This window comes from Streptococcus mitis, from assembly GCF_946190065.1.
Classification (GTDB): domain Bacteria; phylum Bacillota; class Bacilli; order Lactobacillales; family Streptococcaceae; genus Streptococcus; species Streptococcus mitis_DE.
Genome location: NZ_CAMHZD010000007.1, coordinates 1 through 57,671, shown reverse-complemented (window position 1 = coordinate 57,671; position 57,671 = coordinate 1). Strand labels below are relative to the sequence as shown.

The following is a 57,671-nucleotide window of genomic DNA, read 5'->3' as shown; positions in this document are numbered from 1 at the left end:
ACTTCTGCTCCCGCGTCTCTATTTCTAAGCTCAACTCGGCCTTTGTGTAGTTTTGCAACTCTACATACAAAACTCAGTCCAATACCATAATGTTGCTCTTTATACGATCTAGCTTTATCCATACGATAAAAGAGCTTTCCAAAATTATTTAAAACTTCATCTGGAAATTCCGAGCCATTATTCCATATGCCTATTTTCAATTCTTTCTCCTCTTGCTCTACCCTAATGTTAATTTTAGGATTCTGTTTATCGGCGTATTCCAAAGCATTTGTTAAAATATTTTGTATGGCACGAATCAGAAGAGATGGATTTATATAATAGTTTTCAGTTCCTTTCACATTTTGTTCAAAAGAAAACTTCATCTGATTTTTTATCAAAAAAGAGACTTCTTTCTCTAATTCATTGATAAAATCTGAAGAGGAATACTCCGTCCAACCTGTCTCATCATCATAATAGGTTTTAGAATAGTGAATCAATTGATTGAAATAATCTAGTAACTGTTGACTAGCTCTTTCTATATCTGCTAAGCATTCTTGAGATTGGTCGTTTTCAGTTATCGTCTGCAAAAATTCCACATTTCCCCTAATAATGGTTAAGGGAGTTTTTAAATCATGAGAAGCTGCTGAAACCTGAAACATTAAATCTTCCTTCTGCTGTTTCTCATCAACTATTAATTGTCGAATTCTATCTTGCATCACAATAATCCGATTTCCTGTCTCGCGAAATTCTTTAACCGTTAAACTTTCTGTACATTCCTTCTCCAACCACATACTATTTTCATAAATCAAAGTCATTTCATAACTCAGTTTTTTCAACAATTTTCCAATGTGATAACTTATTAGAATAATCAATAAAACACAAATATATATCCATGATGACACATTAAAAAAGATTGATAGAACACCACTATTGTTTAAAGGTTTCCCATCTTCATTTATTTGTATAGATACTGAAGCTAAGGGAATAAGATAGGCCATTAGTAAGCCAAGACTAAACTGCCAAATAATTCTCCAACAGGTTTCTCGAATTAATTGTCTAAAACTTTTGATTCTACCCATTGATATCCTCCACCATACAAGGTTTTAATTGGATTTAATTGATAAGGTTTCAGCTTTTGACGAATTTGATAAATATACTCTGAAACCGAACGTAAAAGAGCTTCGGAACTTTGTGGATATAGATAATTATAAATTTCCTCTATAGAGTATATTCTACTTGGGGTGCTTGCTAAAAGATTCACTATATCAAATTCCCTCCTTGTCAAGGCAATCTTATCATCGTTTACAAATAGTTCCTTACTATCCGTATATAGTATAAGCTTCCCAATCTTTATTTGATGAACATTTCCTTTAGTCCGTTCTTCACGACGCAAGTGCATTTTAACACGTGCTAAAAGTTCTTGCATACTAAAGGGCTTCATAATATAATCATCAGCACCTGCATTGATTCCAGCTACTAAGTCTTCATCCATATCCTTGGCAGTTATAAAACAGATAGGAACAGTTATCTGCTCGCGAATCATCTGACAGATTTCTAAACCACTAACAGGCATCATAATATCTAATAGAATCAAGTCAAAGCCTGTAAAATCACAAAGATCAATCTCTTCTATCTTATTTCGTATGACTACTTCATATTTTTCATATTCTAGTACTTTTTTTATTAGGCGAAGAATAGCAAGATCATCATCTACAACCAAAATTTTATAAGCCATAACTCACCCTCCTGAATATATTATAGCACTAACTGAGAAAAAGACAGGATATCCCCTGTCTTTAGCGTACATTTTTTCCTATAAGTATCAATGTAGCAAATAGAAAAACAATTAATAACCAAACTATTTGTATCCCTAAGCCTTGCCACACTGGATAATAAAGAGACAATGGATAGGTATAAAAACAATTCATACTAGCCAGTAATGGTAAATTTCTAAAAAAAGAACTGAATTGTAATAACATTTGTCCCAACCCCAATAAAAGGGATAAACTTATTCCCAAAATTAAGATAAAAGACTGGGAAATAAATACAAAAATACCACTTAAAAGAGAGAAGGTTAGAATAGAAATACAAGCTGGAAATAGAATTGTTAGAACATGTTTAATATTACTCAAAAGATTGATATTGTAGTATCCTTGCGCGATTAGTATGCATAATGATATTACAGCAACCAATAATACAATTTCCATACATAATACAATAGCTAGTTTACAGATTATAAATATCAAACGATTTGGACATGTAAGAAAACTGGTACGAAGGCTAGAACCTGTAAATTCTTGACCTATAAATAGAACAGCTAGACTAATGAAACCCGCCTGTCCTAAATAGAGACTTTGCAGTAGCTGTTCCAAAACAAACTGTAGGGTCAACTGGTCTGGCTTATTATTTAAAAAAATAACTAACGCTGGAACACACAGTAATAGAGCACCTATAATCAACCAGTGCCACGGATTCATAATAAACTTGAGATACTCACTTTTAAGTTGCTCTTTCAACTTATTCACCTCCTCCAATATCTGACTTAAGTAAGCGGTAGATTGCTAAAGCCAAGAATGAGAAGTTCCAACAAAGTAAAAGTAAAATATTTTGTAAACTATTATATTCTAAAATTTGAGGAGATGTAGCAATCAATCCTTGCCCCAATGCAACTGGAAGAAATTTTGCAACCGATATATAGTTTGCTAAGAATGTTCCTAAATTGTAGACTTGAGGAAGCAAAAATAATAGAGGAACAATGGCTGTTTTAAATGTCAAAGCCATAATATAGGCCAGCAGTCCCAACAAAGTCCAAGCTATACTGGCTAAAAATATATAGAACCAAACTGTTCCATTTAGTAAAAAAAGCAATAAGCCATCTTGTCCTAAAACATAATGTGTCATGTTAATTGTCAAGAATATTGATAGAAAGGAAATGATAAAAGAAAATATAAGCCAAACTAATGTTTTTGAAACTAGGAAAGTACTTCGATTTGTAACAGAGAGGAGGCTTGTACGAATAGCCAAGCCTTTGTATTCCTCGGCTCCGTAAATTGAGCCTAGGATAATCATAATAAAAACACCAAATAAAGTGACATCAAAACCTAAAAATTCAATAGGAGGTAAGGCCTCTGCTAAATCTGGATTTGTCTCTGGTGTAGCATGGATACCAACTGAAACAATTTGAGAAGCACCAATATTTGCTAAAAACGTTTGAAATACCAGTATCAAGAATAGTACAACATGAGTAGCTCTATTATAAAGTAATTTCAATATTTCAGAATGAAGAGAGTAAATAAGTGCCATGTCACTTCCCTCCCTCTGTTAAACTAAAGAAGACTTCCTCTAGTGAAGAAAGATTTTTCATCACTTCTTGTAAAGTCCCTTTTATAAGAACTTTTCCTTTATTTATGATAACTACATCATCTGTTACTGCTTCCACTTTCGATAATATATGAGATGACAGTAAGACGGTCTTCCCTTCTTGAGCTTGTTTTTTTATAAACTCTCTAAACCACCGAATTCCTCTTGGATCCAACCCATTAGTCGGTTCATCCAATATCAGATATTGAGGATTTCCTAATAGAGCTGTTGCAATTCCCAAGCGTTGTCCTTCTCCTAATGATAATTTCCCAATTTTAGATTTTTTCTTATGACTAATATCCACCATATCCAAGACTTGTTCAATTCGCTGACTGGATATCCCATTACTAGCAGCAACAATTTTCAAATGTTGATAAACAGTCCGATCATCAGGAGCTCCTACACTGTCAAATGAAGCTCCTACAGTCTTTAGAGGAAATTTTAATTCCTTATAAGTTTGATCTCCAATTTTGGTAAGACCAGATGTTGCTTTGTCTAATCCTAATAAAATACGTAAGGTTGAACTTTTACCAGCTCCATTTGGACCCAGGAAAGCAGTCACTTTACCTGCTTTTGCTTCAAAAGAAATATCTTTTAAAATTTGAGTTTGGCCATACGACTTACATAAATTTTTAATGGTAATACTTTGTTCCATAGATGTTCTCCTATTCTATTTAATATTTCTAAAAGTAACTATATCTTATACACTCATTTTCGGATTTTTTTCAGAATTTCAAGAGTCAAAAGATTTAATACTCAATGAAAATCAAAGAGCAAACTAGGAAGCTAGCCGCAGGCTGCTCAAAACACGGTTTTGAGGTTGTAGATAAGACTGACGAAGTCAGTCACATATATACGACAAAGCGACGCTGACGTGGTTTGAAGAGATTTTCGAAGAGTATAAAATTTTGTTTCATTTAATTATCTATATTTGTGTAAATTTAAAAGCCCGATGTTTCCATCAGGCTTCTTTTTTATCCATGTACACGTTTCATATAGTCTTGGTAACTTTCGGTATCCATGAGTTTTTTAGCGTTCTTGACGCGGTCTGCTGTTGGTGGTTTAACCCCTTCGAGCGAATAAGGAATTCCCAATTCACGCCATTTAAACTCACCCATGGTATGATATGGTAGAATTTCAAACTTATCCACATTTTTGAGAGTCTTGACGAATTTACCAAGTTCAATCAAGTCATCATCTCTGTCTGTCAAACCTGGAACTAGCACGTGGCGAATCCAGACAGGTTTCCCGATATCTGATAGATACTGGGCACAGGCCAAGATATTTTTATTGGTTTGGCTAGTGACAATTTTGTGCTGTTCTTCGTTGATTTCCTTGATATCCAAGAGAACCAAGTCAGTAACAGCCATGAGTTTGTCAAACTTCTCAAGGTAACGTGGTTTATTACGGAAAGGCAGGGCACAGGTATCCAAGGTACAGTGGATTCCTTGTTCCTTGGCCTTGGTAAAGAGGGCAATTAGGAAATCAATCTGCAAGAGGGCTTCTCCTCCACTGACTGTAATCCCACCCTTATTTCCCCAGAAACCACGGTAGCGCAAGGCCTCTGCCAAGACATCATCTACCGTCCGTTCACGTGATTTATTGGACTCCATAGCCCAAGTGTCCGGGTTGTGGCAATACTGGCAACGCATGTGACAGCCCTGCAAAAAGACAATAAAGCGAATACCAGGCCCATCTACTGACCCAAAGCTTTCTGTCGAATGCACCATTCCTGTCACTTGTCCATAATCAATTGTTTCTTCAGACATATCGTTACCTTCCTTGAAAACGTTTTATAGTTTTATTATATCATGACTTGAAGGAAAAACAAGATTTTTGCCTATTTTTTAGAAAGCAATCTGTTTTTCAATTTCATTTTCAATTAATTATCATTTTATTCTTCAAAATCAAAGCCATACAAGGTTGCAAAATAGTCCTCAGGGCGCTCTGCACGGCGGATTTGGCGGGCTTTACCTTCTTCAGTATAAAGGATTTCCGCAGAACGAAGTTTGGCATTATACTGGTATCCCATTGAAAATCCGTGGGCACCTGTATCATGAATTACCAGCAAATCACCGATTTCTGTATGAGGCAGTTCGCGATTCACTGCAAATTTATCATTGTTTTCACAGAGTGAACCAACCACATCTACTACTTCAGCTGGTCCTTCTGGATGGGTCACGTTAGTAATATGGTGATAGGCTCCATACATGGCTGGACGCATAAGGTTGACTGCTGATGCATCCACACCTAGATAGGTACGGTAAGTTTTCTTCTTATGAGTGACTCTTGTGACCAAAGCACCGTGAGGTGCCAACATAAAACGACCCAATTCGGTGAAAATCTTAACCTGACCAAGACCTGCTGGCGTAAGAACCTCTTCATACACCTTACGAACTCCCTCACCAATCAAGGCGATATCATTTGGCTCCTGGTCTGGACGATAGTTGACACCAATACCGCCAGAAAGATTGATAAAGTCTAGCGAAATGCCCAACTTTTCCTTGATTTCAACAGCCAATTCAAAAAGCTGACGAGCCAACTCTGGATAATAGAGATGGGTAACAGTATTAGACGCTAGGAAGGAGTGAATTCCAAAAGTCTTGGCTCCTTTTTCCTTCAAGATGGCAAAAGCTTCAAAGAGCTGGTCCTTGGTCATACCAAACTTGGCTTCTCCAGGATTGTCCATAATGTCTGTCCCCAGTTCAAAAACGCCTCCAGGATTGTAACGACAAGAAATAATTTCTGGAATGCCTGCTGCACGCTCCAGATGTTCAATATCTTCAAAGGCATCCAAGTTAATAGTCGCACCCAATTCACGCGCATAGGCGTATTCCTTGTCTGGCGTATTGTTTGAAGAGAACATGATCTCAGAACCAGGGAAATTCAGTTTATGACTCATCAAAAGCTCCACATAACTAGAGCAGTCCACACCGCAACCTTCCTCTTGGAGAATTTTCAAAATAGCTGGAGTTGGAGTAGCCTTAACTGCAAAATATTCCTTAAAGCCCTTGTTCCACGAAAATGCTTGGTTGACGGCTCTTGCCTTTTCACGAATTCCCTTCTCATCATACAAGTGAAAGGGAGTCGGGAACTCGGCAACAATCTTTTCTAAGTCTTCTTTATTGATAAATGGTGTTTTCATAAGTTTCCTTCTATTCTATTTGCAAAGAAAGGCTGGGACAATCGTTCCAACCTTTAGTTCTATCTCTTATTTATCTTCGTCAAAGATATTGCCAACCTCAACATCGATGGTTTGGTTCTTGACATCAATATTGGTTACCTTCAAGAGTGACTTGTAGTCAAACTGCTTTTCACGTTCTTCTTGGGCATTATCCGCAAAGACTGCTACACCAGCCAATTCCGAATCAAACTCACGCAAGAGACTAATCATCCCATTGACAGTTCCGCCACCTTTCAAGAAATCATCCACAATCAAGACACGGCTGCCTGCCTTGAGACTGCGTTTTGAAAGGAACATTTTCTCAATACGGTCACCACTTGAACCTGATACATAGTTAACGCTGACTGTTGAACCTTCGGTAATTTTCAAGTCACGGCGCACAATGACAAAAGGAACATTGAGGACATTAGCAACTGCATTTGCAAGTGGAACACCCTTAGTAGCTACTGTCATAACCGCATCAATTTTTTGGTCCATAAAGCTCTTGGCAATAATGCGACCAATATTTTTCAAGATGGCTGGTGTGCTAAGTAAATCAGATAGGTAGATGTAGCCACCTGGCAAGATACGGTCACTTTCTGACAACTTGGCACGCAAGTCCTCAACCATTTCCTTGGCATCATGACTTGAGATTGATGGTGTGAAAATGACACCACCACCAGCACCAGTTACTGTCTGGATATGACCGATTTCAATTTCCTCAAAGGCACGTTTGATAATCACGATATCCTCTGAGATGGATGATTTGGCAGATTCATACTTTTCAGCAAAAGTATTGAGACTAGTTAGTTTATAAGGATTATTAATCAAATAGTTGGAAATGACAACCATCCGATCACTTCTTCTTAATTTCATTTCTATTTCCCACTTCATTTAATTTTGATATTTTATCTATTATACCATATTCACATAAAAAAACGAACATTCTTATCCTAAAAATGCTCGTTTTTCTTAAATTATTAATCTAAATCTGGTTTATAGAAGGAACGATTGTCCATAGCGAAGATTTTATTGGTCATCTCTCCTTTATCCACCAAAGCCAGAGCTGTTGACATCATCATCATGCTTGCATCCAGATTATCAATCATATGGATAATCTCTGCTTCCATAATGCGTGGACGGACTGGACTTCCATACTCAAGCAAGCCGTGGTGACTAAGGATGACGTGACGAAGCAGAACGACTTCTTCCTTGGTATCATCGATACCGAGTTCCATAACTGTCTTGGTAATTTCGCTATCAATCAAAGCAATATGCCCAAGAAGATTGCCTCGCACTGTGTACTCGGTCTGGTCTGGTCCCGTCAACTCGATGACCTTAGCCAAGTCATGCAGCATAATCCCCGCATAGAGCAGGCTCTTATTGAGCTGAGGATAAACTTCGCTAATAGCATCTGCCAAACGCACCATGGTCGCCGTATGATAGGCCAAACCCGTTTCAAAGGCATGGTGATTAGTCTTGGCAGCTGGATAGGAGTAGAATTCCTTATCATACTTGGTGTAGAGCTTTCGGACAATTCGTTGCCAGACAGAATTTTCAATTTTAAAAATCATTTGCGACATGTAGTCACGGATTTCCTTGACATCAACTGGCGACTTGACCTTGAAATCAGCTGGATCATTGGGTTCGCCAGGTTGAGGCAGGCGGAGAGTAATTTGATTGACCTGTGGAGTGTTGTTATAAACTTCTCGGCGTCCTTTCATGTGGACAACCTTGCCTGCTGTAAAGGCCTCAACGTTATGAGGTTGGGCATCCCAGAGTTTCCCTTCAATCTCGCCACTATCATCTTGGAAGGTAAAAGCTAGGTAGTTTTTCCCAGCGCGAGTTTGTCTCAGGTCAGCTGATTTGATTAGGTAAAAGCCTTCAAACAGCTCGTCTTTTTTCATGTGACTAATCTTCATATTCTTCCTCATTTTCTTGGAAATGGAGTAGATCAAGCGCAGGCTCACCTTCTGACAACTCAATGTGACGGAGCGTCCGCTCGATAGCTGTGGTACGACGGTTTAATAATTCATCAATATTGCCAGAGGCATGTTGGAGGTGTTTTTGTGCCTTGACCAGAATGCCACCAAACTTACCAAACTCGGTCTTAACACTGGCAAGAGTCTTACTGATATGGTCGGCACTCTTTTGGATATTTAGAGTTTTGAAGCCAACTGATAGGGAGTTAAGAAGGGCTGATAGGGTACTTGGACCTGCGACAATAATCTGCTCCTCCCGTCTCAAGTCATCAAAGAAGACCGGATTGCGGACGATTTCTGAGTAGAGACCTTCTGTTGGCACAAACAAAACTCCAAAATTGGTCGTTCGAGGCGGTGCTATGTACTTGTTCCTGATATCCTTGGCAAAGCGTTTGACGCTGGCTAGGAGCGACTTACGACAGCGTTCAATCTCACCCTTGTCACCTGCTTCATATGCTTCTTCTAGGCGGTAATAATCTGCCAGTGGAAACTTAGAGTCAATTGGTAGGTAGACGTATTCCTGATCGCCTTGTCCGGGTAACTTGATGGCGTACTCCACTCGTTCACTAGAGTTTTCAACCGTTGCATATTCTCGTTCATACTGGGCAGGGGTCATGATGTCTTCGATGATTTGCCCCAGTTGCAATTCACCCAGAATCCCTCTCGTCTTGGTTCCTGAGAGAACCTTGTTAAGAGCTCCAACATCACGGGCAACTGTCTGCATTTCTCCAAGGCCACGATTGACAGACTCCAGTTGTTTGGAAACTGTCTCAAAGGAGGCTTGTAAACGCGTCTGCAAGGTCTTTTCTAGTTTTTCCTCGACTGTCTGGCGCATTTGCTCCAAACGTTGCTCATTTGATTCCTGCAGGGCTTGGAGACGTTGGTCGGTCTTGTCTCTGGTTTGGAGGAGATTCTCAGTCATTTCTTGACGTACCTGAGTCAAGCCTTGGTGCAATTCAATTCGCACTTCTTGCAAACGGTCGCTGACAGCCACTTCCAAGTCTTTTTGATCCAACTGACTGGCTTGTCTGGCTTGTTCAAAGCGGTAATCCAACTGGTCTGACAAGTGATCTGCCTGATCCTCCAAGCTCTTGCTGAGATGTTTTTCCTGTTTATCCTGCCTCTGCCAAATCAGAAAGAGTCCAGCTAGGTTGGCAATCAATAACAGAACAAGTAAACTTTCCATCCTACCTCCTGTCCTTGCTATGCAGCACGACCACATAGCCTTCTGGGCAAGTCACCGACACTTCCCTATCTATATATTCGTTAGAAGCGTACACTTTTTTAAAGAAAAAATTTTCCTCTGTCAACTCATACTTGGCACCAAGAATGGTCAGCTGGCTATCCCGAACTGGCATAAAAGCTAGATAGTCGTAGTCTGAACGGGGTTCTAGCTGACTGGTTCCTTCTGGACAATAGGCAATCAAGTTTTGCCCATCCTCAATCGCTATCTGACGCATATGGGGAGCCAACTTGGTATTGCTAGGCAAAAAGACATTGGCCAGCATATGGTCAATACGGCCACCAAAAGCACCGAAAATAGTGACCTGAGCCTGAGGATTTTGTTCAAAGATGGTCAAGAGAGCCAATTCCAAATCGGTATCATCTTTTTCTGGTTGAGCTTGGACAAAATACTGGGCACGTTTTTGAATCACCTGTCGCTCTTCTGCACTGACAGAATCAAAATCTCCAACTGCTAGAGTAAGAGGAAGGTTTTCTTCCAAGACCCAGAGTGAGCCTCGATCCACACCGACAAAGCAATCAAAGTCCGTCCGGTAGTGACCACGGTCTCCGCCAGCAAAAACTGCAACCCTAGTCCAGTTGTTTTCTGAGAGTTTGTACTCGCTCATTGACATCTCCCTTAAAGACATAGGAACCTGCTACAAAAACGGTCGCACCAGCTTCTTTGGCTTGAGCAATAGTTTGGTCATCAATCCCACCATCCACTTCAATCTCAAAGTTCAAACCTTTTTCATCACGAAGGGCAACCAACTCACGAACCTTATCCATGGTTTCTGGCAGAAATGCTTGACCACCGAAGCCAGGGTTAACTGTCATGACTAGGACTTGGTCAACTAGATGAAGCACATGCTTAATCGCTTCAACTGGTGTACCAGGATTGATAACAACTGATGGCTTGACACCGAGTGAACGAATTTTTTGGAGGGCACCATGGATATGAGGCGTTGTTTCTACATGGATACTGATAATATCCGCACCTGCACGCGCAAAGTCCTCTAGATGATGTTCAGGATTGGAGACCATCAAATGGCAGTCAAAGACCATCTTGCTATGAGGACGAAGAGACTCGACCACACCTGCACCAAAACTGATTTGCGGTACAAAATGACCATCCATGATATCGATATGGGCATATTCTGCCCCAGTTGCTTCTAGACGTTTGATTTCACGTTCAAAGTTGGCATAATCTGCTGCCAGAATTGACGGAGCAATCTTGTATTGAGACATAGGTTTCTCCTTATTTTGGAATTTTTTTGCTGACTTTTTTATAGGTTTCTCTGCGATTTTCAATTTCACTGAGGAATTGCAGGTAGTTGTCAAAACGGAAGGTTGCAACAACTCCCTCTTCGACAGCTGGCTTGACTGCACAAGACGGCTCATGGGTATGGGTACAGGTACGGAATTTGCAGTCTCGGCTAACACTAGCAATCTCTGGAAAGGCCTGATTGAGGTCTTCCGCCGTTGATACTTCATAGTCCAAGGATGAAAAACCTGGTGTATCTGCGATTTTACCCCCATTAAGGTTGTAAAAACTAACAGCTCGAGTGGTATGGCGCCCGCGACCTAGACTGTCTGAGATTTCTCCCGTTTCAAGATTGAGGTCTGGTGCGATTTTATTGAGAAGAGTTGATTTCCCAACGCCCGTCTGCCCCATAAAGACTGTCACCTTGCCTGTCAACAAAGGCAGGAGTTCCTCTTTACTGGTCACAAAGTCATAGCCGATGTCACCATAAGTCTGTTCATAAAAATCCAGTTCTCCTCTATCTTCCAACAAATCCATTTTGGAAATATAGACAATGGGATAGATGCCCTTGTGTTCCAAAAGAATCAAGAAACGATCCAGCAAATTGCTGTTAAAATCAGGTTCCTTGACAGACATGATTACTACAGCTTGGTCAATATTGACAATGGGCGGACGGACTAGGCTATTTTTGCGTTCGTGAATCTTGAGGATATAGCCTTCTGAATTTTCTTCGGCAGAAAAGTCGACCCAGTCCCCAACGTAAGGGGTATGACCTTTTTTACGGAAATTTCCACGCGCTCGTGTTTGATACACCTTGCCCTCACTTTCTACATAGTAGAACCCCGCCAAGGCTTTAATGATTTGTCCCTGCATCTTAGAGTCCTTGCCCTTTAAGTGCGTCTGCTAGGCTAGCAAACTCTGCCAAGCTGAGAGCTTCCCCACGTACACTTGGTGACAAGCCTGCTTGATCCAAAGCCTTGGTCAGCTTGTCCTTAACCTCTTCAGTCTTGCCAAAGTAACCTGTCAAGTTATTCCACAAGGTCTTGCGGCGATGGGTAAAACTAGCCTTGGAAACCTTAAAGAAGAAGTTCTCGTCTTCCACTGCTACGGCTGGCTCTGGACGACGCACCATTTTCAAGATGGCCGAATCCACATTTGGCGCTGGCACAAAGACCGTACGAGGCACGATAAAGGCAACCTTAGCTGTCATATAGTATTGAACAGCGATTGACAAGCTGCCATATGCCTTAGTGTTAGGCTGGGCTGAAATGCGGTCCGCCACTTCTTTTTGCATCATGACGACAAACTCACTAAACGGAATGCCACTTTCAATCAAGTGCATGAGAATAGGTGTCGTGATGTAGTATGGTAAGTTAGCTACTACCTTGATTGGCAGGTCAGGATTTTTAAAATTCTGGATATGTTGCGCCAAATTAACCTTGAGAATATCCTCGTTGACTACGGTCACATTGTCAAAATCACGCAAGGTATCTGCCAAAATAGGCACCAAACGGTGGTCGATCTCAAAGGCCATAACTTCTGCTGCACGCTCAGCCAAAAACTCCGTCAAGGTACCAATCCCTGGCCCGATTTCGATGACATTAACCTGGTCATCAATCTCAGCCGTATCCACGATTTTTTGAAGAATATTGGTATCCGTCAAGAAATTTTGCCCGAAGGACTTTTTAAAGGTAAAACCGTGACGCTCCAGCACTGCCTTGGTCACGCTGTAATCTGCAATTCTCATCTATTCTCTTTTCTATTATCTGTTACTTCTATTGTAACACATTCCCCTTACATTTGGGGTCTGCTTAGCTGTTCTCATAAGATTTCATAGCTTCTTCCACTTCTGCCAAGGTAACCCCAAACAACTCTAGGCGTTTGAGGAGTTGCTTGCCGTTGGAATAGCCAATTCGGAGAGCCTCTCCTAGATATTCTCGTCGCTTACGGCTGTCTGCCCCTGCTAGAAAACCAAGGCGAATCAAGTCGCTACGACTGATATCAAACTGACTCTCATGTTCAAATTGTTCTGTAATCTGAGCTAGAGCCATTTTCAGGTCTTCATAGCTGGCATGCTCAATTCCCAGAGAACGGCCCTTGGTCTTGGACTTGGGAACAGCTTCATCTCGTTTGAGGAAGGCATGCTGAACTGTTGGAATAGCCGTCATAATCATGCGACGAATCCGCTCCCCATTAAAATCTGGGTCTGTAAAGACAATGACTCCATGAAGCTCATGTAGGCGCTGAATACGTGCAATATCTTGCTCATTGATGGCAGAACCTCGTGTCTCATAGGTCTCTACATCGAAATAGCGTTTGAGATTGGCCGTATCATCGCGCCCTTCGACCACGATAACTTGGGAAATTTTTTCTTTCATTACTTGCTGTCCAATCCAAAAATTCGTTCTGCATTTGCAGTTGTTATCGCCGCTAGCTCTTCTGTCGTCATACCACGTAAGTCGGCGATAAAGTCCACTACATAGCGAGTGTAGGCTGTTTTATTTTCACGACCACGTTTAGGAACAGGAGCCAAGTAAGGCGCATCCGTCTCCACCAAAATCTTGTCCAAAGGTAACTCTTTAGCTGCTTCTTGGATGTCGGTGGCCTTCTTAAAAGTCACCACTCCTGAGAAGGAAATAGTCATGCCAAGCGCGACAAACTTCTCTGCCCACTCAAGAGTCCCTGAAAATGAGTGCATAATCCCACCACGAGGACCAACGCCCTCACTTTTGATAATCTCATAGGTATCTTCCAGCGCATCACGAGTATGGACAACAAAAGGTAAATACAAGTCCTTAGATAACTGAATCTGACGGCGAAAAACCTGCTCCTGCACCTCTTTTGGCGCTGTCATCCAATGGTAGTCCAAACCAATCTCACCTAAAGCAACAACCTTGGGATGCTTGAGCTTATCAAGCAAGTAGGCTTCAATCTCCTCCGTGTAAGTCCCTGCTTCTGTCGGATGCCAACCAATAGTCGCATAGAGCTGGTCATACTCATCTACCAACTCCAAGGCACGCTCAATCGTCGGTTTATCAAAACCAACAATATTCATCTGTGTCACACCCATCTCAGCAGCTAAGGCGATTTCTTCTGCCTCATGACCTGCAAATTCTTCTACATTCAAGTGTGTATGTGTATCAAAAATCATCTCTTCTAACCTCGTTTTCTATCTTCTATTATACCAAAAAACTGCCCTCTCTCCTCATCTGTACAAAATATTCTAAAATCCATCGTCGTCTCTTGACGCTATTTTCCCAAAGCAGTATAATAGCACTTATTGAAATTTTCAGAAAAGGAAAATACAATGTTTACAAAATTAAAACAGACCTTTATCGGTCGTCCTCTTAAGTCCTTAACAGAAGGCGAGGGAGGTCTGCTGGGAAAAATGCAGGCCTTGGCCATGTTGTCAAGCGACGCTCTATCTTCCATTGCCTATGGGCCTGAGCAAGTAGTCCTCGTCTTGGCTAGTCTCTCTCCTCTTGCGATATGGTGGAGCCTTCCTATCGGCCTCTTTGTCCTCCTGCTCCTAGCTAGCCTGACCGTCTCCTACCGTCAAATCATCCATGCCTACCCTCAAGGGGGAGGGGCCTATATGGTTACTCGAGAAAATCTATCTCCCAAGCTTGGCTTGATTGCTGGAGGTAGTCTTCTGGTTGACTATATGCTGACTGTGGCAGTATCGGTATCATCTGGAGCTGACGCTATCACAGCAGCACTCCCTACCCTCCACCCTTACAACCTCCACATCTCCATTTTTCTGGTTTGCTTGCTCATGCTCTTGAACTTACGGGGCTTAAAAGAATCTGCCAGTTCACTAATGATTCCTGTCTATCTCTTTATCATCAGTACTGTCTTTCTCTTGCTCTATGGAATCTTTCAACTAGTGACAGGTTCTCTCAGCTATCAGGCAACTTCACCTATTGGGCATGCTGTTCCAAGCCTGTCCATCGTTCTCATTCTAAGAGCTTTTACCAGCGGCTCTGCCTCTCTAACTGGGGTTGAAGCTATTTCAAATGCCGTGCCCTTTTTCAAGGCTCCGAAAGAAAAGAATGCCGCTCAAACCTTGACCATCATGTCACTGATTTTAGGTTTTCTTTTTGCTGGTATCACCTTCCTAAACTACTGGATGGGAATTCTGCCTCAACACGGAGAAACTATTCTTTCACAGATGGCTCAAGGCATCCTTGGTAATTCCTTCATAGGCCACCTTGGCTATTATCTCTTCCAATTCTCCACAGCCTTGATTTTGGCCGTAGCTGCAAATACTGGCTTTTCAGCCTTCCCTATGCTGGCTTACAATATGGCTAAAAACAAATACATGCCCCATCTCTTTATGGAAAAAGGAGATCGCCTAGGCTACTCCAATGGAATTTTAACTCTGGCTTTTGGGGCTATGATTCTTCTTCTCATTTTTAATGGCAATACCGAACGTTTGATTCCCCTTTATACTGTCGGGGTCTTCGTTCCCTTTGCCCTTTCTCAGACTGGGATGATTCGCCATTGGAAAAAAGAAAAAGGGGCAAATTTCTTAAAACCTGCCCTTGCCAATATCCTTGGAGCTATCATTTGCTACGCTATCGTGCTAATCCTGCTCTTTTTCCGTCTCAGTGATATCTGGCCTTTCTTCCCGATTATTCTCGTACTCACCCTACTCTTCTTGGCAATTCACAGTCATTACCAAAAAGTAGCCCAACAACTGCGACTCTATGAAGGAATCGAAAAACGTACTTACGATGGCAATCTGGTTCTGGTCCTAGTAGGAAATGTCACTCGAGTCAGCGTCGGAGCCATTAACTACGCTCAAAGTATCGGTAATGAAGTCCTAGCTATACATATTTCTACTAAGGAAACAGCAGAGAAAGACCAAGAAATTCTCCAAGAATTTGCCGATTACTTCCCAACCATTACTCTGAAGAACATCAAGACCAGCTACCGCGACATCATCACGCCTACTGTCAAGTATGTCAAACGGATTTCCGAGGAAGCTCAGAAAAAGAACTATACAGTCACTGTCCTCGTTCCCCAGTTTATCCCCAATAAACCTTGGCAAAATATCCTGCACAATCAGATGAGTCTCAAACTCAAATACGCCCTTCGTTGGCACCAAGACGTCGTTGTCGCTAGCTACTCATATCACTTAAAAGAATAAAGAAAAGGCCCTACCAGAACCAAGAAGCATCTGGTAGGACCTTTTTTCTGAATCCAGTCACTAGGCTTATACTCTTCGAAAATCTCTTCAAACCACGTCAGCTTCACCTTGCCGTAGGTATGGTTACTGACTTCGTCAGTTCTATCCACAACCTCAAAACACTGTTTTGAACAGCCTGCGGTTTGCTTTTTGATTTTCATTGAGTATCAACTGAAAAGCATGACTAGGAATATCATTGAATGTGGTTAGCTAAATCTTCCTGAGCTTTTTTATTTGACTCAGCTTTTTCTTTTAGCCATTTTTCATAAAGTTCTTGGTACTGTTTAGCAGTTACTGGCTCTTTTTGCAATTCAACATATTTGTAGTTGTCCGCATTTCCTTTATGACCAACGAATGAGAATGGTCCTGTAAACGGTACAGTCTTACGGAAGATTGGATTAGCTCCACCACTTTGAACTGGCAGGAACAAGGCGCTATCTGTCAACCAAGCTTGGGCTTCAGCATATTTTTCATAGCGGGCTTGAGTATCTGTGATTTCTGCGTCTGCCTGATCCAAGAGTTTCTTGTAGTCAGCAAGACCAATCTTGTCCTTAACTTCCTTATCTTTCCCTTCAGACAAGCCCATGTTTTTCAACTGAGAACCTGTCTCTGGATTAAGGATATCTAGGTAAGTTTTAGGATCTGAGTAGTCTCCACCCCATCCTGAAATGTCAATATCGTAGTCTTTTTGTTCTGCTGTATCTGCAAAGTAGGTTGCTTGGTCTTTTTCATCTGGAGAAAGTTGGATAACGTCGATGACCACATTCTCCTTACCAAGAGTTTCTTCCACTGTTTGTTTGAAAGAGCCAGCTTGTTGCACATCTAACTTAGCAGTCTGGTCAACTGGCATATCCAAATGAATTGGGAAAGTTACTCCCTGTGCTTGCAGACTTTCTTTGGCCTTGGCAAACTTCTCTTTGGCTTTTTCAGGATTCAAGAAGGCTTGCTTACCATCGTTTAGATTGATATTTGCCCAATCTTTACCATAGTTGACAATTTTCTCATTAACAACATCACCGAAGTTCTTATCACCAACTTGGACAAAGTCACTTGGTGTAACCGTATTACGCAAGATACGGTCTGCTCCTTCTTCACCATTTGTCTGTGCTGCATAAGCATGACGGTCAAAGGCAAAGTTGATAGCCTGACGGAAATCTTTATTCTGCATAGCTGCGCGTGAATCTGTCTTTTCCTTATCAGACTGTTTCATCGTCTGCTTGTAGCTTTGACGATTCACGTTGAAAAGATAATAGAAAGTAACTGAGTTTTGTGGTGTGTAGGTAATCTTGTCCTCATTCCCCTTCTTGAGTTCAGCAAAGACTGAACTTGTTGGGAAGATACGACCATCAGTATAGTTACCATCCAAGAAACCTCTTGCAATGCTATCTTGGTCAGAACCATCAAAGAAAGAAAGTTTCACTTTCTCAATTTTGACATTGTCCTTATCCCAGTAGTTAGGGTTTTTATCAAACTCAATCAAAGATTTTGATGTGAAGGACTTAAACAAGTAAGGACCATTTGACAAGATACTTGATGGTGTCACACTTCCAAAGTCATCTCCCTTAGACTTCAAGAAAGCTTCATTTACAGGACTAAGAATACTTGCTGTTGTTTTAGAGTTCCAATAACTCTCAGGTTGGTTGAGAGTGTATTGTAGCGTGTAATCATCCACCGCCTTAACACCAACAGTTGCAAAATCAGATGATTTCCCTTCAACATAGTCTGCTAGTCCCTTGATAGAGTCTTGTACCAAGTACAAGTTTTCAGCCTTTTTATCAGCCGCATACTTGAGACCAGTCACAAAGTCATGAGCTGTTACATCCGCATACTCTTCTCCTTCAGAAGTATACCATTTAGCTCCCTGACGAATCTTATAAGTGTAGGTCAAACCATCTTTTGACACTGTCCATGACTCAGCCATAGACGGGATGAGATTGCCATACTGGTCATTTTCCAACAAACCATCAATCAAGTTGGTTGTGATACTAGATGTAGAATCTCGTGTAGAGGTAATATAATCCAAGGTATCTGGGTTATTGACAAAGATATAAGAGTAAGTCTTGTCTGCATTACTTGATTGGGAAGACCCACATGCCGCTAGAGCTAGACCTGCTGTCAAAGCCATAGCTCCAAAAAGCATAACTTTTGATTTCTTCATGATTATTCTCCATTTTTTACTATATGTGAAATATTATACACTATTTGAGCAAAAATATAAAGCCTTTTTAACTTTTTTACAAAAATAAAAATCAGTAGACTCGAGTTCCTACTGATTTTTGTTATGGTTCGTTTGGATTATGCAGCCAAAACTTTGCGTCCTTTACGACGACGAGCTGCCAATACGCGACGACCGTTTTTAGTTGACATACGGTTACGGAATCCGTGTTTGCGCGCACGACGAAGTTTACTTGGTTGATAAGTACGTTTCACGATGAATACCTCCTCATAGATTTTGTATTCGTTTAGCCGGCTATAAAGTGATCAGTTACTAAACATACTTTACTATTCTATCTGATTCTTTCACTTTTGTCAATAGCTCTAGGCAAATGTTTCCAGCTTTTTCGAATGTAAGCCCTATCTACGATACTGTTTCAAGAAACGAGTCATCTTTTCTTGGATTTGGGCCAGTTCATCAACACGAGGAAGGTAAACTATACGGAAGTGGTCTGGTTCCTGCCAGTTAAAGCCTCGACCATGAACCAAGAGAACCTTTTCCTGCTTCAAGAAATCAAGGACAAACTGTTCATCATCATCGATACGGTACATATTGCGATCGATTTTCGGGAAGATATAGAGTCCAGCCTTAGGTTTAACCGCAGACAAACCTGGAATATCTTGAATAGCATTGTAAATGAAATTTCTTTGCTCGTAAATTCGTCCACCAGGAAGGAGCAATTCATCAACTGATTGGTGACCACCCAAGGAAGTTTGTACGACTTGTTGGGCCAAAACGTTAGAGCAAAGGCGCATATTGGATAGCATATTGAGCCCTTCGATATAGCCCTTAACATGTGTCTTAGGTCCAGACAAGACCATCCAACCCACACGGAAACCAGCAATACGATGGGATTTTGATAGACCATTCATGCTGACACAGAAGACATCTGGTGCCAAGCTCGCCACAGGCGTATGCTCATGTCCATCCATTACCATGCGGTCGTAAATTTCATCCGCAAAGATAATCAAATCATTTTGACGGGCAATCTCAATAATCTCCAGCAAGAGTTCCTTCGGATAAAGGGCTCCAGTTGGGTTATTTGGATTGATAAGGACGATTGCCTTGGTATTGGAAGTGATTTTTGACTTGATATCGTCAATATCTGGGTACCATTCTGCAGCTTCATCACAGATATAGTGAACGGCATTTCCTCCAGCTAGGCTGACAGCAGCTGTCCATAGAGGATAGTCTGGCATAGGCACCAAGACCTCATCCCCATTGTCCAAAAGTCCCTGCATGGACATGACAATCAGCTCACTGACACCATTTCCAAGGTAAATATCATCAATATCTACGTTTGGAAATTTCTTCAATTGGCAATACTGCATGATGGCCTTACGGGCTGAGAAAATCCCTTTGGAGTCAGAGTAACCTTCACTATCACGCGCATTCATAATCAAGTCATGAATGACCTCGTCTGGCGCTGTAAAGCCAAATTCTGCTGGATTTCCTGTATTCAGACGTAAAATCTTTTCGCCGTTTGCTCGCATCCGCATGGCTTCTTCCAAAACAGGACCACGGATATCATAAGCAACATGCTCTAACTTACTAGACTTGTTATATTCTTTCATCTTGTTTCCTCAATTCATCAGGATAGTAACATTATACCACTAGAAAGAGAATGCGACAAGTTTACTGAAATGGGTTACTAAGTTCGTATAGAAGAAAAAACTCGCTAAAAGCGAGGCCAAGACAGGGGAGATAGCAGGTATTTTGCCAAAGAAAGATCACATACCAAAAGATAAACCTAGAAAAAGCAAGCCTAAAAAGGAATCATAGAGAAGATTGAACATGAGGAAAAGCCCCCATATCATCATGTAATCCCAACGCCCACTTCGTTTAGCGACTAGGAATAATACCAAATGGTAAAGTAAATGAAAGACTAAAAAACCAATAAAATCTGGATAGAGAAGCGGTACCAGACTCTCTAATTGCCAGACCATGATAACTTCTAGCAAGACTGACACTAGGATAATTCCATAATAAAGGAAATTTGAATTTTTTGTTTCTTGAAAAGAGTGCTTCATCATTCTCCCTCCCTTCACTTCTTTCCTGCTATCCTTTCTTTTATTTTATCATATATTTATATAGATTTTAATCGCTAATATTCTTTTGGAAAATACTTTTTTTGCTTTACTTCTATAGTGAAAAGGTTTACAATTATAGTAAGAAAATTTCAGGAGGTTTCATTATGGCACAACGTTACCAAAATATTATGGTCGCAATCGATGGTTCTAAGGAAGCGGACTTGGCTTTTGTCAAGGGAGTTCATTCTGCTCTACGAAACGACGCTAAACTCACCATCGCACATGTCATTGACACACGCGCTCTCCAAAGCGTATCCACCTTTGATGCTGAAGTTTACGAAGAACTCCAAGTCGACGCTGAAAGTCTGATGAAAGAGTACGAAAAACGTGCTAAAGATGCTGGTGTGACAGATGTTCATATCGTCATTGAAATGGGAAATCCAAAAACCCTCTTGGCACGTACTATTCCCGATGCTGAGGAAGTGGACCTCATTCTCGTTGGCGCAACTGGTCTCAACGCCTTTGAACGCCTCTTGGTCGGTTCTTCATCTGAATACATCCTCCGCCATGCTAAGGTTGATTTGCTGGTTGTGAGAGAACAAGAAAAAACCTTATAGTCGCAAAGAAAAGGAGCCCAGAGCTCCTTTTTTACTGTTCTTTTCTCTCTTTATGGCGTTCATAAGCCTTGAGCTGGCGCTGCAGTTCCTTTTTAATAGCAGGTTCTGGAGCATATTTTTCTTCCCAATCATCTGGTTTTAAAATTTTGTGGGTCACTGGATCAAAATGAGCCTTGCCATCTGGGAAAATTTTCCCCATATTGGCCTGATGGACAATATCAAAAATACGTTCTGGGTCCACCCCCATCAAAACAAAACTACCGTAGGTGAAATAAAGCGTGTCTATCAAGGCATCCACTTGTCCCACCAAATCTTCCTGGGCCGGCGTTTTCTTAGCTACTTTATCTGCTGCCTTATCAAGAGCTTGATGAAGTTGCGATAGAGCTTGACCAAAGTCCTCTTCAGAAGGACTGGCCGCTCGAACAAACTCCACCAATTCTTCTATTTTAAAACCAGCCCTGTGGGTTGCACCTTCTACATCCCAAGCTCGAGGTTCTTCTTGGGTTCGTTCATCCATCATGTGGTGGAAGGTCTTGACCTTATTGAAATGATAGTCACGGCTGACAAAGACTTTTTCTGAAGCCAAAACACCAAAATGTTCTAAGGCCTTGTGAATTCCGTCTTGCTGATTGCTAGTAGTGATATGCTTAGCAACTTCCTTGACACTGCTACTACCATTTCCCATAGCGACCGACATACCGACACCAGCCAGCATTTCTAGGTCGTTATCTGAGTCACCAAAGGCCATGACTTGGTTGAGATCAAAACCATATTCTTTCCCAACTCGTCGAATGCCTTCCAATTTAGAATTCCCTTGATTGATGACATCCGCTGCAAATGGATTACTACGTGTCAATTTCAAATCTTCAAAATCAGCTGCTGCCTTCTCAGATTCTTCTGGCGTCATCAGCATCAAAACTTGGTAAATAGGCTGATTCATCAGATGAAGCAGGTCTTCTTCCTTTTGGGGAACAACCTTACTGACCATGCGATTAAAGGAATGACTCACTGTTCGTGTTAAAACAGAGGGAACGAAGCGACTGATTCGTTGAGAAAAAGAACCCAGACCAAAGGACATGATTTTAGAACCCAGCATGGCATCCTTGGTCCCTAGGGCAATCTCCTTGCCCTCTTTTTTAGCATACGTAATGAGATGGCGCAAATGTAACTTGGAAATTGGGCTCGTAAACAAGACTCTTTCTTTATTAAAAATATACTGGCCATTGTAGGTTACCGCAAAATCCAGATCTAAATCGTCCATCAATTCCTTAACAAAAAAAGGTCCTCGCCCTGTCGCTACACCAACTAGCACCCCTTGTTCTTTGACAATTTTAATCGCGTCCTTAGTGGATTTCAAAACACTCTTGCGATCGTTGACCAAGGTTCCATCGATATCAAAAAAAACAGCTTTGACTTCCATCCTATCCCAATCTCCCCTTTTGTGATACAATGATTATACCACATTTCAGAAAGAGTGAGTAAATCATGCCTAAGAAAATCCTTGTTTTACATACAGGTGGGACTATTTCCATGCAGGCCGATGCTTCTGGCGCTGTTGTGACGAGTTCAGATAATCCCATGAACCATGTGTCCAACCCACTTGAAGGAATCCAAGTCCACGCCTTGGACTTTTTTAACCTACCAAGCCCCCATATCAAACCCAAGCATATGCTGGCCCTCTACCAAAAAATCAAAGAGGAAGCAGATAACTACGATGGAGTGGTAATCACACACGGGACCGATACTTTAGAGGAAACAGCCTATTTCCTTGATACCATGGAAGTTCCCCATATGCCTATCGTTCTAACAGGGGCCATGCGTAGCTCTAACGAACTCGGCAGCGACGGTGTTTATAACTATCTGAGTGCTTTACGGGTGGCTAGCGATGACAGGGCTGCGGACAAAGGGGTTTTGGTTGTTATGAACGACGAAATCCATGCTGCCAAGTATGTTACCAAGACACATACAACCAACGTCGGCACCTTCCAGACCCCAACACATGGACCACTTGGTCTGATTACGAAGCGGGAAATCCTCTACTTCAAAACAGCTGAACCTCGTGTTCGCTTTGACCTTGATCACATACAAGGCTTGGTCCCTATCATCTCAGCTTATGCCGGTATGACAGATGAGCTGATTGATATGCTGGATTTGGAACAATTGGACGGTTTGATTATCCAAGCCTTCGGGGCCGGTAATGTTCCCAAAGAAACGGCTCAAAAATTAGAAAACCTTCTGCAAAAAGGAATCCCAGTCGCCCTGGTTTCACGATGCTTTAACGGTATCGCTGAGCCTGTTTATGCCTACCAAGGTGGGGGCGTGCAGTTGCAAAAATCTGGTGTCTTCTTTGTTAAAGAACTCAACGCCCAAAAAGCCCGCTTGAAACTCCTCATCGCCCTCAATGCCGGACTAAGAGGACAAGCTTTGAAAGACTATATGGAAGGCTAAGTCTCTTCTCCAGAAAGCAAAATCAGGAAATCTTCACGATTCCCTGATTTTTTCTATTTACGTTTTCGTGTTGAGCGACGTTCTGTCAAACCATGAGGTAAGAGAACTTCACGTTCTTCCAACTCTTCCTTGTGCATAATCTTAGTCAACATACGCATGCTAATAGCACCAAGGTCATAGAGAGGTTGGGCGATAGTTGTCAAGTTTGGACGGGTAAAGCGTGAGATTTGTGAATCATCACTAGTAATGATTTCAAACTCTTCTGGTACTGACACACCGTGATCAGCCAAACCATTCAAGACACCTGCTGCCAATTCATCACCTGTCACAACTGCTGCAGTTGCATTTGATGAAATCAAGCGTTCTGCCAAGGTATAGCCATCCTCATAAGTGTATTTAGATTCAAATACCAATCCTTCGCTATAAGAAATACCTGCTTTTTTCAAGGCTTCCTTGTAGCCAACCAAACGAACCTTACCATTGATATCATCCACTAGTGGACCGCTGACAAAAGCAATGCGCTCATTTTCTTTAGCAAGGTAGGTCACTGCATCAATCGTAGCTTGTTTGTAGTCAATATTGACACTTGGAAGCTGATGTTCTACATCCACTGTCCCTGCAAGAACAACTGGTGTCCGAGAGCGAGAAAACTCTGAACGAATTTTTTCAGTCAAGTGGTAACCCATAAAGATGATACCATCCACTTGCTTAGAAAACAGTGTATTGACCACTGAAACTTCCTTGTCATCATCCTCATCACTATTGGCAAGGACGATATTGTACTTGTACATTTCAGCGATATCATCAATCCCTTTAGCAAGCGTTGAGAAATAGCCATTGGTAATATTTGGGATCACGACACCGACAGTGGTTGTCTTTTTACTTGCAAGACCACGCGCCACGGCATTTGGACGGTAATCCAAACGGTCAATCACCTCAAGCACTTTTTTACGGGTGTTCTCTTTTACATTCTTATTGCCATTGACTACACGGCTAACCGTCGCCATTGAAACTCCTGCTTCACGGGCGACATCATAAATCGTTACTGTATCGTCTGTATTCATTCTATTTCCTTTCTATATCATACCTCACGAGACTCCAAAAAAAGAGACGGTATGAAAATTTCGTTTTCATGATTCTACTTATTCCATTTTATCACTATTTGTAAACACTTTCAAGCGTTTTTTGAAGATTATTTGAAAAAATTTCATAGGAAGCTATGTTTATGAAGAAAAAATCGCCTTTTCTTGATTTTTAATCCTATTTGCTGTATGATAAGGGAAAAGAAAGGGGGCTGAAATATGGCTTTTACCAATACCCACATGCGGTCTGCTAGTTTTGGAATTGTTACCAGCTTGCCTGATGATGTGATTGACTCTTTTTGGTATATTATTGACCATTTCTTAAAAAATGTCTTTGAATTGGAAGAAGAACTCGAGTTTCAATTGCTCAATAACCAAGGAAAAATTACCTTCCACTTCTCAAGTCAACATCTCCCTACAGCTATTGATTTTGACTTTAACCATCCTTTCGACCCTCTTTATCCCCCCAGAGTCTTGGTTTTAGACATGGATGGTAGAGAAACGATCCTCCTCCCAGAAGAAAATGACCTATTTTAAAAACTCTAGCCTTCAGTTACAAACGACTGAAAACTAGAGTTTTTTCTATTTTTTCAAAGCATTATACAAGTTACGGATAGGTTGCTTTAATGTCGGATGGATAAAATGAGGCGCAATTTCCTGTAAGGATTCAAGGACAAAAAGGCGTTCCGCTATGTAAGGATGAGGCAAAATGAGGTCGTCTGTATAAAGGATCTGGTCCTCCACAAAGAGCAAGTCCAAATCAATCAAACGAGGTCCCCAATGCACTTCTCTCACCCGTCCCATCTCTGACTCAATAGCTAACAAGGTCTCCAATAGAACTGGGGCCGGCAACCAGGTTTCAACCTCAACCACTTGATTAGCAAAGCTATCTTGCTCCACACCACCCCAAGGCTCCGTCGCCAAGACACTGGACTCTTTGAGAATATGGATACCTCGAGCTCGCATTTTCTCAATGGCTTGTTTCAAATTTGCTTGTTTATCTCCCATATTGCTTCCTAGGGCGATAAAGGCCCGTTGCTTGCGACGATGAATGGTTACTGAGCAAGTATCTAGTGGCAAATGCACTGGCGCCCAAGGTTTTTTGAGTTCCAACTTCATTTCTTGGACAAGAGGATACGCCTCAAAAGTACGTTCTACCAGTTTGTAGGCTACCGTTTCAATCAAATCCTCAGTGCTCTCCTGAAACCAAGTCGTCCACAGCTGACACAATTCTCCATAATGGACAGAGGTTGTTAAATCCAAGTCTGTAGCCGCCTTGGTCATATCATAGGATAAGATGGCTGAAACGACAAACTTCTGCCCCAATTCCTTTTCACTAGGAAAAAGACCATGATAGGCAAAAATTTCCAAATCTTTAATCTGCAGTTGATCCATAATGATTCCTTTCTAGAAAAATCCGCTTGAAGCGGATTCTTTTATAGTCCCATTAAACGATAAGCCTGATCTCGGAGGTCCTTATCTGTTTCAAATAGACCACGAGCTACTGTCGTCAAGGTTGCAGTGCCTGGTTTTCTGACACCACGCATGCTCATACACATATGTTCTGCTTCAATGACAACAAAGGCTCCTTTAGCACCCAGATACTCCATCAAGGCATCGGCCACTTCGATATTCAAACGCTCTTGAATTTGTGGCTTTTTCGAATACACTTCAACCGTACGGGCCAGCTTAGACAAACCTGCCACACGACCATCTGGAATGTAGGCAATATGTGCTCTCCCATAAAATGGTAGAAAGTGGTGTTCACACATAGTATGGAAAAAGATGTCCTTTTCTACCACCATATTATCATCAATAATCTCAAAGGATTTTGACAAATGTTCCTCCGCTGTTTGACCAAGACCTGAAAAAATCTCTTGGTACATACGAGCCACACGAGCAGGTGTTTCCTGCAAGCCCTCGCGATTAACGTCTTCTCCTACAGCCTCGATAATCATTTTTACAGCTGCTTCAATCTTTTGTGTATCCATTCTCGTTTTTCCTCTCCATCAGATAGGCTCTCACTTGGCTCAAGAAATACAAGGAACCTGTGACAATCCTAACTGTTTTTTTCTCTTCTTTTTTATCTGTCAATTTCTGCTCTAGAAAACCCTGCCAATCTTGGTAGCTGAGATTTCTAGACTTAGCTGCCTCTTTCAGCACGCTTTCATCAGTCGCCCGACTATCGTCAAAATGTGTCAGGGTAAGCTCGGTATCTGGTATTTCCCCCAGCAAATCCAACATATCCTCCAAGGCCTTGGTTTTGATGCAAGTAAAGAGGATTTCCTTACGATAATCCGCAAAGCGTTCTTGCAAGGTTGCTACTAAAGCCTTAATGGCATGAGGATTGTGGGCCCCATCCAAAATCATCAAGGGTTCTCTAGACACAACTTCCAAGCGCCCCGGCCAACTTGTTTCTTCCAAGGCCTGAGCAAGCAAGTCATTACTTGCTAGTTCTCGACCATCCTCTTGACAAAAAGTATCAAGTAAAGCTATGGCCATCCCAGCATTCTCTATCTGGTGCAAACCAAGTAGGCCAGTCTGGAAGTGACCTTGTCTGAGAGAGCTAGTATAATCAAAGACTTCCCCTGTCATCACACTCTTTTGATGACTAATTTGATAATCTGACCCGTAGGCAAGTCTCGGTACATCTTTCCCTTCCGCAATGTGGTCAATCACAGTCAAAGCTTCTGGAGCGATACGACCTGTCACCAAGGGAATTCCTTGTTTGATAATACCAGCTTTCTGCTCTGCTATGGCTTCCAAGGTGTCACCAAGTAGGGCTACATGATCCAGTCCAATGGTCGTGATGCCTGTCAAAATAGGCTGGCAAACATTTGTACTATCTAAAAGTCCACCCATGCCCACTTCCATGATGGCCACATCTACTTGCTCTGAGGCAAAGTAGTCATAAGCCAGAGCTGTTATAATCTCAAACTCAGTTGTGGCCTGCAAATTGGCAGCAGCTTCTCCCTCCAGCAAAGACTGATAGTCTGCCATGAGGGCTTCTAGTCTAGCCTCTGGGATAGATTCCCCATTGATGCTAATCTGATCTGTGTAATGAATGAGATAGGGCGAGCTGAAAACACCAACTCTCAGCCCTAGCTTTTCTAGCATATTTTTCAAAAAAGCAATGGTAGACCCCTTGCCATTGGTCCCTCCGATATGGATGACCTTGAGTTTGAGATGGGGATTGCCACGCAGAGCTAACAGTTCCACCATGCGTTCCAAACCAAAATGCGGTTGGTCCGTCCGGTAGTTGGCAATCCACTGATTGTTTTCAATTTCTTTCATCTTATTTATATTGTTTTAAATCTAAATTTTCCGCTTCATCAGCCAGACGAATAGCGGAGGCAATTTCAACCGCCATCTTGTGACTAGCTACGTCATGCACGCGTACCACTTCTACACCCTGTCTCGCAGCGATACTAGTTACATGAGCCGAAGCCGTATCTCGATTGCGGAAACCAAGTTCTGTCTCAGGATTGACTTCAAAACCATTTTCTTCAAGGATGTTGATGACAAACCGCTTGCGCGACACTCCAAGAAAGATTGGATAGCCTTTCTGATGTAGTTTATCCAGATCCCGTAAAAGAAGCAGATTTTCTTTCTTGGTCAGACCAAAGCCAATTCCTGAATCCAGCAGGATGTTTTCTTGAGCAATCCCAGCTTCCTCTGCTCTCGCTAGTGCTCGTTCAAAAAAAGCCTCCAGTAACTCTTCGATTGTCATTTTTTCAAAGTCCGCTAACTCTTCCACTGTAAAAGCTTGACCAAAACCAAAATGAGGGAAGATGAGCGAGCTAGGGTGCTGAGGTCGTGCCATGACTGGATTAAACATAATGACTACTTTCGCTCCAGCCTTAGCAACCACATGGGCCATTTTTTCATCACCCATGAGACCAGTGATATCATTGACTAGATTAGCACCAGCAGCCAAAGCAGCTTCTGCTACTTGACTCTTCCAAGTATCAATAGAGATGAGGACATCACTTTCCTTGCGAATCGCTTTAATCACTGGAACAACACGCTGGATTTCCTCTTCTATCTCAACATAGCTACTTCCCGGCCGAGGCCGAGTCGATTCTCCGCCTATATCTAGCATGCTGGCTCCTTCTGCTATCAATTTACGAGCCTGCTGGAGAGCCTGCTCAAGAGCAAAAAATTGACCACCGTCCGAAAAGGAGTCTGGGGTTACGTTGATAATTCCGCAAATAGCTGTCTTTGCATGATTGAATTTACTTGACATATCGGTCACTCCCTCAAGGCTTTTCACCATATTATTTCTCTATTTTACCATAAAAAGAAAAAGATGGACACGATTGCATTCATCTTTCTCCCAATAGAAACAAGTAAGCAATTGTCAAAAATCTTAAACAGAAATCCCTAATGTCCGACTCACGATTACTACAAGAGCCAACAGACAAAAAGCAACCCCATTCACAATCATGTGAAGCAAGATAGACATTTCCAAACGTTGGGTCTTGTAAGCCGTCCAAGATAGAACCGTGGACATACCTCCATAAATCAATAAAGAAGGTAAATTACTTGGTTGATGCAATAAAGCAAACACAATCGTACCTACTATAAATCCCAAGTTCTCCTTGCCTCGGAAAATCTTTTTAGGAACAATTCCACGACACAAGATTTCCTCACAAATTGGAGCAAGCAAGGCCAGCAAGAAGAAACTGGAAATCAACGAACTATTCTGAACCATATCGTTAATCTGAGACTGGTTACTTGTTGTCGTCTCATTTGACAGTTGTAACAAGATAGAACCAAGTATATTTGAACAGATAATGACTAAATAACTCAAGCCTAATCGTGCCATATCCTTAGCTCTAAAAAAAGAAAAATTAAAACTTGCTAATTGCGTTTTACGAGCTCCAAAAATAAATAGTCCCAAAACCACAATCGAAATACCAGCAACTATCAGTCCTGACTGTAACAGTGGTACTGCATTTAAAGTTAAAATAGCAGTAACCCCTATAGGAATCTGATATAAAATTGTCGCCAGAAAAAAGATTAACAGCCAACCTGCACGATTCAATAATTCTTTCCAGATACTTTTCTCTTTCATCACCTATCTCCTTTGTATTAAAAAAGGGGGAAAATCCCCCTGGGTCATCCTATTATAAGGCCATGCTGATGTAGTTAAGGATAAACAAGGCATCCAAAATCCAAATCATGACATGAACATCTTTAGCTTGACCTTTGACAAGCTTAGTCAAGGTGTAAGTCAAGAAACCAACTGCAATCCCTTGAGTGATAGAGTAGCTGAATCCCATAAAGATAGATGTGAAGAAGGCAGGAACCGCTTCAGCCATATCATCCCAATGGATATTTTTCAAGCTAGCCAACATCATAATCCCAACGATAATCAAGATTGGAGCTGTAGCAGCTGTTGGTACGATAGCTAGAAGTGGGCTAAAGAAGCTTGAGATCGCAAAACAGATTGCCACGACCAAGGCTGTCAAACCAGTACGTCCACCTGCACCGATACCAGCAGCAGACTCAACATAAGTCGTTACGTTCGAAGTACCAGCGATGGCACCAATTGAAGTACCAATCAAGTCAGAGTAAAGAGCCTTGTCCAACTTAGCTGATTGGTGATTTTCACCATTTGTCGCTACGATACCAACTTTTTCACCTGTACCAATCAAGGTACCAATCGTGTCAAAAATATCTGTCAACGAAAAGGCAAGAATAGCCATCAGAGTTTCAGGCAAGCGAGCTGTATCTGAAATCAAAGCTCCCAAACCTTCTGAACCAAGAGCCGCACCAAAGACTCTCTTCAAGTCTTCAAAGGCTGCACCAACATGGTTGTTAGAAAAATCGATACTAGACAAATCTACCAAACCAACTGCGATAGCAAGAACAGTTGTTGTCAAGATAGAGAGGATAATTCCCCCTTTAATCCCTTTGATAACAAAGAAGATAGTAATGGCAAGTCCTGCAAGAGCCACCAAAACAGCTGGATTATTAAAGCTGACCAATCCTGGAACTGCTGAAGAGTTTGCTGCAATCGTTGCTTGAGCTTTGTCAGCCCCTTCTCCTACAACAGTATAGTTGCCTGGATCAATCGTAAATTTCAAAAGTCCAGCATTCTTAATTCCCACGTAGGCAAGAAAGACACCGATACCAGCTGAAATAGCTGAGCGAAGGGCATTTGGAATCGATTCAATGATCATTTTACGAACATTTGTCAAAGTGATAATCAATGAGATAATTCCACAGATGAAGACCATAGCTAGGGCTTCTTGCCAAGAATAACCGAGTCCAAATACAACTGTAAAGGTAAAGAAGGCATTGAGTCCCATACCTGGCGCTTGAGCATATGGTAAGTTAGCATAGAAGGCCATCATCAGGGTACCAGCAACTGCACCGATAATCGTTGCGAGGAATACACCCTGAGCAGGCATTCCTGTTTGCGAAAGAATTTGTGGGTTTACAAAGAGAATATAGCTCATTGCAAAGAAAGTTGTTAAACCAGCGAGAACCTCCGTACGAACGTCTGTACCGTTCTCTTTTAGTTTAAATAATTTGTCCATTATCAATCTCCTTTTAATTTTTACGAACAATAATAGAATTATATCATTTATCATTCACTTTTTCAATATCTTTGTTTGATTTATTTAAGAATTTGATGAAATTTCTTTTTTAGTTTCGAATCTGCTTTTCTGCCTGCTTTTTGTTATAATAGTAGACATCTTATCTGGAAAGACACTAGAAAGGTTTATATGACGAAAAAAATTATTGCAGTTGACCTAGATGGAACCCTGCTCAACTCAGACAGTCAGATTTCTGACTTTACCAAAGAAACTATTAAAAAAGTTACTGAAAAAGGGCATCAGGTTATTATTACGACAGGTCGCCCTTACCGCATGTCAAAAGATTTCTACCGTGAATTAGGCTTAGACACTCCTATGATTAATTTCAACGGCTCCCTTACTCATTTACCAGACCAAGCTTGGGACTTTGAAAAGTGTTTGACCGTAGACAAAAAATATCTGTTAGACATGGTTCAACGTTCAGAAGACATTCAAGCTGATTTTATCGCTGGAGAATATCGTAAAAAATTCTACATCACAAATCCCAATGAAGAAATTGCCAATCCCAAACTATTTGGGGTAGAAGCTTTCCAGCCTGAAGATCAATTTCAGCCTGAGTTGGTAACCAAGAATCCTAACTGTATTCTGTTGCAGACCAGAGCTAGTGACAAGTATGCCTTGGCAAAAGAAATGAACGCCTTCTACCAGCATCAACTGTCTATCAATACCTGGGGTGGTCCGCTCAATATCCTTGAGTGTACCCCAAAAGGTGTCAATAAGGCCTTTGCTTTGGACTACTTGCTCAAGGTAATGAACCGTGATAAAAAAGATTTGATTGCCTTTGGAGACGAACACAATGATACTGAGATGCTAGCTTTTGCTGGGAAAGGTTATGCAATGAAAAATGCCAATCCTGAGCTACTCCCCTATGCAGATGAGCAAATTTCCTTGACAAATGACCAAGACGGAGTTGCCAAAACCCTGCAAGACTTATTCTTATAGTCCATACTGACCAGCTTGCGAGCTGGTCTTTGTGCTCTTTTCACAGTCTCATCAACCAGTTAATCGATTGTTCTACTTTCTGCCTCCAAAACCTTGGAAAAGGCTTTCTTTTGTGATATACTTCACATATAAATACAAGAGAGCTCGTCATACTCGACTCTGTTGACACAAAATCAATCCAGTCCTGTTTCTCCTGCTCTCAGTTAATATCAAGGAGGATAGCTATGAAAGCTGTTGTTGTAAATCCAGAAAGCACTGGTGTTGCTGTTGAAGAAAAAGTACTCCGTCCACTTGAAACTGGGGAAGCACTTGTAGAAATTGAATACTGTGGTGTTTGCCACACTGACCTCCACGTTGCCCATGGCGACTTCGGTCAGGTACCAGGACGTGTCCTAGGTCACGAAGGTGTTGGTATCGTTAAGGAAATTGCACCAGATGTGAAAAGCCTTAAAGTCGGTGACCGCGTCAGCGTTGCTTGGTTCTTTGAAGGATGTGGCACTTGCGAATACTGTACTACTGGCCGTGAAACTCTTTGCCGTACAGTGAAAAATGCTGGCTACTCAGTAGATGGTGGTATGGCTGAACAATGTATTGTAACTGCAGACTATGCTGTCAAAGTTCCTGACGGACTTGATCCAGCCCAAGCTTCTTCTATCACATGTGCTGGTGTAACAACCTATAAAGCTATTAAAGAAGCCAAAGTTGAACCAGGCCAATGGGTTGTTCTTTACGGCGCTGGTGGACTTGGTAACCTAGCTGTTCAATACGCTAAAAAAGTATTCAATGCTCATGTCATCGCAGTTGATATCAATAACGACAAACTTGCCCTTGCAAAAGAAGTAGGCGCTGACATTGTTATTAACGGCCTCGAAGTTGAAGATGTACCAGGCCTAATCAAGGAAAAAACTGATGGTGGAGCTCATTCAGCTGTCGTAACTGCTGTATCTAAAGTTGCCTTCAACCAAGCTGTTGACTCAGTTCGTGCTGGTGGTCGCGTGGTTGCTGTTGGTCTTCCTTCTGAAATGATGGAACTTAGTATCGTGAAAACCGTTCTAGATGGAATCCAAGTCATCGGTTCTCTGGTTGGAACTCGTAAAGACTTGGAAGAAGCCTTCCAATTTGGTGCAGAAGGTTTGGTAGTCCCAGTTGTCCAAAAACGTTCAGTAGAAGATGCGGTAGCCGTTTTCGACGAAATGGAAAAAGGTCAAATCCAAGGACGTATGGTACTCGACTTCACCCACTAATTTAATAAAAACCTATTTTAAAAGTTGGAAGCTTCTTCCAACTTTTTTATATTAAATTTTTAAATATGGACTCTAGATTACCTTTTAAAAACTTAATATATCAACATCTGTAAAGAGGGGCTTTTGAATTTTTTATGATAAATAGTTGCTTTTTACATGAAAACGGTTTATACTTATTTAGTCTTAAAGTTTTCTTAAATGAAGACTTAAACAACAAAAAGGAGGAATGACAATAATGAGTATCGGAATCATTATTGCGAGCCACGGCGAATTTGCTGCGGGTATTCATCAGTCAGGATCTATGATCTTTGGTGAACAAGAAAAGGTTCAAGTTGTAACCTTTATGCCAAATGAAGGTCCTGATGATCTATACGCTAAGTTTAATAACGCTGTTGCTGCATTTGACGCAGAAGATGAGGTTCTAGTTTTGGCTGACCTTTGGAGTGGATCTCCATTTAACCAAGCTAGCCGCGTGATGGGAGAAAATCCTGAGCGTAAGTTTGCCATCATCACAGGACTTAACTTACCGATGTTAATTCAAGCCTACACAGAGCGCCTCATGGACGCTGCTGCAGGTGTAGAAAAAGTCGCTGCTAATATCATTAAAGAAGCCAAAGATGGCATCAAGGCTCTTCCAGAAGAGCTAAACCCAGTTGAGGAAGTAGCAAGCGCTGCAGCTGCTCCAGTTGCCCAAGCTGCTATTCCAGAAGGAACTGTCATCGGAGACGGTAAACTCAAAATCAACCTTGCCCGTCTAGACACTCGTTTACTTCACGGTCAAGTTGCAACTGCTTGGACTCCAGATTCAAAAGCAGATCGTATCATCGTTGCTTCAGATAACGTAGCTAAAGACGAATTACGTAAAGAATTGATTAAACAAGCAGCTCCAGGTAAAGTGAAAGCAAATGTTGTTCCTATCCAAAAACTAATCGACGTTGCAAAAGATCCACGCTTTGGAGAAACACATGCCCTTATCTTGTTTGAAACACCTCAAGACGCCCTTCGTGCAATCGAAGGTGGCGTGCCAATCAAGACCCTTAACGTAGGATCAATGGCTCACTCAACAGGTAAAACAATGGTCAACAACGTTTTGTCTATGGACAAAGAAGACGTTGCTACATTTGAAAAAATGCGTGATCTAGGTGTTGAATTTGACGTACGTAAAGTACCAAACGACACCAAAAAAGATTTGTTTGACTTGATTAACAAAGCAAACGTGCAATAATCGATTTTATGAAAGGATTTTAAAGATGTCTATTATTTCTATGGTTTTAGTAGTCGTTGTAGCCTTCCTAGCAGGTCTTGAAGGTATCCTCGACCAGTTCCAATTCCATCAACCAATCGTAGCTTGTACCCTTATCGGTCTTGTTACCGGTAACCTTGAAGCAGGGATTATCCTTGGTGGTTCTCTTCAAATGATCGCCCTTGGTTGGGCTAACATCGGAGCTGCCGTAGCTCCTGACGCTGCTCTTGCTTCTGTTGCTGCTGCCATTATCATGGTTCTTGGTGGCGACTTTACTAAGACAGGTATCGGTGTTGCCCAAGCGGTTGCTATCCCTCTTGCAGTTGCTGGTCTATTCTTGACTATGATTGTCCGTACACTCTCTGTCGGATTGGTTCACACTGCTGATGCTTCTGCTAAAAAAGGTGACTTCAAAGCAGTTGAACGTGCTCACTTTGTCGCACTTCTTCTTCAAGGTCTTCGTATTGCAATCCCTGCAGCACTCCTTCTAATGGTACCCACTGAAACAGTACAAAGCATTCTAAATGCTATGCCTGATTGGCTCAAAGATGGTATGGCTATCGGTGGTGGTATGGTCGTTGCCGTTGGTTACGCTATGGTTATCAACATGATGGCAACTCGTGAAGTATGGCCATTCTTCGCTATCGGTTTCGTGCTTGCTGCCGTGTCAGATATTACTCTAATCGGATTTGGTGCTATCGGTGTTGCTATCGCTCTTATCTACCTTCACCTTTCTAAAACTGGTGGAAATGGTGGCGGAGGAGCCGCAACTTCTAACGACCCAATCGGCGATATCCTAGAAGACTACTAAGATAAGAAAGGACTGAAAACATCATGACTGAAAAACTTCAATTAACTAAATCAGATCGTAAAAAAGTTTGGTGGCGTTCAACTTTCTTACAAGGTTCTTGGAACTATGAACGTATGCAAAACTTGGGTTGGGCTTACTCATTAATTCCAGCTCTTAAAAAACTTTACACTAAAAAAGAAGATCAAATCGCTGCTCTTGAACGCCATCTTGAGTTCTTCAACACTCACCCATACGTAGCCGCTCCAATCATGGGGGTTACTCTTGCACTTGAAGAAGAACGTGCTAACGGTGTTGAAATTGATGATGCTGCTATCCAGGGGGTTAAAATCGGTATGATGGGACCTCTTGCTGGTATCGGTGACCCAGTATTCTGGTTTACAGTACGCCCAATCCTTGGATCACTCGGTGCTTCACTTGCCCTTACTGGTAATATCTTAGGTCCAATCCTCTTCTTCGTTCTTTGGAACTTGATTCGTATGTCATTCTTGTGGTATACACAAGAGATTGGATACAAGGCTGGATCAGAAATCACTAAAGACATGTCTGGCGGTATCCTCCAAGACATCACTAAAGGTGCTTCTATCCTTGGTATGTTCATTCTTGCTGTCCTTGTTCAACGTTGGGTAAATATTAAATTTGCTTTCGATGTTGCCAAAGTTCAACTAGATGAAAAGGCTTATATCCATTGGGATAAATTGCCAGAAGGATCTAAAGGTATCCAAGAAGCATTCGCACAAGTAGGACAAGGATTGTCTCAAACACCTGAAAAAGTTACTACTTTCCAACAAAACTTGGATATGTTGATCCCTGGACTATCAGGACTACTCCTTACTCTCCTTTGCATGTACTTGCTTAAGAAAAAAGTATCTCCAATCACTATTATCCTTGCACTCTTCGCAGTGGGTATTGTGGCACATGTTCTTCACATCATGTAATCAAGCAACTTAAAAGGAATCAGGTTCTAAAATCTGATTCCTTTTTTCTATACTTTTATTCGGCCAAGGCACCCATTGGATCCCATGGTGCGAGTACAATTGGTTCTGATTCATAGGCAGCTTGTTCTTCTGCTGTCAGCAATTCCTTACGGACAACGATTTGGTAAGTGTATTCGTCCATCCAAGCGTCTGAGGCAACAAAGTAACCATCGGTACCGACCTTGTCTCCCCAAGAATTTTCAACCTTCCACTTGGTTGACTTACCATTTTCATCCAAATCCACACCCGTCAAGACCATAGCGTGTGTCATCAAGCTTTCGCTGTAGTCCAAACGTCCAGCCTTGTCTTGAGTGAGTTGAATGTCCATGCTTGATTCAAAGTCATAAACATCTGTCGCAAGGATTCCCGCTTTACGGTTGCTGAGCTGGCCGACATCAGAACCAAACCAAACAGTCTCTCCTGCTTGCATTTGAGCAATCGCCAATTCTTTCAAGCGTTCCATAGGTACGTTGATATAGCGAACTGCACGGCTACCAACGACATTTCCCAACATCTCAACTGTGTACGATTTACCATATGGTTTATCAGCAGTTGGAGCATTGATCACAGAAACGTAGTCTTCTAATGGAAGGTCGACATATTTCTTGTAAAACTCTTGTGGAGTGATACCTTTTTCGCTTTGGTAGTTATTGTCTTTATCACGATAAGCAAAGTCAAATTTACGTGGTGGGAGACCTAGTGACATTGCAAGGAAGTTAAAGATTTCTTGCAAGAGGTCTTCTTTCTTAGCCTGAACAGTTGCTTGATCAGCACCAGAAACAAGCAAGTCACGCAAGATTTGAGCATCTTGGCGAAGCAATTTGTTAAGAATTGCATTTAGCTCACGACTGCTACTAGATGAAACAGACTCAGGGTAAACTGACTTAGGCACGACACCGTATTTCTCAAAGAGAGAAACGACCATATCCCATTGACCGCCATCTTGTTGTGGAGTTTGAAGTAGGAAGCTAACCTTACGGCTGGTCAAGTCTTGGTCTGCAGTCGCAATGACTTGCTCCAAGAACCAGTTTGATTTCTCATACTTGTCCCAGAAGAAAGTGTGGGCTTGTGATAACTCAAAGTTCTCCAATTTGTATTGCGAGATGAGTTTGTGGCGGAAGGTATTGAGGGCGGCAAACATCCAGCAACGACCAGAAGCCTTCTGGTTGGTTACCTTGTCCTTGGTCAAATCCAATGAGAAAACAGGGGTATTGTCTACATGGCTCTGACGACGTTCTAGAGCTGCAAAAATTCCATTATGGCTGGCAGCATTTTCAATCGCTTGGTATTTGACATTTGCTTCATAGTTGGCAAATAATTTATCAGTAAATGATTCTTGAATCGCGTTCATAGATTCCTCCTTTTATTCTACAGTCTATTATAACTCTTTTCACAAAGGAAGCAACTGAAAAACATAAAAGGCAAGGACATTATCTCTCACCTTTTTCGAATATAAACTAAATTAAGCAATACTAGCAAGAAGATTTTCCAATTCCTCCTTGGTCAAGCGACGCCATTCTCCACGTTCTAGGTTCTCATCTAATACTAGAGGTCCCATAGTCAAACGTTGCAAGTCCACCACTTCCTTGCCACAGTAGGCCACCATACGCTTGACCTGATGAAACTTCCCTTCTGCAATGGTCACACGGATTTGGCTTTGATTCTTTTCTGGATCTATGGACACAAGCTCCAGTCTAGCAGGCTGACAAATAAAGTCTTTGAGAGGAATTCCCTTAGCAAATGTCTCCACATCTTCTTGGGTCATCATTCCCTTTACCTGGGCCAGATAAGTCTTATCCACATGACGCTTAGGTGAAAGAAGAGCATGGGCAAGCTTGCCATCATTAGTCAAGAGCAAAAGACCATGCGTGTCAATATCCAAGCGTCCTACTGGGAAAACTTCCTTGCTCCGAGCAATATCATCCAGCAAGTCCAGAACGGTTCTGTGCTTAGGATCCTCAGTCGCTGAGATAACACCTTGGGGCTTGTTCATCATGTAATAGACAAATTCTTCATACTCCAGCACTTGCCCATCAAAGCGAATCTCATCTCTTTCTTCATCAATCTGCAATTTAGCTGATTTCTCTTTTTTTCCATTTACAGTCACGCGCCCAGCCTTGAGCAAGTTTTTGACCTCTGTCCGACTTCCTACAGCGCAGGCAACTAAAAATTTATCTAATCTCATAGAACTATTATATCACACTCAAAAGGAGGCTGGTACAATGACCAACCTCCTTTTCGTTTCATACTCTTCAAAAATCTCTTCAAACCGCGTCAACGTCGCCTTGACGTATATATGTTACTGACTTCGTCAGTTCTATCTGCAACCGCAAAGCAGTGCTTTGAGCAGCCTGCGGTTAGTTTCCTAGTTTACTCTTTGATTTTCATTGAGTATCAGATTTAAGAAATTAACTTCCCCGTCTCCAGAAAATCGCTAAGACAATCATGGAACCTAGTACTGCCGGAATAATGGCAGTTCCTGCTATTATCGGTCCCCAAGTCCCAAAAAGCAAGTGGCCTATAAAGGCACCAATCCAACCGAGAAACATTTTTCCAAAACATCCCATGCGTTCTCCACGATTGGTCAGAGTACCTGCTAAAAATCCCACTAGGAGACCCACGAACATACTTCCTAACATATTATCTCCTTAATTTGCCCAATCTCCGTTACGGAAGAGTGGTACACGTGTCCCATCCTCACGGATACCATCGATATCCATTTGGTTAGAACCAATCATAAAGTCCACGTGAACATCTGAACGGTTAAGCCCCGCAGCTTCAAGCTCCTCTTCGCTCATCTCCGCTCCACCAACTACGCTAGTCGCATAGGCTGCACCGATAGCCAAGTGATTTGACGCATTCTCATCGAAAAGGGTATTAAAGAAGGTAATGCCTGACTGAGAAATTGGGCTTGGATCTGGTACCAAGGCACATTCACCCAAGGCACGCGCACCCGCATTTTCGAAGACAAGGTCTTTCATGACCTGATCACCCTTCTCAGCAGTGATATCTACGATTTGTCCATCCTTAAAGGTCACCTTAATACCTTCAATAATGTTTCCGTTATAACTAAGCGGTTTTGTAGAAGTGACATAACCATCTGCGCGACGGAAATCAGGCGCTGTGAAGACTTCCTCTGTCGGCATATTTGGCAAGAATCCTTCTCCCTGTGCATTGATAGCACCAGCTGATTCCCAAACGTGGTTCTTCGGCAAACCAAGGGTCAAATCTGTCCCTGGCGCTGTGTAGTGAAGGGCTGAAAATTGTTCTTTATTAAGCATATCAGCCTTGCTCTTAAGGATAGCTGCATGATCTTCCCAAGCCTTAACAGGATCTTCTTCATAGACACGGCAAGTTTTGAAGATTTGGTCCCAAAGGAGATCGACTGCTTCTTCATCGCTCGCAGCATTTGGAAAGACTTTCTTAGCCCACTCAAGTCCAGCAGCGGCTGCTACAGTCCAGCTAACCTTGTTAGATTGAGTTGCGATACGCATTGGCTTCATGGCAAGTCCCATAGCTTTAGCAGAAGCTGAAAGCTTGTCAGCATCCACTCCGTTCAAGGCACCTGGATCAGATGAACGAACCCCAAGACGGCTAGCTTTGTTCTCTAAAAGATAGTTCATCTCAGCAATCTTGTATTCTGGCACATTGTCCAGACGCTCCATTGGCGCATGGAGGAATTTCTCACGGTTAATGACATCATCTGTCCACTGAACGATAACCTCATGTGCACCCAAAGCATAAGCTTCTTTGACGATTAAGTGAACCAACTCACGTTGCTCCACATCGATAGAGAGAGCCAAAGTATGACCAGGTTGCACGTTAATTCCGTTCGCAACCAACAATTTCGCATATTTCTCTAGATTTTCTTTAAAGTTTGGTAAAACCATGTTGTTTTCTCTTTTCTATTTTTATTTCAAATCTTTGAGCATATTTGTCTTACTCAAAATCCTTCCCTTACTAGTATATCACATATATTGGTATTTTAAAAAACAAGCTTACTGAAGCTTGTTTTAATTAGCTACTACAAAAATTTTGTACATATCTTTCCACTTCTTTTTCCATAGATTGAATCTCTCCAATATCCCATCTATTTTTTTTAGAAGTTATCTCTGCCATCATCTGTAATTTTAAACTCTGACGATGGAATATATCTTCTTTTTCCCATTGTTTTAATTTAGCTTCTGGATAGGAGTTGCCAAACCTGGAGTTCTGACTATCGGTAATAATACAAAGGTTGCCAAAGGAATGTAAAAACTCAATAGGTAATTGGCTCTCTCCATCATGTCCATTTGGATTCTGAGGATACCAATGCTCTATAGAGCGACGATATGCAAATTTGAAATGATCAAAATTAATATCCTTGTACTCTTTCTCTAATTCAGCACGATTTTTCCATAAAACATAATCTACAAAGTTAAAAGCATAAACAGGAATTGCCCCATATTTTTTGATACTTTTATCTTCGGTAAACAATCTTTCCTCAGCATATCTCACTGCCATTTTCTCAAGAAAATTCTTAAACCGAGCACCAAATTCTGTTTGATTTAACTCTTCAATATGGTTAAACAAGAATTGCAAGATTTCATATAACCAACGACTATCTCGATTGGCAGTAAAGGTCACAGCAAACATGGATTGAAGCATTAAAATATCATCATTGAACTTTTCAAAAGAATTTTTATCATAATAATATTGAACAAATAAATCTCCTCTAGTTTTATTATTATAATCATTCCGATAAACTTTCTGCAGAAACCAATCATTTTCTTGTCTTCTATTATTAGTCTCTTGTGACATTCGTACGATCAAATTATCAAATATAAATTTTAATTTCAATAAATTCCTAATAAATAATGTAACATCCTCTATACCTGTATTAACACTAGTTATATTTTCAAATGTTTCTAATAATTTCTTGTCATCTAGCTGTATATCAGAAGGAGATACATTACCAAATGTTATATAATAAACGAAATATAAAAATGTTTCAAAGTTTATAATCGTTCTGTATTTTTCCACTTCATTCGTATCTGATATTACTTTAACTGTTGTAGATTCTTTATTTTCTATACTAGACAATAGAGATTTCTTATTAGTTGACTGAACTTCTATTTGACTTAAGGACTTATCAATATTTAAAAGAAAGCTATTCTGATAATTATTTCCTTTAATCCAATTCAAAGGAAAGATTTTTTCTCTTTCTCCATCATGATGCTTTTTCTTTGCTTTTTTTGTAAATGCATTGATTACCGGCTTATCAAATTCTGCACAGGCATCCCAAATCCTTGCAAACTTTTGCGCCATTTCTTGATCTGTACCGAACTTAGCCATCATTTGCGCCTTAAGAATCTCATGAGCCTCTAGTTGTTCTCCTCGAGAGTTGAAACGTTCGAAATAAAGATTCAAATCTAAATCCTCAGGAAGTATACTCCGAAAAATGATGACATTCTCAAAAAGATAATCAACGAAAGACTGAGGATCAAGACGGCGCTCCTCTAGCACTTTTTTCAATGCGTCTTTAGCATATCTGTAACCTCTAGTCAGCTCATTTTCATCGTCCTCTGAAATTTCTTGCTTGGCAAATAAATCTTTAATATTCTTATTTGATTTCTGCCTAGCTGGGAAGGTAAGATTGACAGCTTTCAATCTATCAAAACCAAACTCATGCTTCAAAGCTAAGGCAATCAAATTAAGGGCTGTTGTCCGTTGTTGCCCATCTATGATTTTGAAAATGCCATTCTCTTTATTAACGACTAATGTTCCAATATAGTAATTGTCTCTATTTTTATAGTAATTGTCTCTATTTTCTTGAAAAGCATCCGCCACATCGTTCAACAATTGTTCAATTTCATCATAAGTCCAAGCAAAATTTCTCTGATATAGAGGAATAGCATAGGTATCTTCATTTAATAAACGATTAACTGATAAGCTTATATGTGTTTCTACCATTTACCTTTTTCCTCTTCTATAATCTTGTCCACAGTATAATTTTCAAATAATTCTCTATCTATCTTAATCATGAAATCATTCGGAGTGACAGCATGAGATAAAAGTTGAAATAGCTTTTGAGCCTCTTTTTGTCTAAACCTTCCACCAGCAACATAGTTTCCTACCGTCGCATCATATATTGCTTTAGACTTAACTCGAGGGTAATAAGACCAAATAAACAAGGTTTCTACTATCTCCTTTGATAGCTCATCTTTTCCAAATCTCTCAGCAAAAAGCGAGCAAATATTTAGGAATATATTGTAACACTTGAGGTAGCGCCCCTTTGAGCTATTGTAAATGTTCAACATACCTTTTGGGTAAACTAGATTTTTTCCTTCCCCTTCAGGTTCATCAGAAAATCCTAACTCTTCATTTAAAAAATCTTTATGCTCTTTAATAGTTCCATGAGCAGATTCAATATACTCAAAAAATTTACTTCCATCAATGATTGGCATAGTAATGGACATGGGGAGATTTTCAATATGACGATACAATTCTAGATATGGAAAGTTCTGATTCAAATCAACGCCTTTAAAATCGTCAATAAAATCCTCTGTAAAACGCAGATAAGATCCATAACGCTTGTTTGTCAATCCTGTCTCTCCTCGAGACCAACGTCTCATACGGAAAAGATGTTTATCAAACAACTCTTTGAGACTTAAATCTTTATCTTCTACAAATTGCTCCCACTTTTCAACAATCTTTTCATCTTCTGAATCTTCCTTGCGAAGATGATAGGCTTTGAGCAAATCATGAGGTTCTAAAGATTTTCCACGATTATTCTGAGAATCAAATAACTGAAAGGCTTCAGATAATCGTTCCTGTGACATAGTAATCACGGAGACAGAACAATTTTCCAATAAAAAATTGCAAATATCTTTTGCCTGATTTTCGCCAACCAATTGAGTCAAATTTTCCCACTCATTATAATTTTCACTCGCATGATAGCAAGATAGCTCCCCAAATACAGCAGCACTCAGCAGTTGCTTAGCACCCTTATAATTCACTAAATCATCTAATAAATGAAGAAACAAAGAAATTGAAATTAGCCGTTGCTGTCCATCGACAATATCTAAATATCCATCATTTTTATGTAAGATAACGGAACCAATCTGATATTCCTTTTTCCCCATAGCATCTCGTAAATCATAAAAAAGATTACGGATATGTTTTCTGTTCCATTTATATGGTCTTTGATAAGAAGGAATCCGCAAACCCTCTTCTTTCAATAGTTCTCCAACCTTTTTAGAAGTAAATTGAATAGTCATTTTATCCTCATCTATATTTATCTATCATCTCTTGAACTGTTTGCTTCATATCCTCTACTAAAATCCGAGGAGACAAAACAGTAACTGCTTCCCCTTGCCCTAGCAACCAGCGTTTAAGCCCTGGTGTGTGTTGACTTTCAAACTTAAAATGAGTCCAGTTGCCATTTTTCCCAACTATTTTTGCATTTGGAAATTGATCCATCACAATCGTCGGATCGTACAAATACTCGATTTCAATACTGATTTTCTTCCCGATAAAAGCATCTACTCTCTCGTTACGAATGTCACCATCTCTAAATTTATTTCGATAAGAAATAGAGGGTTTCTCTATATCACTAAGAGACCATGACCGGATGCGGTCTACTCTTAAAGTAATATAAGTAGCATGTTTCAGCTGGTAGACAACCAGATAAAAATAATGACTATCATAATAAAGAGAGACTGGCAAAACAGTCTGCCTCTTAGAAGACTCAGAATAAGGTTTTTGATAGATAATGTCTAGAACCTGTTCATGTAAAATAGCTTCTGATAAATTCCAAATTTTCTCTATTCTATTTTGTTGATCCGTTAAGGGAGCATAGTTAAGCTTTTCACTTCCAATAATCTGCTCGATTTCTTTCCGATCATCACGGGGAACTAAGTTCAGTAAATTATTTAGTAAGCTAGCAATTTCTGGTCTGTTCAGTGCTCGATTTTCCAATAAAATCTTTGAAATAACTAGAATATCCTTTTTATTAAAAACTGACTTACTAGATAAACAATACTTATTCGTTTTACGGTTATAAAGCAAATCTCCACTATAACTGGTGTGACTATATAAAATATCACGGAGTAGCGAAAAATCTCTCTGTATCGTCTTTTCACTAACCTCAAATTCCTGAGCCAGTTGCTTTTTTCCTAACGGAGTCCCAAACTGTAAACGTAAAAAAATCGTTAGCAGTCTCTCTTGATCATTCATTTGCAGTCCTTCTACATATTATTCAAACAATACTATTTCCAGTACATTATTATCACTTCTATAGTCTAACTAGCACTTTATATTCAAAACGATTAAAGCAAAATAAACTAGCCCTTAGATGATTTCAACTGTACCACTATGCCAGATTCGAAGAACTCAACTACGGATTCAGGCATATTTTTTAAGTCTTCGGGTAAGCAGTCTGAATATACAATGAAGAGTTTGTTTCTTTTCTTACTCTCTTTGAATTGCTGCATCCAGTATTCCTGTACCCTTTGATCAGCTTCTCCCAAAAATTGAACTCCCTCCAGAAAAATCAAGTCATACTCTGTATACCCCATTTGCAGTTTTATCCATTGACTATGTTTAGAAAAAATCAAATTATCTCTCACTCGATAATATACAAGTGATGCTATTGGAGTAGCAGGTTTTATTTTAGTTAACGTATAATAAATCAAATGCCATCTGTCAGTCTCTGAAATACCGCGAATGTAAATACATTGAGAATCTTCTTTTAAGTCTATTTGTGGGAATCCGGTCCAATCACTCCCATCATCTTTCAAGCCTTTTTCAAAATTATAAATCTCCTCTTCAATTGACACATTAGAATTTAAAATTTCTTGATCCACCATATTATACTCTCTTTTCTATTATTTTTAAGAGAATTATAACAAATCAAGTGGACATATTTTGTCCACTTGATCAAAATAAGCAATTTTTTAAAACAATTCATCAAACAAACTCAACTGGTTATCCTCTGGCATATTGCCGAGAATGCCCATTTCATCCATCTTTTCAACCAAAGTTGATGAGAGTCCACCACGCTTACGCAATTCTGTTTTAGAAAGAAATTCTCCCTCTTCACGCGCTCGAACTAACTGCTTGGCAACGTTCTCTCCCAGACCATCCATAGCAACAAATGGTGGAATCAGTGTATCTCCGTCAATGATGAATTCAGTCGCATCACTACGGTAGAGGTCTAACTTCCCAAACTTGAAAGCACGTTCCCACATTTCATTGACAATCTCAAGAGTTGTATAAAGATCAATCTCCACATTAGAAGCCTCATTGTTCTTCCGTTTTTCAGAGATTTCTTCCATTCTGCGCTTGATAGCATCCAAGCCCGCCCCCATGGTCTTGATATCAAATGCCTTAGCACGGATTGAGAAGTAAGCACAGTAGTAATAAATAGGGTGGTGAACCTTGAAGTAAGCTACACGCAAGGCCATCATAACGTAGGCTGCCGCATGGGCTTTCGGGAACATGTACTTAATTTTCCCACAGGACTCGATATACCACTCTGGCACCTTATTAGCCTTCATGGCTTCGATATAGCCATTTCTCTCCTCTTCTGAAATCTTGAGCCACAAGCCCTTACGTACCCGTTCCATAATGGTAAAGGCCATCTTAGGCTCGAGGCCAGCATGCATGAGGTAAACCATGATGTCGTCTCGACAACCGATAACGGTTGATAGGTCAGCAATCCCTTGCTTAATCAAATCTTGGGCATTGCCCAGCCAAACGTCGGTACCGTGGGACAACCCTGACAACTGAAGCAATTCTGCAAAAGTCGTCGGATGCGTCTCGTCTACCATTCCACGTACAAAGTTGGTTCCAAATTCTGGAATCCCCAACATCCCTGTAGGCGTTCCAATTTGTTCAGGTGTTACCCCAAGCACATCAGTCCCAGAAAAAAGGGCCATAACGCCTTCGTCATCCATAGGGATTTCATTAGGGTCAATCCCAGACAAGTCCTGGAGTTTTCGAATCATAGTCGGATCATCATGTCCCAGTATATCGAGTTTGAGGACGTTCTCATCGATATCGTGGAAGTTAAAGTGAGTAGTCTGCCATTCAGCCGTTACGTCGTCTGCTGGATATTGGATCGGCGTAAAATCATAGACCTCCATATAGTTAGGAATAACTACGATTCCCCCTGGGTGCTGACCTGTCGTACGTTTGACACCCGCAGCTCCCTGGGCTAGACGTTCCACCTCTGCAGCACGATAAATTTTCCCATAATCTCGCTCGTAACCCTTGACAAATCCATAGGCTATCTTAGCTTTCACCGTACCAACCGTTCCTGCACGGAAGGCATATTCCTCACCAAAGATATCACGCACATCCAAGTGAGCACTAGGCTGATCTTCTCCCGAGAAGTTCAAGTCAATATCAGGAACCTTGTCTCCATCAAAACCAAGGAAGGTCTCAAAAGGAATATCTTGTCCGTTTTTGCTGAGTTTGTGGCCACATTTAGGACAGTCCTTATTGGGCATATCAAAACCTGAACCGTAAGAACCATCAGTGATAAACTCACTGTACTGACACTGACCACAGACATAGTGTGGAGAGAGAGGATTAACCTCTGTAATCCCAATCATGGTCGCAACGAAACTGGACCCAACAGACCCACGAGAACCAACCAAGTAGCCCCGTTCATTAGAACGTTGCACTAGCATCTGGGAAGCCAGATAAATCACAGCAAATCCATTCCCCAGAATAGAGGTTAGTTCTTTTTCAATCCGCAAATCGACAATATCTGGTAGCGGATTTCCATAAATCTCAAAAGCTTTCTTATAGGTCAACTCAGCAACCGTCTCTTCAGCCTTGTCGATGAAAGGCGTGTACAAATCACCTTTTACAACCTCAACGGGTTCAAAGATTTCTGCCAAGGCATTGGTGTTTTCAATAACCAACTTGCGTGCTAAATCCTCGCCCAAGAAGGCAAATTCATCCAACATCTCATTGGTTGTTCGAAAATGAGCCTTGGGAAGAGGAGCTGGTTGGGCATGTTCCCCATGACCGATGGTTCGGTTAATCATAGCCCCCTGGCCCAAACTACGGACAATAATTTCACGGTAAATCTCTTCTTCCAGTTCGATATAGTGAACATTTCCCGTAGCCAGAACAGGTTTGCCAAGACGGTCCCCAACCTCTATCAAACTCTTGATAATGGTCTGGAGCTCCTCCATATCCTTGACCTGCTCCTTGGCAATTAATGGCGCATAAATAGCCGGTGGCATAACCTCGATAAAGTCATAATACTTGGCCACCTCAACCGCCGCATCCACACCTTGGGAAACGACTGCATCAAAAACTTCACCCTCAGAGCAAGCTGAACCTAAAATCAAGCCCTCCCGATGGGCATCTAGAACCGTTCTTGGAATCCGTGGCACCCCTTCAAAGTACTTGGTATTGGATAAAGAAACCAGTTTAAAGATATTTTTTAGCCCTACTTGATTCTTGACATAAATTGTCGCATGTTTAATCCGAGCTTTTTTATAAGAATCTGGGCTAATCAAATCAATGTTGAGTCTAGCTAAATCGGTCACACCATGTTTTTCTGCTACCTCTTTGATAAAGATGAAAAGCAGGCGACCTGTAGCTTCCGCATCGTAATTGGCCATGTGGTGATGTTCTAAAGCCACACCAAAACGCTTGGTCAAAGGCCCCAAACCATGACGCTTATACTCAGGATAGAGGTTTCGAGCAAACTCTAGCGTATCAATCACTGGCTGGCTAATCTTAGGCAGACCATGACGCTCATAGTTGGCATTCATAAATCCAACGTCAAAGGTGGCATTGTGGGCAACTAGGACCGTGTCCTTGCAAAACTCTTGAAATTCTTGCAGAACTTGTTCCAGTGGTTTGGCATTTTTGACATGATCATCTGTAATTCCAGTCAACTCAGTAGTAAAAGCTGACAAAGGATGTCCAGGATTGATAAATTCATCAAATTCAGCAATGACATTCCCCTTGTACATCTTAGAGGCCGCAACCTGAATCAAGTCATTATAGATAGCTGAAAGACCTGTCGTTTCCACGTCAAAAACCACGTAGGTCGCTTCCGACAAGTCCATCTCCACTTCGTTGTAGACGATAGGGACACGATCCTCCACGATATTGGCTTCCATACCATAGATCAGCTGGATTCCTGCTTTCTTAGCCGCCTTATAGCCGTGTGGGAAGGACTGAACATTTCCATGGTCCGTGATGGCAACCGCCTTGTGTCCCCACTTAGCAGCTGTCGCAACGATCTCTTCTACCTCGGGTAGTGCATCCATGGTCGACATGTTAGTATGAGCATGAAACTCAACCCGGCGCTCACCTTCTGGCATCAAATCCTTCCGCTCATAGTGAACAACTTCCTGCACGTCTTGCACGTTCATAGTCAAATCACGTGTGAAGTTATTCATCTCCACATTCCCACGAACTCGGAGCCAAGAATTTTTCTTGATTAGGTCAAATTTCTGAGCCTCTTCCTCATTCTTAACCCACTTTTGCATCGAAAAACTTGAAGTGTAGTCCGTCATTTTAAAGTTGATCAAAACACGCCCTGTTCTGGTCACTTTTTGCTCCACATCAAAAACAACCCCTTCAAAGACCAGACGATTTTCCTCCGTCGTCACTTCGATCATAGGAGTAATCTCCGCCTTATCTAGCTTTGGCTTAGCCGCAGCCTTTTTGGCTTGAAAATCAAAGGCTGGCTTCTCTTCCGCTGGAGGAGGTGCCAGCTGTTCCAGTTGTTCCATCGCACGGAGCGCTTCCTCATTGGCCGCTTGAACAATCTGCTCATTTTCAGCATGAAAGGCCTCTTCCTGCTCTTGGGTCAGCACATCATTCTTCTCGACTTGACAATTAAAAGTTGGAAAGCCAAATTTTTCAAGTTGTTTAGCTAAATTAGGAAGGTGATTTTTCTTAAAGTGTTCCTTATCAATCGCCTCGGAACCCTCAATAAAGAGTTGATTTCCATCAGCACGAACTTGCAAATTCTGATAAAGAGATTTAAAACCTTGACTAGTACATGGGCCTTCAGAGAAAGCCTCCCTATAGTAGGACTGCAAGAGCTGATTTGAAAATTCTTGAGACCGAGCCTTGATTTCGAAAACAGCTTTATTGCCTGTCTTAGAAAATTCTTCGCTCAAACCTTTCTTTAATTCTAAAAAGATTTCAATCGGTAAAATATTAGAAAATACGAAATGAAACTCCCATACCTTACTAATTTTATGAACTACAACTCGCTCAATATCAGCCTGTGATAAAGCAGGAGCCTGTCGCATTTCAGCAGGCATCCCCAGTTGATTCATCAAAATTTCAAAACTGTTTGACATTCATTTTCCTCACATTATTCTCCTACTATTTTACCATATTTAGAGGTATTTTCTAAAGACAAAAGGAAGCCACTAAGTGACTTCCTTCTAGAGTGAGGACAGATTAGTCTTCACCTTTATTTTTCTTAATGATTTCTTCTTGTACTGACTTAGGTACATCTTCGTAGTGGTCAAATACCATCATGAATGTACCACGTCCTTGAGATGCAGAACGAAGAACTGTTGCGTAACCGAACATTTCAGCAAGTGGAACGTAAGCACGAACGATTTGGCTATTACCGTGTGCTTCCATACCATCTACACGTCCACGACGAGCAGTTACGTGACCCATAACATCACCAAGGTTTTCTTCTGGAACAGTGATTGTTACAAGCATCATTGGCTCAAGGATAGCTGGTTGTGCTGATTTAGCAGCTTCTTTAAGAGCAAGTGAAGCCGCAATCTTGAAGGCAGTTTCAGATGAGTCGACATCGTGGTATGAACCGTCGTAAAGCTTAGCTTTAACGTCAACCATTGGGTAACCTGCAAGAACACCGTTAGCCATAGATTCTACCAAACCTTTTTCAACCGCTGGGATAAATTCACGAGGAACCACACCACCGACGATTGCGTTTTCGAATTCGAATCCTTTACCTTCTTCATTTGGAGTAAATTCAATCCATACATCACCGAATTGACCTTTACCACCAGACTGACGTTTGAAGAATCCACGTGCTTGAGTAGAAGCGCGGAATGTTTCACGGTAAGATACTTGAGGAGCACCTACGTTTGCTTCCACTTTGAACTCACGACGCATACGGTCAACAAGGACGTCAAGGTGAAGCTCACCCATACCTGAGATAACTGTTTCACCAGTTTCCACGTTTGTTTCAACGCGGAATGTTGGATCTTCTTCAGCCAATTTTTGAAGGGCAATACCCATCTTATCTTGGTCAGCTTTAGATTTTGGCTCAACCATCAATTGGATAACTGGTTCTGGAACGTTGATTGACTCAAGGATGATTTTAGCTTTTTCATCTGTCAATGAGTCACCAGTTGTAGTATCTTTCAAACCAACGGCAGCAGCGATATCACCTGAGTAAACAGTGTCGATTTCTTGACGGCTGTTAGCGTGCATTTGAAGGATACGTCCGATACGTTCACGTTTACCTTTAGAAGTGTTCAATACGTATGAACCTGATTGAAGAACACCTGAGTAAACACGGAAGAATGTCAAACGACCTACGAATGGGTCTGTCATGATCTTGAAGGCAAGAGCTGCAAATGGCTCTTCGTCAGATGCTGGACGAGTTTCTTCTTCGTCTGTATCTGGGTTGATACCTTTGATTGCTGGGATATCAAGTGGGCTTGGAAGGTAGTCGATAACCGCATCAAGCATCAATTGAACACCTTTGTTCTTGAAGGCAGAACCACACAATACTGGGAAGAATTCAACGTTGATAGTCGCTTTACGGATACCAGCTTTCAATTCTTCGTTAGTGATTTCTTCACCTTCGAGGTATTTCATCATCAATTCTTCGTCAGTTTCAGCAACTGCTTCGATCAATTTTTCACGGTATTCTTGAGCTTGGTCAAGGTATTCAGCTGGAATATCTTCTTCAAGGATATCTGTACCAAGGTCATTAGTATAGATTTCAGCTTTCATCTTGATCAAGTCGATGATACCACGGAAGTCATCTTCAGAACCGATTGGCAATTGGATTGGGTGTGCATTTGCTTGAAGACGATCGTGAAGTGTGCTTACAGAGTAAAGGAAGTCAGCACCGATTTTGTCCATTTTGTTAGCAAATACGATACGTGGAACTCCGTACTCAGTTGCTTGACGCCAAACTGTTTCAGTTTGAGGCTCAACACCTGATTGTGAGTCAAGAACGGTAACCGCACCATCCAATACACGAAGAGAACGTTGTACTTCGATTGTGAAGTCTACGTGTCCTGGTGTGTCGATGATGTTTACGCGGTGGTTGTTCCATTGAGCTGTTGTCGCAGCAGATGTGATAGTGATACCACGTTCTTGCTCTTGCTCCATCCAGTCCATTTGTGACGCACCTTCGTGAGTTTCACCGATTTTGTGGATTTTACCAGTGTAGTAAAGAATACGCTCAGTAGTTGTTGTTTTACCAGCATCGACGTGAGCCATGATACCGATATTACGAGTTTTTTCAAGTGAAAATTCGCGTGCCATGAGGTTTGTTTCTCCTATTTATTTTTGATTTCTATTCTATTATAACACGATTTTAATAAAAACGGATAGGCAGGACCTACCCGTTCTCAATGTTTTCATGCTATTGTTGGTTTCAACTTGTAGATTTACAAATTGAATTGAACTCGGGCTAAAAGCCCAAGTTAGTTGAGTTGAGCTCAAGCTAAAAGTCTGGAGAAAAAGATGAATCTCATTGGTTGCAATCGCAACCTGCTTTGATTCCCTATTTTCTCTGGGACTTTCTTAACGCTTTCGCATCCTATATTACCAACGGAAGTGTGCGAATGCACGGTTAGCTTCAGCCATACGGTGAGTGTCTTCACGTTTCTTAACTGCTGCACCAGTGTTGTTAGCAGCATCCAAGATTTCTTTTGCAAGACGATCTTGCATTGTGTGTTCACCACGAAGACGAGCTATTGTTACCAACCAACGAAGTCCAAGTGTTGTACGACGTTCTGGACGAACTTCAACTGGGACTTGGTAGTTAGAACCACCAACACGACGTGCACGTACTTCAAGTACAGGCATGATGTTTTCCATAGCTGTTTCAAACACTTCAAGTGCATCGTTTCCAGTAGCTTCTTTGATTTGCTCAAAGGCACCGTAAACGATTGAAGCAGCTGTACCACGTTTACCATCAAGCATAACGCGGTTGATAAGACGAGTAACTAGTTGTGAATTGTAAAGCGGATCTGGCAATACGTCACGTTTTGGAGCTCTATTTTTACGACTCATTTCTCTTTATCCCCTTTCCTTATGCTTTTGGACGTTTAGTACCGTATTTAGAACGGCCTTGTTTACGATCGTTAACACCTGCAGTATCAAGTGCACCACGGACGATATGGTAACGTACCCCTGGAAGGTCTTTTACACGTCCACCACGAAGAAGAACCACGCTGTGCTCTTGCAAGTTGTGTCCGATACCTGGGATGTAGGCAGTAACTTCGATAAGGTTGCTCAAACGTACACGAGCGAATTTACGAAGGGCTGAGTTAGGTTTTTTAGGTGTCATTGTTCCAACACGAGTTGCAACACCACGTTTTTGTGGTGAAGAAACGTTTGTTTGAACTTTTTTATGACTGTTGTAACCAACGTTCAAAGCTGGTGATTTAGATTTTTCTACTTTTGATTTACGCGGTTTGCGAACCAATTGGTTAATTGTAGGCATCTACATTCTCCTGTGTTTTTTTATTTTTGGTGATGATACACTTGGTGACAGCTATCATCTGTGTGTACTTTTGCAACATTTGTCAGCACGTCCCTGTACACTCTTGAGAGACCAAAAGTAAAAAGTACCGTGTATTATTGTAACAAAATTTTCCCTTGGTTGTCAAGATATTTTTCTTTTTTATTGTTAATTTTAGCTCTTTTGTAGTGCTCCCTAAAAAAGAAAAAGGAGGAATCCCACCCTCCTAAAGTTAGTATTGTTCCATTCAATCCCATCAATTTTAGCACATAATGGTTTTCGAGATATGATAGTATCACAACCAACCAGATTCTTTAGCGATATTGGCTGCCTCTGTTCGATTACCTGCATCTAGTTTCGAAAGAATATTGGTGACATAGTTTCGGACTGTTCCGTTGGATAGATAAAGTTTGTCTGCAATTTCTTGGTTAGAGAAGCCCTGAGCAATTCCCTTTAAAACTGCGATTTCTTGTTCTGTTAATGGATTGGGATGCGTCATCACCACTTCCATCAATTCAGGCGAATACTCCTTGCGTCCTTCTAGGACGGTGTGCAAGGTTTGCATGAGGTCTGCAATGTTTCTTTCTTTTAATACATAAGCATCTACTCCAGCCTTGACCGCACGTTCAAAATACCCAGGACGCTTGAAGGTCGTCACCACAACCACCCTTGTTTCAAGCTTTTCTGCTCGTATCCATTCCAAGACTTCAAGACCTGTCTTAACAGGCATTTCTACGTCAAGGATGGCGATATCCACAGACGCCTTTTTTAATAGTTGGATTGCTTCTTGCCCATTCTTTGCTTGAAAGACAGACTCTACATCCGGTTGAAGCGTGAGCAACTGGCACATGGCATCTCGCAACATACTTTGATCTTCTGCGACTAATACTTTCATCTACTTTCTCTCCTTATAAGGTAGTCGAACCTGAACTACTGTCGGTTGTTTCTGACTAATTACCTTTACTTCTCCCGAAAATGGAAGAACACGATCTCGAACTGTATGGAGGTCATCCCCCTTTATAGAAGTAAAGCCACAGCCATCATCTCTCACTGTTAGAATGAGTTCTTTCTCTGTCCGTTCTAATTTTAAGTAGACTTTAGACGCTTTAGCATGCTTGATGATATTGGTCACTAACTCAAGCAAAATCATGGAAGCCGTTGACTCCAATTCCTGAGTAAGGCTAGCGGTATCTAGTTGATTAGCCGTTTCCACCTCAATTCCAGCAATCTCTAGCATCTTTTTGACAGTTTCAAGTTCTGATGCTAAGGTCCGTGATTTCAGATTTTCCACAATGGTTCGCACTTCATTCATGGAATCCTTGCTTATCTGGTGAATTTCTTTTAATTCCTTTTCCACCTGTGGATAAGCCTCCATCTGAAACAACTGCAAGGCTAAATCTGTCTTGACACTCAGCATAGCAAAGGTGTGTCCCAGACTATCATGCAAATCCTGACCGATACGACTACGTTCATTTTCAGCAAGCAATAGATTTATCTTGGCATTTTGCTTAGCCTGCGCTTCTTTCAAATCCTCCACAATCCGAATCCGAACCAATCCAAAAGTCATTAAATCGACAAAAGCAAGAATTACAAGTAGATAGAATAGAAACTCAACTTCGATTCTCTGAAAAATCAACAGTTGGCCCACAACAAGGACTTGAGCAAGAAGAAAAGTCCAGACATGTAAAGACTTTAAACTACGTACGCCAAAATGATAACTTAAGAGATTGGATAGGAAAAAGAAAAACCAGATATAATTAACAGTAACAAAGACAGTATTCCCAACTACATAAGCCAGCATGAGTCCCCAATATAGCCAAGATAGGCGCTGGCTCTTAGTTGTTAAAACACCCAAATACGCCACTACAAATAGAATATCAATCAATAAATGCCAGGCAGAAAGCCACCCAGTCACTACAGGTAGGATGGGGAAAATCATAAAAATTAAACTGGCCCAAAACATATAGTGTATGCTTTTCAGTCTTTCAAGCATTAAGCATTCTCCTTATGACCTTGAAGGTAAATGGTCAAACCAAACAAAACTGCTGAAAAAACAAGTAGATAAACTGTGGCTGATAAATTGATGCCACTCTCATTTAAGAAGGTCTTGATCAATTCCATCAACTGATAGCTTGGTAGACGCTTCCCGATTGCTTGCATCCAGTCTGGAAATAAAGAGACGGGCATCCATAGTCCGCCTAAAACAGCCAAGCCAAAGTAAAGAAGATTGCCTACGACAGACATCAACTGACTAGTTGGTAAGAGAGTCAAGGCCAAACCAAGGGCTACAAAAGCTACACTTCCAACTATCAGCAAAAGCGCAGCCCCAATCCAGCTTCCAAGAGACATGTCCACACCTCTTACAAAATGTCCAACTGAGAAAACAACCAGAATTGAGACCAAATAATCAACCATCATACTTGTTATCTTTGATAGATAATATTCTACCATATTTACAGGGCTATGACGTAATATTTTCTGCCAGTTGTTGATCTTGTCGGTATGTAAAACAACTGGGAATGAAAAGATAGCTGTCGACATCATGGAAAAAGCCGTCATGGAGATGAGGTAGTCGCGCATAAAATTAGCTGGTCCACCAGGTGTGTCCTGGTACATGCCTGAAAAGAATAAATAGAAGGCTGTCGGCATCCCTACTGATAATAAATAATAGACTAGTTGCCGTTTGGTCAATAGAAATTCTATCTTATTTAATGCAATCCATCGTTTCATCTTGGTCTTCTCCCTTCTGTGTTTCTTCAAAGATTGTATCTAGCAAACTACGGTTATTGACTTCAATTTCTTGTATGCTACATCCTGCTTGAACTAACAGTTCCCAAAAAGCATTTGCCTCTCGTGTGACTACTTGCAAGGCATCTTGTTTTTGTGACCAGTTTTCAACCAAGTTAGACTGCTCAACGACTTCCTTGTAAGGCAGAGGAAGGATAAAATGCTTTTCAATCTCCTCACTACGCATGGCTAGAGGCGTCGTATCACGAATCAACTCTCCCTTATTTAAAACCAAAATCCGGTCAGCTGTATGCTCTACCTCTTCAATATAATGAGACGAATAGAGAATGGTGACTCCTTGCGCTTTTAGGTCCCGAACAATTTCCCAAAAACGTTTACGGGTAGAGGTATCCATGGCAGCAGTTGGCTCATCTAAAAAGACAAGCTTTGGTCGCCCAATTAAGGTCAAGACAAAAGAGAAAAGACGCTTTTGTCCACCTGATAATTTTTCTGCGAATTGCTCTTTTTGTTCCTTATCAAACTGTAATAGTTGATCTATTTCCTGGTTGCTCAAGGGATTTGGGTAAATGCTTTGAAAGAAAGCAATCAACTCTTTGACCTTTAATTTCTGAACGATGACATTTTCTTGAGGGAGATAGGATCTTGTGTAGTCTAACTGAGAACTCGTCACTGGCAAGCCTTGGATAGATACTTGACCTCTTGTGATCAGTTTATCTCCAAGCAAACAGTCCAAGAGTGTGGTCTTCCCAGCACCATTGGGACCAATCAAGGCGACGCATTCACCTTCTGTTACCTCAAAGGAAATATCCTTCAAAATAGCCTTGCCCTTGATGTTTTTATTTAGGCTTTCTACCTTAATCATGTTCATCATATTCTCCTTTCAGCCACTCCTTTCCCATAGGAAAGGCGATAAAAATCATAAATCCTAGTCCCCAGGCACCACGGATGAATTGGTGAAGGAAGGCTTGATCAAACCAACCTGTAAACATTTCTACCAACCATACCACTAGTGATAGTCCAATAAAAAGATAGAGAAACGCTTTTTTCATTTTTCAAACTCCTTTTTCACATCTGAGACTAATTTCAAACCTTCTCGGATAAGCCAGGACATCATTCCAAATCCTGCAAATAGCTCCCAAGGAAAATGATAGAAATCTTCATCCAATCCTGAGAACATGAGATAAGTCATGACTCCTGCTGCTACTAAACTCATTGCGACAATTACTTTATGTTTCATTTTTTCTTCCTCCATTTGATACATCTAGTATAACTCTTTGAAGGTAGAATCGCTAGAAGCTTCTGTCATGAGGAAATATGACAAATGTCATAAAAGATTCTATTTAAAAGAATCAAGAAACATTACACAACAAGATACAGAACACAACAAGATACAGAGTAGGAAAGAATCTATAGTACCTCCATCAAAGTGATATCAAATTTAGACTATAACGTAAACTAATACGCATTTAAAATCAAAAGATCGGAAATTTTTATCGTACAAAACAGATATATTATAGGCAGCACAAAAAAACTCTTCAATTACTTTCTTGAAAGTTTATAAGAATTATACAATCTGTTAAATTTTAATTTATGTACCTAAACTACAGTATTCATTGAACAAATCAGGAAACAAAAAGTATACGCGATCAAAATGAATTACTGAAATTAAAAAAGAGAGAAGCAAACTGATTCTCTCTTAATGTATATAATATCTAGTTAAAACAAAAAAGATACGCTTACGTATCTCTGTAATGAATCGGGAAGACAGGATTCGAACCTGCGACACCTTGGTCCCAAACCAAGTACTCTACCAAGCTGAGCTACTTCCCGAG

At 41.1% G+C, this 57,671-nt stretch carries 55 protein-coding genes and 1 tRNA gene (1 of these 56 running past the window's edge); 9 read left to right on the top strand and 47 right to left on the bottom strand.

The features are described 5' to 3' along the window. The 16 genes from OCF96_RS04705 to OCF96_RS04630 all read right to left on the bottom strand — a co-directional run. On the bottom strand, positions 1 to 1,058 hold the 5' portion of the coding sequence (locus tag OCF96_RS04705; protein WP_125416614.1) for a sensor histidine kinase. The gene continues 31 nt to the left of window position 1, outside the view; only the first 1,058 of its 1,089 coding nucleotides appear in the window; the start codon lies at positions 1,056 to 1,058; its stop codon lies beyond the left edge, outside the window. Then, positions 1,028 to 1,714: a response regulator transcription factor gene (locus OCF96_RS04700; RefSeq protein ID WP_020901993.1), complete on the bottom strand. Its 687-nt coding sequence runs from the start codon at positions 1,712 to 1,714 to the stop codon at positions 1,028 to 1,030. The genes OCF96_RS04705 and OCF96_RS04700 overlap by 31 nt, the downstream gene beginning before the upstream one ends. A gap of 61 nt (positions 1,715 to 1,775) precedes the next feature. Beyond that, positions 1,776 to 2,495 carry an ABC transporter permease gene (locus OCF96_RS04695; RefSeq protein ID WP_020901992.1) on the bottom strand — a complete coding sequence of 240 codons (720 nt, stop codon included), beginning with the start codon at positions 2,493 to 2,495 and terminating at the stop codon, positions 1,776 to 1,778. Between the two features lies 1 nt (position 2,496). Next, positions 2,497 to 3,282: an ABC transporter permease gene (locus OCF96_RS04690; protein WP_020901991.1), complete on the bottom strand. Its 786-nt coding sequence runs from the start codon at positions 3,280 to 3,282 to the stop codon at positions 2,497 to 2,499. A gap of 1 nt (position 3,283) precedes the next feature. Next, on the bottom strand, positions 3,284 to 3,994 hold the full coding sequence (locus OCF96_RS04685) for an ABC transporter ATP-binding protein (RefSeq protein ID WP_261446577.1): 711 nt from the start codon (positions 3,992 to 3,994) through the stop codon (positions 3,284 to 3,286). A gap of 319 nt (positions 3,995 to 4,313) precedes the next feature. Further along, positions 4,314 to 5,108 (bottom strand): pyruvate formate-lyase-activating protein, encoded by a 795-nt coding sequence (gene pflA / locus OCF96_RS04680; protein ID WP_033683045.1) that lies wholly within the window; start codon positions 5,106 to 5,108, stop codon positions 4,314 to 4,316. A gap of 125 nt (positions 5,109 to 5,233) precedes the next feature. Continuing rightward, the gene (locus OCF96_RS04675) at positions 5,234 to 6,484 is read right to left on the bottom strand and encodes a diaminopimelate decarboxylase (RefSeq protein WP_261446576.1); all 1,251 of its coding nucleotides are present in this window, start codon (positions 6,482 to 6,484) and stop codon (positions 5,234 to 5,236) included. A 66-nt stretch (positions 6,485 to 6,550) separates the two neighbouring features. Then, positions 6,551 to 7,378, bottom strand: a complete 828-nt coding sequence (purR, locus tag OCF96_RS04670) for a pur operon repressor (protein ID WP_004255834.1) — start codon at positions 7,376 to 7,378, stop codon at positions 6,551 to 6,553. A gap of 104 nt (positions 7,379 to 7,482) precedes the next feature. Beyond that, entirely contained in the window at positions 7,483 to 8,424 is a 942-nt protein-coding gene (locus OCF96_RS04665; protein WP_261446575.1) for a 3'-5' exoribonuclease YhaM family protein, read from the bottom strand. Next, positions 8,414 to 9,670: a DNA recombination protein RmuC gene (locus OCF96_RS04660; protein WP_261446574.1), complete on the bottom strand. Its 1,257-nt coding sequence runs from the start codon at positions 9,668 to 9,670 to the stop codon at positions 8,414 to 8,416. Before OCF96_RS04660 ends, OCF96_RS04665 begins: the two co-directional genes overlap by 11 nt. A gap of 1 nt (position 9,671) precedes the next feature. Beyond that, complete coding sequence (locus OCF96_RS04655; RefSeq protein ID WP_238096251.1) at positions 9,672 to 10,334, bottom strand: thiamine diphosphokinase; 663 nt, start codon at positions 10,332 to 10,334, stop codon at positions 9,672 to 9,674. Beyond that, positions 10,297 to 10,953, bottom strand: a complete 657-nt coding sequence (rpe, locus tag OCF96_RS04650) for a ribulose-phosphate 3-epimerase (protein WP_237447185.1) — start codon at positions 10,951 to 10,953, stop codon at positions 10,297 to 10,299. Before rpe ends, OCF96_RS04655 begins: the two co-directional genes overlap by 38 nt. Positions 10,954 to 10,963: 10 nt before the next feature. Then, positions 10,964 to 11,842 carry a ribosome small subunit-dependent GTPase A gene (gene rsgA / locus OCF96_RS04645; RefSeq protein ID WP_261446573.1) on the bottom strand — a complete coding sequence of 293 codons (879 nt, stop codon included), beginning with the start codon at positions 11,840 to 11,842 and terminating at the stop codon, positions 10,964 to 10,966. Position 11,843: 1 nt separating this feature from the next. Then, positions 11,844 to 12,716, bottom strand: a complete 873-nt coding sequence (gene rsmA / locus OCF96_RS04640; RefSeq protein WP_261446572.1) for a 16S rRNA (adenine(1518)-N(6)/adenine(1519)-N(6))-dimethyltransferase RsmA — start codon at positions 12,714 to 12,716, stop codon at positions 11,844 to 11,846. A gap of 64 nt (positions 12,717 to 12,780) precedes the next feature. Beyond that, entirely contained in the window at positions 12,781 to 13,347 is a 567-nt protein-coding gene (gene rnmV / locus OCF96_RS04635) for a ribonuclease M5 (RefSeq protein WP_000659993.1), read from the bottom strand. Next, positions 13,347 to 14,120 carry a TatD family hydrolase gene (locus OCF96_RS04630; RefSeq protein ID WP_261446571.1) on the bottom strand — a complete coding sequence of 258 codons (774 nt, stop codon included), beginning with the start codon at positions 14,118 to 14,120 and terminating at the stop codon, positions 13,347 to 13,349. The genes rnmV and OCF96_RS04630 overlap by 1 nt, the downstream gene beginning before the upstream one ends. Before the next feature lie 156 nt (positions 14,121 to 14,276). Between OCF96_RS04630 and OCF96_RS04625 the strand changes: the two genes are divergently transcribed. After that, positions 14,277 to 16,121, top strand: coding sequence for an APC family permease (locus OCF96_RS04625; RefSeq protein WP_261446570.1), 1,845 nt, complete (start codon positions 14,277 to 14,279; stop codon positions 16,119 to 16,121). 232 nt (positions 16,122 to 16,353) lie between these two features. Here OCF96_RS04625 and OCF96_RS04620 read toward each other — a convergent pair whose 3' ends face one another. From OCF96_RS04620 to OCF96_RS04605, 4 genes are all read right to left on the bottom strand, one after another. Continuing rightward, complete coding sequence (locus OCF96_RS04620) at positions 16,354 to 18,318, bottom strand: peptide ABC transporter substrate-binding protein (RefSeq protein ID WP_261446569.1); 1,965 nt, start codon at positions 18,316 to 18,318, stop codon at positions 16,354 to 16,356. Between the two features lie 137 nt (positions 18,319 to 18,455). Beyond that, a complete protein-coding gene (rpmH, locus tag OCF96_RS04615) occupies positions 18,456 to 18,590 on the bottom strand; it encodes a 50S ribosomal protein L34 (protein WP_000831905.1) in 135 nt (44 codons plus the stop codon). A 144-nt stretch (positions 18,591 to 18,734) separates the two neighbouring features. Further along, on the bottom strand, positions 18,735 to 19,949 hold the full coding sequence (locus OCF96_RS04610; protein ID WP_261446568.1) for a pyridoxal phosphate-dependent aminotransferase: 1,215 nt from the start codon (positions 19,947 to 19,949) through the stop codon (positions 18,735 to 18,737). 156 nt (positions 19,950 to 20,105) lie between these two features. Further along, positions 20,106 to 20,408, bottom strand: a complete 303-nt coding sequence (locus OCF96_RS04605) for a hypothetical protein (RefSeq protein ID WP_261446567.1) — start codon at positions 20,406 to 20,408, stop codon at positions 20,106 to 20,108. 161 nt (positions 20,409 to 20,569) lie between these two features. On the opposite strand from OCF96_RS04605, the gene OCF96_RS04600 reads away from it, so the two are divergent. Continuing rightward, positions 20,570 to 21,022: a universal stress protein gene (locus OCF96_RS04600; protein WP_000079152.1), complete on the top strand. Its 453-nt coding sequence runs from the start codon at positions 20,570 to 20,572 to the stop codon at positions 21,020 to 21,022. Positions 21,023 to 21,053: 31 nt separating this feature from the next. Here the strand turns inward: OCF96_RS04600 and OCF96_RS04595 are convergent, their stop codons facing one another. Next, positions 21,054 to 22,442, bottom strand: a complete 1,389-nt coding sequence (locus tag OCF96_RS04595) for a Cof-type HAD-IIB family hydrolase (protein ID WP_261446566.1) — start codon at positions 22,440 to 22,442, stop codon at positions 21,054 to 21,056. Positions 22,443 to 22,507: 65 nt separating this feature from the next. On the opposite strand from OCF96_RS04595, the gene OCF96_RS04590 reads away from it, so the two are divergent. Beyond that, complete coding sequence (locus tag OCF96_RS04590) at positions 22,508 to 23,470, top strand: asparaginase (RefSeq protein WP_261042972.1); 963 nt, start codon at positions 22,508 to 22,510, stop codon at positions 23,468 to 23,470. Between the two features lie 53 nt (positions 23,471 to 23,523). Here the strand turns inward: OCF96_RS04590 and ccpA are convergent, their stop codons facing one another. Continuing rightward, positions 23,524 to 24,534, bottom strand: coding sequence for a catabolite control protein A (ccpA, locus tag OCF96_RS04585; protein ID WP_261446565.1), 1,011 nt, complete (start codon positions 24,532 to 24,534; stop codon positions 23,524 to 23,526). Between the two features lie 237 nt (positions 24,535 to 24,771). Here ccpA and OCF96_RS04580 point away from each other — a divergent pair, with 237 nt between their 5' ends. Beyond that, a complete protein-coding gene (locus tag OCF96_RS04580; protein WP_000886035.1) occupies positions 24,772 to 25,089 on the top strand; it encodes a DUF960 domain-containing protein in 318 nt (105 codons plus the stop codon). A gap of 45 nt (positions 25,090 to 25,134) precedes the next feature. Here OCF96_RS04580 and folK read toward each other — a convergent pair whose 3' ends face one another. From folK to OCF96_RS04550, 6 genes are all read right to left on the bottom strand, one after another. Beyond that, positions 25,135 to 25,947, bottom strand: a complete 813-nt coding sequence (folK, locus tag OCF96_RS04575; RefSeq protein WP_261446564.1) for a 2-amino-4-hydroxy-6-hydroxymethyldihydropteridine diphosphokinase — start codon at positions 25,945 to 25,947, stop codon at positions 25,135 to 25,137. Positions 25,948 to 25,988: 41 nt separating this feature from the next. Continuing rightward, positions 25,989 to 26,543: a GTP cyclohydrolase I FolE gene (gene folE, locus OCF96_RS04570; RefSeq protein WP_061827444.1), complete on the bottom strand. Its 555-nt coding sequence runs from the start codon at positions 26,541 to 26,543 to the stop codon at positions 25,989 to 25,991. After that, positions 26,524 to 27,846 carry a bifunctional folylpolyglutamate synthase/dihydrofolate synthase gene (locus OCF96_RS04565; protein ID WP_261446563.1) on the bottom strand — a complete coding sequence of 441 codons (1,323 nt, stop codon included), beginning with the start codon at positions 27,844 to 27,846 and terminating at the stop codon, positions 26,524 to 26,526. The genes folE and OCF96_RS04565 overlap by 20 nt, the downstream gene beginning before the upstream one ends. A gap of 1 nt (position 27,847) precedes the next feature. Further along, a complete protein-coding gene (gene folP, locus OCF96_RS04560) occupies positions 27,848 to 28,828 on the bottom strand; it encodes a dihydropteroate synthase (RefSeq protein WP_261446562.1) in 981 nt (326 codons plus the stop codon). A gap of 93 nt (positions 28,829 to 28,921) precedes the next feature. Beyond that, positions 28,922 to 29,629 (bottom strand): CPBP family intramembrane glutamic endopeptidase, encoded by a 708-nt coding sequence (locus OCF96_RS04555; protein WP_261446561.1) that lies wholly within the window; start codon positions 29,627 to 29,629, stop codon positions 28,922 to 28,924. 52 nt (positions 29,630 to 29,681) lie between these two features. Beyond that, positions 29,682 to 31,100: an NCS2 family permease gene (locus OCF96_RS04550; protein ID WP_261446560.1), complete on the bottom strand. Its 1,419-nt coding sequence runs from the start codon at positions 31,098 to 31,100 to the stop codon at positions 29,682 to 29,684. Between the two features lie 189 nt (positions 31,101 to 31,289). On the opposite strand from OCF96_RS04550, the gene OCF96_RS04545 reads away from it, so the two are divergent. The 5 genes from OCF96_RS04545 (at position 31,290) to OCF96_RS04525 (ending at position 36,335) form a co-directional block, all read left to right on the top strand. Then, positions 31,290 to 32,102: a Cof-type HAD-IIB family hydrolase gene (locus OCF96_RS04545; protein ID WP_261446559.1), complete on the top strand. Its 813-nt coding sequence runs from the start codon at positions 31,290 to 31,292 to the stop codon at positions 32,100 to 32,102. Positions 32,103 to 32,326: 224 nt separating this feature from the next. Further along, positions 32,327 to 33,346 carry an alcohol dehydrogenase AdhP gene (adhP, locus tag OCF96_RS04540; protein WP_261122111.1) on the top strand — a complete coding sequence of 340 codons (1,020 nt, stop codon included), beginning with the start codon at positions 32,327 to 32,329 and terminating at the stop codon, positions 33,344 to 33,346. Positions 33,347 to 33,581: 235 nt separating this feature from the next. Further along, complete coding sequence (locus OCF96_RS04535; protein ID WP_000021970.1) at positions 33,582 to 34,571, top strand: PTS sugar transporter subunit IIB; 990 nt, start codon at positions 33,582 to 33,584, stop codon at positions 34,569 to 34,571. Between the two features lie 25 nt (positions 34,572 to 34,596). Continuing rightward, on the top strand, positions 34,597 to 35,400 hold the full coding sequence (locus OCF96_RS04530) for a PTS mannose/fructose/sorbose transporter subunit IIC (protein ID WP_049512103.1): 804 nt from the start codon (positions 34,597 to 34,599) through the stop codon (positions 35,398 to 35,400). A 23-nt stretch (positions 35,401 to 35,423) separates the two neighbouring features. Then, positions 35,424 to 36,335 (top strand): PTS system mannose/fructose/sorbose family transporter subunit IID, encoded by a 912-nt coding sequence (locus OCF96_RS04525; protein WP_000136864.1) that lies wholly within the window; start codon positions 35,424 to 35,426, stop codon positions 36,333 to 36,335. Positions 36,336 to 36,390: 55 nt separating this feature from the next. On the opposite strand, the gene pepC is transcribed toward OCF96_RS04525, so the two are convergent. The 19 genes from pepC to OCF96_RS04430 form a co-directional block, all read right to left on the bottom strand. Then, positions 36,391 to 37,725, bottom strand: a complete 1,335-nt coding sequence (gene pepC, locus OCF96_RS04520; RefSeq protein ID WP_261446558.1) for an aminopeptidase C — start codon at positions 37,723 to 37,725, stop codon at positions 36,391 to 36,393. Positions 37,726 to 37,836: 111 nt separating this feature from the next. After that, entirely contained in the window at positions 37,837 to 38,559 is a 723-nt protein-coding gene (locus OCF96_RS04515) for a pseudouridine synthase (protein WP_261446557.1), read from the bottom strand. Between the two features lie 223 nt (positions 38,560 to 38,782). Then, positions 38,783 to 39,013: a GlsB/YeaQ/YmgE family stress response membrane protein gene (locus tag OCF96_RS04510; protein ID WP_000901572.1), complete on the bottom strand. Its 231-nt coding sequence runs from the start codon at positions 39,011 to 39,013 to the stop codon at positions 38,783 to 38,785. A 9-nt stretch (positions 39,014 to 39,022) separates the two neighbouring features. Further along, positions 39,023 to 40,264, bottom strand: coding sequence for an aminopeptidase (locus tag OCF96_RS04505; RefSeq protein WP_261446556.1), 1,242 nt, complete (start codon positions 40,262 to 40,264; stop codon positions 39,023 to 39,025). A gap of 127 nt (positions 40,265 to 40,391) precedes the next feature. Further along, the gene (locus tag OCF96_RS04500) at positions 40,392 to 42,326 is read right to left on the bottom strand and encodes a DUF262 domain-containing protein (protein ID WP_261446555.1); all 1,935 of its coding nucleotides are present in this window, start codon (positions 42,324 to 42,326) and stop codon (positions 40,392 to 40,394) included. Then, positions 42,320 to 43,633: a DUF262 domain-containing protein gene (locus OCF96_RS04495; RefSeq protein ID WP_261446554.1), complete on the bottom strand. Its 1,314-nt coding sequence runs from the start codon at positions 43,631 to 43,633 to the stop codon at positions 42,320 to 42,322. The genes OCF96_RS04500 and OCF96_RS04495 overlap by 7 nt, the downstream gene beginning before the upstream one ends. A gap of 7 nt (positions 43,634 to 43,640) precedes the next feature. Continuing rightward, positions 43,641 to 44,591: a helix-turn-helix transcriptional regulator gene (locus OCF96_RS04490; RefSeq protein ID WP_020902436.1), complete on the bottom strand. Its 951-nt coding sequence runs from the start codon at positions 44,589 to 44,591 to the stop codon at positions 43,641 to 43,643. A gap of 107 nt (positions 44,592 to 44,698) precedes the next feature. Continuing rightward, entirely contained in the window at positions 44,699 to 45,223 is a 525-nt protein-coding gene (locus tag OCF96_RS04485; protein WP_020902437.1) for a DnaA ATPase domain-containing protein, read from the bottom strand. 87 nt (positions 45,224 to 45,310) lie between these two features. Next, on the bottom strand, positions 45,311 to 49,702 hold the full coding sequence (locus OCF96_RS04480) for a PolC-type DNA polymerase III (RefSeq protein WP_261446553.1): 4,392 nt from the start codon (positions 49,700 to 49,702) through the stop codon (positions 45,311 to 45,313). A 103-nt stretch (positions 49,703 to 49,805) separates the two neighbouring features. Continuing rightward, entirely contained in the window at positions 49,806 to 51,887 is a 2,082-nt protein-coding gene (gene fusA / locus OCF96_RS04475) for an elongation factor G (protein ID WP_000090348.1), read from the bottom strand. Positions 51,888 to 52,169: 282 nt separating this feature from the next. Further along, positions 52,170 to 52,640 carry a 30S ribosomal protein S7 gene (gene rpsG, locus OCF96_RS04470; protein WP_000087873.1) on the bottom strand — a complete coding sequence of 157 codons (471 nt, stop codon included), beginning with the start codon at positions 52,638 to 52,640 and terminating at the stop codon, positions 52,170 to 52,172. A 19-nt stretch (positions 52,641 to 52,659) separates the two neighbouring features. Beyond that, complete coding sequence (rpsL, locus tag OCF96_RS04465; protein ID WP_001142332.1) at positions 52,660 to 53,073, bottom strand: 30S ribosomal protein S12; 414 nt, start codon at positions 53,071 to 53,073, stop codon at positions 52,660 to 52,662. A gap of 313 nt (positions 53,074 to 53,386) precedes the next feature. After that, the gene (locus tag OCF96_RS04460) at positions 53,387 to 53,986 is read right to left on the bottom strand and encodes a response regulator transcription factor (protein ID WP_000866712.1); all 600 of its coding nucleotides are present in this window, start codon (positions 53,984 to 53,986) and stop codon (positions 53,387 to 53,389) included. Then, positions 53,987 to 55,084 (bottom strand): sensor histidine kinase, encoded by a 1,098-nt coding sequence (locus tag OCF96_RS04455; protein ID WP_261446551.1) that lies wholly within the window; start codon positions 55,082 to 55,084, stop codon positions 53,987 to 53,989. Beyond that, complete coding sequence (locus OCF96_RS04450) at positions 55,084 to 55,821, bottom strand: ABC transporter permease (RefSeq protein ID WP_261446549.1); 738 nt, start codon at positions 55,819 to 55,821, stop codon at positions 55,084 to 55,086. Before OCF96_RS04450 ends, OCF96_RS04455 begins: the two co-directional genes overlap by 1 nt. Continuing rightward, entirely contained in the window at positions 55,796 to 56,707 is a 912-nt protein-coding gene (locus OCF96_RS04445; protein WP_261446548.1) for an ABC transporter ATP-binding protein, read from the bottom strand. Before OCF96_RS04445 ends, OCF96_RS04450 begins: the two co-directional genes overlap by 26 nt. Continuing rightward, positions 56,694 to 56,888 carry a hypothetical protein gene (locus tag OCF96_RS04440; RefSeq protein ID WP_004258091.1) on the bottom strand — a complete coding sequence of 65 codons (195 nt, stop codon included), beginning with the start codon at positions 56,886 to 56,888 and terminating at the stop codon, positions 56,694 to 56,696. Before OCF96_RS04440 ends, OCF96_RS04445 begins: the two co-directional genes overlap by 14 nt. Beyond that, positions 56,885 to 57,091 (bottom strand): hypothetical protein, encoded by a 207-nt coding sequence (locus tag OCF96_RS04435; RefSeq protein ID WP_025170907.1) that lies wholly within the window; start codon positions 57,089 to 57,091, stop codon positions 56,885 to 56,887. The genes OCF96_RS04440 and OCF96_RS04435 overlap by 4 nt, the downstream gene beginning before the upstream one ends. Before the next feature lie 504 nt (positions 57,092 to 57,595). Next, positions 57,596 to 57,669 (bottom strand) — tRNA-Pro (locus OCF96_RS04430). Positions 57,670 to 57,671 lie beyond the last annotated feature (2 nt).

Coding starts and splice junctions, on each gene's coding strand:
- adhP (WP_261122111.1), top strand. CDS start 32,327: ATGAAAGCTGTTGTTGTAAATCCAGAAAGCACTGGTGTTGCTGTTGAA.
- rsgA (WP_261446573.1), bottom strand. CDS start 11,842: ATGCAGGGACAAATCATTAAAGCCTTGGCGGGGTTCTACTATGTAGAA.
- folE (WP_061827444.1), bottom strand. CDS start 26,543: ATGGATACACAAAAGATTGAAGCAGCTGTAAAAATGATTATCGAGGCT.
- OCF96_RS04580 (WP_000886035.1), top strand. CDS start 24,772: ATGGCTTTTACCAATACCCACATGCGGTCTGCTAGTTTTGGAATTGTT.
- OCF96_RS04605 (WP_261446567.1), bottom strand. CDS start 20,408: ATGATGAAGCACTCTTTTCAAGAAACAAAAAATTCAAATTTCCTTTAT.
- OCF96_RS04485 (WP_020902437.1), bottom strand. CDS start 45,223: ATGGTGGATCAAGAAATTTTAAATTCTAATGTGTCAATTGAAGAGGAG.
- OCF96_RS04545 (WP_261446559.1), top strand. CDS start 31,290: ATGACGAAAAAAATTATTGCAGTTGACCTAGATGGAACCCTGCTCAAC.
- OCF96_RS04565 (WP_261446563.1), bottom strand. CDS start 27,846: ATGAAAGAAATTGAAAACAATCAGTGGATTGCCAACTACCGGACGGAC.
- pepC (WP_261446558.1), bottom strand. CDS start 37,725: ATGAACGCGATTCAAGAATCATTTACTGATAAATTATTTGCCAACTAT.
- rpsG (WP_000087873.1), bottom strand. CDS start 52,640: ATGAGTCGTAAAAATAGAGCTCCAAAACGTGACGTATTGCCAGATCCG.
- OCF96_RS04440 (WP_004258091.1), bottom strand. CDS start 56,888: ATGAAAAAAGCGTTTCTCTATCTTTTTATTGGACTATCACTAGTGGTA.
- OCF96_RS04655 (WP_238096251.1), bottom strand. CDS start 10,334: ATGAGCGAGTACAAACTCTCAGAAAACAACTGGACTAGGGTTGCAGTT.
- OCF96_RS04595 (WP_261446566.1), bottom strand. CDS start 22,442: ATGGAAGTCAAAGCTGTTTTTTTTGATATCGATGGAACCTTGGTCAAC.
- OCF96_RS04535 (WP_000021970.1), top strand. CDS start 33,582: ATGAGTATCGGAATCATTATTGCGAGCCACGGCGAATTTGCTGCGGGT.
- OCF96_RS04600 (WP_000079152.1), top strand. CDS start 20,570: ATGGCACAACGTTACCAAAATATTATGGTCGCAATCGATGGTTCTAAG.
- OCF96_RS04625 (WP_261446570.1), top strand. CDS start 14,277: ATGTTTACAAAATTAAAACAGACCTTTATCGGTCGTCCTCTTAAGTCC.
- purR (WP_004255834.1), bottom strand. CDS start 7,378: ATGAAATTAAGAAGAAGTGATCGGATGGTTGTCATTTCCAACTATTTG.
- ccpA (WP_261446565.1), bottom strand. CDS start 24,534: ATGAATACAGACGATACAGTAACGATTTATGATGTCGCCCGTGAAGCA.
- OCF96_RS04620 (WP_261446569.1), bottom strand. CDS start 18,318: ATGAAGAAATCAAAAGTTATGCTTTTTGGAGCTATGGCTTTGACAGCA.
- OCF96_RS04455 (WP_261446551.1), bottom strand. CDS start 55,084: ATGCTTGAAAGACTGAAAAGCATACACTATATGTTTTGGGCCAGTTTA.
- OCF96_RS04480 (WP_261446553.1), bottom strand. CDS start 49,702: ATGTCAAACAGTTTTGAAATTTTGATGAATCAACTGGGGATGCCTGCT.
- OCF96_RS04690 (WP_020901991.1), bottom strand. CDS start 3,282: ATGGCACTTATTTACTCTCTTCATTCTGAAATATTGAAATTACTTTAT.
- rpe (WP_237447185.1), bottom strand. CDS start 10,953: ATGTCTCAATACAAGATTGCTCCGTCAATTCTGGCAGCAGATTATGCC.
- rsmA (WP_261446572.1), bottom strand. CDS start 12,716: ATGAGAATTGCAGATTACAGCGTGACCAAGGCAGTGCTGGAGCGTCAC.
- OCF96_RS04590 (WP_261042972.1), top strand. CDS start 22,508: ATGCCTAAGAAAATCCTTGTTTTACATACAGGTGGGACTATTTCCATG.
- OCF96_RS04665 (WP_261446575.1), bottom strand. CDS start 8,424: ATGAAGATTAGTCACATGAAAAAAGACGAGCTGTTTGAAGGCTTTTAC.
- folK (WP_261446564.1), bottom strand. CDS start 25,947: ATGGATCAACTGCAGATTAAAGATTTGGAAATTTTTGCCTATCATGGT.
- OCF96_RS04700 (WP_020901993.1), bottom strand. CDS start 1,714: ATGGCTTATAAAATTTTGGTTGTAGATGATGATCTTGCTATTCTTCGC.
- rpsL (WP_001142332.1), bottom strand. CDS start 53,073: ATGCCTACAATTAACCAATTGGTTCGCAAACCGCGTAAATCAAAAGTA.
- OCF96_RS04630 (WP_261446571.1), bottom strand. CDS start 14,120: ATGATTTTTGATACACATACACACTTGAATGTAGAAGAATTTGCAGGT.
- OCF96_RS04495 (WP_261446554.1), bottom strand. CDS start 43,633: ATGACTATTCAATTTACTTCTAAAAAGGTTGGAGAACTATTGAAAGAA.
- OCF96_RS04460 (WP_000866712.1), bottom strand. CDS start 53,986: ATGAAAGTATTAGTCGCAGAAGATCAAAGTATGTTGCGAGATGCCATG.
- OCF96_RS04530 (WP_049512103.1), top strand. CDS start 34,597: ATGTCTATTATTTCTATGGTTTTAGTAGTCGTTGTAGCCTTCCTAGCA.
- OCF96_RS04610 (WP_261446568.1), bottom strand. CDS start 19,949: ATGAAAGAATATAACAAGTCTAGTAAGTTAGAGCATGTTGCTTATGAT.
- folP (WP_261446562.1), bottom strand. CDS start 28,828: ATGGTGAAAAGCCTTGAGGGAGTGACCGATATGTCAAGTAAATTCAAT.
- OCF96_RS04505 (WP_261446556.1), bottom strand. CDS start 40,264: ATGGTTTTACCAAACTTTAAAGAAAATCTAGAGAAATATGCGAAATTG.
- OCF96_RS04675 (WP_261446576.1), bottom strand. CDS start 6,484: ATGAAAACACCATTTATCAATAAAGAAGACTTAGAAAAGATTGTTGCC.
- OCF96_RS04510 (WP_000901572.1), bottom strand. CDS start 39,013: ATGTTAGGAAGTATGTTCGTGGGTCTCCTAGTGGGATTTTTAGCAGGT.
- OCF96_RS04685 (WP_261446577.1), bottom strand. CDS start 3,994: ATGGAACAAAGTATTACCATTAAAAATTTATGTAAGTCGTATGGCCAA.
- OCF96_RS04445 (WP_261446548.1), bottom strand. CDS start 56,707: ATGAACATGATTAAGGTAGAAAGCCTAAATAAAAACATCAAGGGCAAG.
- OCF96_RS04660 (WP_261446574.1), bottom strand. CDS start 9,670: ATGGAAAGTTTACTTGTTCTGTTATTGATTGCCAACCTAGCTGGACTC.
- OCF96_RS04550 (WP_261446560.1), bottom strand. CDS start 31,100: ATGGACAAATTATTTAAACTAAAAGAGAACGGTACAGACGTTCGTACG.
- pflA (WP_033683045.1), bottom strand. CDS start 5,108: ATGTCTGAAGAAACAATTGATTATGGACAAGTGACAGGAATGGTGCAT.
- OCF96_RS04525 (WP_000136864.1), top strand. CDS start 35,424: ATGACTGAAAAACTTCAATTAACTAAATCAGATCGTAAAAAAGTTTGG.
- OCF96_RS04555 (WP_261446561.1), bottom strand. CDS start 29,629: ATGAAAGAGAAAAGTATCTGGAAAGAATTATTGAATCGTGCAGGTTGG.
- OCF96_RS04500 (WP_261446555.1), bottom strand. CDS start 42,326: ATGGTAGAAACACATATAAGCTTATCAGTTAATCGTTTATTAAATGAA.
- OCF96_RS04515 (WP_261446557.1), bottom strand. CDS start 38,559: ATGAGATTAGATAAATTTTTAGTTGCCTGCGCTGTAGGAAGTCGGACA.
- rnmV (WP_000659993.1), bottom strand. CDS start 13,347: ATGAAAGAAAAAATTTCCCAAGTTATCGTGGTCGAAGGGCGCGATGAT.
- fusA (WP_000090348.1), bottom strand. CDS start 51,887: ATGGCACGCGAATTTTCACTTGAAAAAACTCGTAATATCGGTATCATG.
- OCF96_RS04435 (WP_025170907.1), bottom strand. CDS start 57,091: ATGGAGGAAGAAAAAATGAAACATAAAGTAATTGTCGCAATGAGTTTA.
- OCF96_RS04450 (WP_261446549.1), bottom strand. CDS start 55,821: ATGAAACGATGGATTGCATTAAATAAGATAGAATTTCTATTGACCAAA.
- OCF96_RS04490 (WP_020902436.1), bottom strand. CDS start 44,591: ATGAATGATCAAGAGAGACTGCTAACGATTTTTTTACGTTTACAGTTT.